Here is a 56514-nt window from a genome sequence, read left to right as displayed (position 1 = left end):
CCAATAATGGCGATGCAGCATCCCACGAATCTCGGCTTGACCGTGACCGTCAGGCTCTGGAGTCTGCGGACCACGGCGATAGGCCGTCTCTGCAGGGAAAGTTCGCTGCTAGTTGGGCGACTCGCTTCGAGGATCTGCTTGAGCAGAACCCAGACTCGGCTGCAGAACTCGCTTCTCTCGTTGCCGCCCTCCAAGAAGAGTTGGTGTCTGCGGGAGGAGTAACAAACCTCGGCGTAAGTCAAAAGATTGACAACGGAGGAGTGGCGATTTACTCGGGCCGCGATACGCGAATCAGCAGGTGAAATGAATTTAGAATCTCCCCGTAGCGATGCCACTGAGGCTTGGGATTTCTTGGAAACTCTTGGGCCGTCTATCAGTCAAGAGGTTTCTCCAGGCGGTGCGGCAATCGTCTCGGCGAGAGACACAGTAATTTCGATAGGCGCCCAGTTAAGAACCAAGCAGGTTAGTGACGAGGTTGTTAAAGAGGCGAGATCCAACTACTTCATACTCCCCTCAGAGTACGATGACCTTCTTGATGCGCTGTGGCGCCACGGCTTGCTGGTAATTGAGGCTCCTCCCGGTAAGGGCAAGCGCGCTCTTGGCGTGAGGATGCTAAGCGACTGCCAGGCGCGACTGAGTAGTCAGAGCAAACCTGCGCGTGGATTGCATTACATAAGGATGGGTTGGCAAGAATTAGATGCCTGGCAGATACCAAAGATGCCAGGTCGATGCTACCTGCTAGACCTGACCGGGAGTACCGACGAGAAGCCGACTCGTGAGTTCGGCCAGGAATTGGTCCGAGACTCTGACGAAGCTCGGTATGGTGGTGTCTACCTCGTTGTTCTGGCGACCCCCGATGTGTGGGACGCGTGCAAACCAGTAACGAGTAAGGTAACCCGCTCTTTCACACCCCCGGCGGCTCGCCGAGTACTGGAAAGCCACCTTCAGTGGAAATTCCAGCTATCCGGCTATGAAAGTTGGCTTGACGATAACGGGGTTCAGGACCTTGTCAATAGTCTGGAACACCTCGGTGAGGCTGCTGAACTAGCTGAGGAAATCGCCCGCAACTGGCAGAGAGACTTTGCCGAAGCGTTGAGTGACGTGCTCGACAAGTTCGGTAGCTGGACCAATCACCTTTCAAGCTGGTTCGAGGGCAAGAGTGTCTTCGATCGGGCGACAATGGTGTCCGCAGCAGTGCTGGATCCGGGGCTGCCGGCTGAAATTATGTCAGCACGGAAAGAGCTTTTGACAATCTTGGAGAGCCAAGATGCTGAGCTGTCTCCTTTGGCTGGCCCGGGCCGCACCGGATACCTGAAGCTCCTCGGAGCGGTGCAAGTTAAGAACAGGTTTTCGATCTCAGAAAGGCGCCCCGGGCTTGACGAGGCGGTGATCCGCTTCGTATGGAACGAATGGCCGCAGGCGCATCCTTACCTTGAAAAGTGGCTGGTTGGCTTGGCCGATGGCGCCTCACCTTCTCGTGTGGCGCGAATTGCCCATGTCACTGTCCAGGCTGCTTTGCAGGCAAATAGCACTGCGTTTATGAGCCTAGTGCACAGGATAGTTATAGATAACCCTGGTAGTAGACGCTTGGCGCTTGAGATTCTTGAACTCACGGTTTTGGATCCCGTGGTCGGTGCGAAGGTGCGCAGCCGGCTGCTCGCCTGGGTAGGTAGCAAGAACGAGGATCTTGCCGCACTTGCTGCTGAGGTGTGCGGTGGAAAGTTCGGGCGCGAACGGCCTAGTTTGGCCTTGCACCGGATCTTCCGGGCGCTCTCCCGTGATACTAGGGATAATGGAGTAGTTGCTGCCGAGAGCGCTCTCGTCCAACTAACGGGGGATGAGATATCAAGGGTAGCTGTGCGGGAGACTCTCCGGAGTTGGTTGTCGGAGCAGCCTGAAATTGGAGCTCCGGCGTTCCTCGCGCTTGCAACCCGCTCTACCGCTTCTGTTTCGTCTGGGCTTGGCCCGAACGCAACCGAGGACGACCTCTCCTTTTTTGCGCTGGGATGGGAAGTGGCAGCCCGTCTGCCTTCCACTAGATCGGAACTTGCAGTAGATGTCGGGCGATTCATCGACATTTGTGAGAAGGAAGAGGTTCGACCCGTAGATTTTGCCAGGGTTGTCGGTCCAGTGCTTGCTGACTCTTTAAATGAAACCTTGGCAGTGGCTGTTCTGCGGCAAGATAAAGGCCGACAACATGAAGGCGAATCACTCCGTGCTCATTTGTTGAAGGAGTTGATACGTGGTCAGCTGAGAAGTGCCAGACGAGGCTCTTTGAATGGTCAGAGCGGCGGATCGTGAGAATGTTTGCATCGCGGCGTGCAAGGCGTGTCCGCCCGAACTCCGACGGTGGCTCGAACTGGACAAGGGTGGCGCTGCGAGGATACCTCCCCAGCGTCGCGCCAGGTATCCAGTTCCGCTGCTCGTTATTCGCCTGGTGGCGTGCGCTGGAAGGCAGAGAGGTAGGAGCTTCTGCGTCTGACAAGGTGAGGGAAAATTTGTGGACCTCCGCTGCGGAGGTTTCAGCGAGCTGGCCTTTCGAATTCCGGATTCCTGCCCAAGCGGCCATGAATGCCCAACTCGGGGAACGTCGCTCACTTGATAGCGCCGGGGTTGAATGGATTGGCGGTGGAAGTCTAGCGGGCTCATTGCTGGCTCGCTTTCGGTCGGCTAGGGTGCAGCGCCTCCGGCGAGCGCAAGCAATCGATTCTCTAGCGATGCTGGATCGGGTCAGGCATGTCAAGAGTCTTGTGCGGGAACAGGGAGCGGGGGCGATTTGGTGGGCGAGCGCATATCCGGATAGACTTCACTATTTAAGTGATGGGTCCTTCACGAAGTTGCTTGAGTTGCAACCCAGAGATCGTGAACACGAATTGAGTGAAGCAAACGACGAAGCTGCAGCAATAGTCAGAGAGTTTCTGCAGCGCGTTGCGGATCCGCAGTCACGAGAGTTCATATCCGGCCCGCTCAAAATCGTCAATAATCTGTTGAAGGATGATCAAGGAGAAGGTGGGCGGCTCTCCTAGTGACCGCTTCCCGGTCTCGGGCATGACGACGGAAGTTGGGTGACAAGGCGGACGCCCGCTGAGCGGCCTTGATCGTCTCTCGGGCCCGAGTTGGCTCATTCGGTTAGTGCGTGACGCCGGGCCGGTTCAGGGCGTCGAGGATGGTTTGCTGGTTGGTGGGGATCGCCGGTGGCAGGGTGTGGCTGGTGCCGTTGATCGCGATGGTCGCGGACCGTAGTGGCCGTAGCTGACGGATGACGCTGCGGATGGACAGGCCGGTGCGGTTCTGGACCTCGCGGGAGACTGCGAGTGCGGCGAACACGATGGTCAGGTGTGCCTCGATGGCGTCGTGGGTGCGGTGGAACATGGGCCGGGCGGCCAGGTCGGTTTTGCTCATCCGGAACGACGCTTCGACCTGCCAGAGGTCGTGGTAGGAGCTGATGACTTCGCTGGCGGGCATCACGTTGCCCGCGATGTTGGTGACGTAGCCCTTCAGGCCGACCAGGCGGCGGGCGCGCTCCAGCGAAACCTGGTCGAGGGTGTGCGATCCGTTGCTGGTCTTGACGAACCGGGGAGTCCGGGTCGCCTTCTGTCCGTCGACGACGGCGCGGGCTCGTTCCTCCTGCGTGGCGAGGGTGCGCCGGTCGCGCACGGCCCGTTTGTGGGAGTAGGCCCAGACCGCCCGCCAGGAGCCGGGGTGGGTGTGCGGGTTCCAGAGCGGTTCGGCGCGTACGGCCTGATTGTTTTCGTTGTGCTGGCCGGTCTTGGGGGTGATGGTGTCGATGATTTGCCCGTCGGTGAACGCGTCACCGTGCCAGTGGAAGTGGCTGGCCAGATCGATCGGGGCCTTGGTCACCCGTGAGCCGACGATGAACCGCAGACCGGCCTCGTCGAGCTTGCGTAGGTTGCTCGCCGAGAGCATCCCGGCGTCGGCGACCACAACCATGTCGGCCACCCGGTGGCGGGCCTGGAACGCGGTGATGATCGGGATGATCGTGGTGGTCTCGGCCTGGTTGCCGGCGAAACAGCCGATCTCCATCGGGAACCCGCCGCGGTCGACCAGCAGCCCGACCACGATCTGCGGATCGACCCGCCGTTCCTTGGAGTAGCCGACCTTGCGCAGCTCGTCCTCCTTCTCCGCCTCGAAGTACAAGGTGGTGACGTCGTAGAGGCACAAGGTGATGTCCCCGCCGGCGACGAGGTGGGCGACACACGCCGCGGCGACCCGATCCCGGTAACCACCGTCCGGGCCGGCGCGGGTCAGGGTGCGTTTCATCGTCGCGTAGCTGGCGGGACGCCGCCCCAGGTCGGTCAGGACCCGACCCGCGTCGAGCAGCGAGGTGGGTTCCACCACTCGTGCGATCACCAGATCGGCGAACACCGCGTCGCCGAGCACGCCGAACCCCAGATCGGCGTAAACGCCGGCCAGGGCGTCGTAGAGCACCCTGGAATCCGTGGACGCCATTCGGCCCGCGCCGTCGCGAACCCCTACCCGCGGGCGCGGTTCGTCGAACAACCCGGGTGTCGCCTCGGCAGGCTTGGCCAGCGGCGTGACCCGCGGCGCAGCCTCCACAGCGAACAACACACCCTGAGCGGGATCGGCCAACAGCTCACGAGCCCGCTCGAGCAGCACCCCCAGCTCGACCTCGGTGTGCGCCGACCCGACGTGCGCCACGATCCGCTGACGACCCGCCACGTACTCGGCGATCTGCACCGCCGTAGCCCCCGAAGCCGTCCGCACCCGCCGCACGAACGCCATCCCACGACCCTACGAGGCATCCCTTAGTGCGTGAAAACAACCCCGACCGCGAACATCGCCGCAGGTCACAGCCTAGCCACCCTCAAGATCCGCGAAACCTGAGCCAACTCGGGTCGGGTAGTGCCGTGGCGGTACGAACAGGTTTCGGCAATCCGCGGTGGCCTCGCCCAGCGATACCGCCCGATGGTCGACCTGGGGGCCGGCTGCGGTCTGCGGCAGGGGGAGATCCTCGGCCTCGGGGTCGACGACATCGACTTTGACGGCGGGTGGGTGCACGTCTGCCGTCAGGTCAAGCTCGTCCGTTCCCGGCTCGTCTTCGGCCTGCCCAAGAATGACCGGGACCGCCGGATACCGCTGCCCGACTCTGTCGCCCAGGTGCTGAAGCAGCACGTCGGCGATTTCGCTCCGGTGTCGCTCACCCTGCCGTGGGAGGACCCGGCCACAGACGAGCGGGTCACAGTCCCACTGCTGTTCACCACCACCCGGCGCGGCGCGATCAACCGGCGCACCTTCGACAACAAGAGCTGGCGACCCGCTGTCGTGGCGGCCAGCATCACGCCGACCCGCTTCACCGGGATGCACGCGCTCCGCCACTTCTACGCCTCGTCGCTGCTCGACGCAGGGGAGAGCATCAAGGCGCTGGCGTCGTACCTCGGCCACGCCGACCCCGGCTTCACCCTCCGCGTCTACACGCACCTGATGCCCGCCAGTGAGGAACGCACCCGCAACGCGATTGATCTACTGTTTAGTAACGATCCGCAGGGTGACGGGTAGGGCGCCCACCTCCCATGTGCGGATTTCATGTGCACGCGACCATAGCTCATAATCTTTACGTGATTGCTCTGCGCTTGGCCCGCGCGTTAGCGATGGCCGTAGCGGGTGCGGCTGTAATGCTGGCCCAGCTCAACCTTCCTAGTGCGCGATTCTGGGAGCAGCAAGTCTTGCTCCAGTGGGCCAGTGTGGCCGCTTTGTCCATTATGGTTATTTATGACGCTGTTCGCTCCGTGGGCTTTGCGGTACAAGAATCGCGAATTAGGAATTACGATAATGACCTGCGGGCTTCTCTAAGTGGTGTTATATCCCGTCTTGTCAAGCTTACGGGTGTTTCTTGGGATGAGATAACGGTTCGCTACTACCGCCGTCGCGGCATCCTGTTCTGGAACCGGCTGGATCTCGTCATGGCGTTGGCGGCAGGGGCGAGGTTGTCTGATTCTCAGACCTCTGTGCGGCCTGGCGTTGGCATTGCAGGAACCGCATTATCGGAGGAGGTGATGCTTGCCGAGGAGTGGGGACAGTTCGTGCGTGATGCAACCGATCAGGGTCCAACTTTATGGGCGCAGCGTGAATCACGAGAACGGTATGGGCTGAGTTGGGGACAGTTGCGTCGCTCCGACCAGCCTGATGGCGTCGTGGCTAGTCCTACCTTTGCGCTCGACGGTAAACCTGATGGTTGCATCGTGGTAAGTGGATCACTAAAGCGAGTTGATCTGCTTGGTGATGAAGTTCGGCGTACACTTGATGATCTGGCTACGGTTCTGGATCGGCTTGGTCCGCCACCGAAGGGTTGGTGGGGTGCGCATGACCGCTAAGGATGGACCTGGGTTCCGCTCTCGCCCGGCGCGGGCAGGACAAGTTTCCGCTGAATTCGTCGAACTTTTAGGCAAGTATGGTGCTTCTCCCGGCCTGCTCCGCAGGCTGCGGGACCGTGTCGAGGCGGTGTTGCCTCGGCTGGAACGGAACCTCTCGCCGGGGGCGGACTCGGAGTTGCCGTCTCGGCAACATGATTCTTCGGTTTCGCCCTGGTTTGCTGTTGGTCCGCATCGCGCGATACTTGCGGGGTCATTCGCGAAGAGTGCACCCGTTCGTGCTATTGATCATGATGTTGAGTTTATTCTCGGGCGGGGAGCGGCTGGTTCTGGGAAGCCTATCGACTCGCGTTACATGGAAGATTGGGCTGACTTCGCCAAAGGGTTAAATGATGTAAGGGTTAGGCTTCGCAATCTAGGTGTCTCGCTGCGCGAATTGGAGCGATTTGACGATGATGTCGAGTTTGTGGCTAAGGCTGTCAAGGCTGTAGGGGGTCCGGCCGGATATTCTCGGGCCATGCCAGGGTCGGGATCTCAGCCTCAGAAAATTGCTTCCAATGCTTCGGATCTTATTCGGTGGTCTACTGAGCGCGACTTTTCGCGTCTGCCCGATCCCGCTAAAGGCGAGATGTGGCCTGGTTCGGGCAGTGTGGCTATTATGGAGCGAATTGTGGCCAACTTCTCGGAGACTCTAGGTCGTCAGCATCTGGGGACTCTGTCCGCTCTTCGCCTCCTTGCTCAGGCGCAGGGGGAAGCCGGAGACGTTAGTGGGGCCATTGAAGTGCTTAATCGTCTGGTAGCTGATCTATCTTCGACTCTTGGTCCTGATCATGCTGAGACTCGGCATGCACGTGAGAGTCTGGCTCGATGGGAGCAGGTAGAAGAGGCTGCTCAAGGTGCTTCGCAGGCGCCCTAGAAGCGCCCTGAGGGTCCTATTGATAGGTCTTTGTTGCAGGTCAGAGCGTTCTTAGCGCCAGAATCCGGCGTACAGGTCGACTCGTCCGTCGCACACCAGCTCGGAGCCGTGACTTTGGCCGTTGAACCAGCGCGTAGGAACGATCCGTCATGGCCATCACTACAACTCGTGCCATGCTCCTGCGCGACCAGGGACACACGTGCGGACGAACTCCTCAACAACCCGCCAGGCGTAATCCAAGTCGAAGATGAAGTCCGCAGCGAACTCGACCGGATCGTCCAGCACCAGGACTTCCACATCCGTGCTCGCAGGATGGTCGGCAGCAAGTAGGGACGTGGAATCCTCGTCCGTCATCAGCTGGACGACCGCCGCAGACTCCGTGAACCCGAGCGTGAGTACAGGGAATGCGGCATCGGTGCGCACTTCGAGGTAGCCGCGCCCCTGGGCACGCAGTTCATCGAACCGCTCGATGAGGCCAGCGATGTCCGACCGCTCCACCGGGGCGAACTTCCCTGACGTCGGAGACGTGGCACTCCACGAAATGTCCACCCGGCAACCTCCTTACGATCACGAGGCTACGGCTTCGAAGCGCCACCACGTCAGGCGCGCGACTTCGTAGGACTCGGCTGTGGCCATGCCACCCCTGCCTTGCGCACGAACAGTTCTCCGTGAGCTGCGGCATCGCCCTTGCTGTCGAGTTGGTAGGCGTCGAGCCATGTCCGGTCGTCGTAGGTGGGCAACTCCGTACGAACCTTGATGAGGCGAAAGAGGATCGGCCGTACGAACTGCGGGCTTGCCGCGCGGGTCAGATGCAACACGTCACCGGCCTTCACGCCGGCTCTCCCTGTCTCTCCAGAGGCGTAGGGCTTCGCCGGCTGCCGTCAGGCGTGGGCACCCGTCGTCAGAGCACTTCGAGCAGACCGAACGGTGATGAAAGTCGATCACGTAGCCAGCCATCAGGACGGGGAATGGGGGTTCTGGCTGCGGTTGGGGGTTCAGCATGGGTCACCCTGGTTGAGTCGCTTGATGGCCTTCCACTTACGCCAGGCAGCAGCGGCCTTGGTCATCGGCTGCTCCGGGACCGGGACGGTGGCCCGGCCGATCCACCTCTGCGGCTGTGCGGTGCTTGGACTGGACCGGCTCACCTGATATGTAGTCCACCGGCTGATCAGGGCGTTGGTACCACTTGAACCTAGTCATGCATCAAGAGTAAACGACTAGAGCCCGAGACTACTAGGCCTCTATCAACTTGACGGTTGCCTAGTCGGCGTGTGCCTAGCGTCAGTGCCATGGGCAAGAAGCTGCGGTTGGTGGGTTCGGGCGAGATCCGAACCATGCTCGGCGGCGTCTCCCGACAGCGCGTCTACCAGATCACCAATCGGCGCGACTTCCCTGAGCCTGTGGCCACGCTCCAGATGGGCAACGTCTGGCTTGCCGAGGACGTTGAGGCGTGGATCGCCACCCGGCGCGGGGACCTGGACTAGCTCGCAGTCGCCCGTCGCGGTGGCTCTCTCAGCCTCGCGATCCGACAGCACCGCTCATGGACTCGCCCTACTCGGCTCTACCAGGGAACTCGTTGACCACCTCGATCTGGCCGACGATGTGGTTGTTGAACTCGTCCAGTTCCTCGGCGGGTACCCACAGCTCAAGGATGGTGTCGCCGCCGACCTGGCGGACCGGGTAGCGGCTGAGGAAGTCCGTCTCGACCTGGAAGCGGGTCACGTACCCGGCGCCGGAGGCGGGCACGTTCCAGTCCCGGGCGATCTTGATCGCGTAGTCCTCGTTCAGTACGGGGTAGAAGATCGGCTGGTCGGGCAGGCGCGGGGGCCACCTCCGCCACCCGGAGGCGCGGACCAGCTCCAGTTCCCGGGGCCCGGTCGGGCGCCACAACACCGTCGTGCCCTTGCCGTCGCTCATGCTGACCCCGCTACCTCCGTGATGAGCCCGGACGGTATCGGGTCACCCGCGACGGACACCACCGCATTCAGCCCACGCAGAGCGGGCCGGTCACTGCGACGGGGTGGCCTCGTGTCCGGCCCGGCCGTGGGTACGGCGTCGTTGTTTCATCTCCGCCTCGTAGATGTGCCGCCGGCCGTCGGCCAGGGTGTCCCGGGCGTACCGTTCGATCTCCTGGAAGGTGGCGTAGTAGCCGTCGTCGAACTCTTCCACGATCTGGAAGGTCCAGCGGCCGGGTAGCACGTTGCGGCCGAGCAGTTCGTGTTCCACCCGGTCGGCTACGGCGTCGTGTCCGGCCTCGCGCAGCAGGGTCACCACCCGGTCCAGGGTGAGGTCCGCACCGCCGACCAACTGGTGCGCCGAGTACAGATGTCCGCGTACCCGGTGGATGGCTTCCAGGGCTTTGCTCAGTTCACCCAGCGCCTCGATCGTGGTGTCGTCGACACCGGCGGGGCGGGAGTGCTCCTCGTCCACCGATCTTTTGTCACCTGACATGGCCGCTCAGTACCCAGCCTCGGGCCCCCCACGCACCCCGGCAGACACCGAGCGCACCGCCGTCGCGCAGCCAGGACACCGGAAGAACCGGATGGCGTACGGGAGGGCGGTGCGCCCGGGGTCAGCGGGTCGGCACGGGGCTGATCTGGGCGAGCAGGGCGGTCAGGCGGTCCGCCACCGGCGGGGCGTGCAGGTGCAGCCGGGCCACATTGATCGCGTCGGTGCCGACCACGGAGAGCAGGGCCTGGCTGCCCACCGCGTACACCGAGAAGTAGCCGCCGTTGTTGCGGACGGTGGACTGGCGGAACTCGCCCTGGCCCAGACGGTGGCTGACCTGGCGGCCCAGGCCGAAGGTGGCCGCCGCCATCGCGGCCAGGTCGTCCGGGCTCAGCTCGGCCGGCAGGTCGTGGGCGATGCGCAGCCCGTCCACCCCGCCGAGGACACTGCCCTGCACCCCGGGGATCTGTAGGCGCAGCTCGGTCAGCTCGGTGCCGATCGCCGAGTACGGCAGTGACGGATTGCCGGCCAGCGAGGGTGGCAGCTTGGCGGGTGGCGGGCCGGACGGCTGGGCGGTGCGGCGGGGCAGGACCGTGTCGCTGTTGTTCACAGTTCCAGCTGCTCCTCGATGGTGCGCAGTTGGTGTCGGGCCAGAGCCAGGTTGGCTCGGCTCTTGCTGAGCATCAGGTACAGGAACAGGCCCTTGCCGGTGTGCCCGGTCAGCGGCCGGATGATGTGATACTGACCGCCGAGGGTGATGAGCATGTCCTCGATGTCGTCGTTGAGCTTGAGCATCTCGATGGTGCGCATCTTGGCGCGTACCACATCGGTGTTGCCGGCCGCCGCGACGGTCAGGTCGATCTCCGGGGTGCCGCCGGCCACGCCGAGGGTCATTCCGCTGGTGTAGTCGACGAGCGCGACGCCGATCGCGCCGTCGATGCCCATGGCGTCCTTGAGTGCGGTGTCGAGGGTGGCCACGCTTCCTCCAGGTCCGACTGACGCGGGTACCCACGCCAGCGCAAGGTCTTCCGACAGTGTCGATGCCGGCGAGAAAATCTCGCCCGAGGGTGGCATACCTTTCGTCACCTCTGCACCTCGACCAGCACTAATGGCCTGAGTGGGCGATTGCGGGTGGCCGCCGGGCCTAGCGAGATCGTCGCTGCGGCGGATGGCTGCCGACTCACCTCGCTGCTAACGCGCTGACCACGAGCGGGCGCTATGGAGCGCTCATGCTTCGCGGGCGAACTCCATGTCCATCCAGTCCACCCAGGTTGCGCCGTCGGGCGAGCGCTCCCACTTCGCGGCCATCGTCTTGCCGCCCGAGTCGATGGTTAGCGTCGCGCGCATCGTGTCCCCGGTGAACGTCCAGACACCGGCCTCGTCGACGCTTGCCCGCATCTCACCGTATCCGCCCTGGTCGTCGAACGCCCGCATCCGCAGCCGGCCGCCGTCGGTCGGGTCCGGGTCGCCGATCATCTCGATCACCTGCACTCGGTCCTCGCCCATCTGAACGTCGACGTAGTGCACCAGGAACCCGCCGCCCGGGAGCCACTCGTAGGCGTCGGTGCCGGCGATCTGCACGCCGTCCACCGTGCGGCCGCTGGATCGCCACCGTCCGACCAGGGGTTCCAGCCGTTCGATCACCGGAATCACACTCCCGTCTTCGCGTAAGCTCGTAGGCACAAGCTAACATCGAAAGGGGGTGTGGATGGACCAGGTGTTCGTTGCCGTGGCCGACCCCACCCGCCGTGGGATCCTTCTTCTCACCCGCGACCGCGAGGTCGCAGCCGGCGAGATCGCCGCGCAGTTCCCGGTGATCAGCCGGCCAGCCGTCTCGCAGCACCTGCGTGTCCTGGTCCACGCCGGCCTGCTCCACGTGCGACGCGACGGAAGCCGCCGCCTCTACCGGCTGCGGGCCGAAGGCTTCGCCGAGGCCGCTGGCTTCCTTGACGCCATGTGGGCGGCCCGGCTCGACCATCTCAAGCGAGAAGTGGAGCAGGAACACCAGGGATGATTGAGCACACCATCAAGATCGAAGCCCCGCCCGAGGTGGTCTGGCGCTTCTTCACCGATCCGGCGCGCATGGCCCGCTGGCTCGGTCCGGCCGATCTCGACCCGGTGCCGGGCGGCGAACTGATGTTCCAGCTCTCCGACGGTCCACGGCCCGTTGTACGCGGCCGCTTCATCGAGCTTCGGCTATACGAGAAGATCGTCTTTACATTTGGCTGGGATCCGACGCCCGGCGTGCCCGATCTGCCGTCCGGCTCCTCCCAGGTCGAGGTGACCCTGTCGGCGCAAGCCGGCGGCACCCTGCTGACCCTGCACCACACCAACGTGCCGCCCGATCTCGTCGTAAACACTCACACCGGCTGGGCCGGCTTCCTCGGTAATCTCGAAGCTGAAGCCGCGAACGCATAGCGGGCTGTCCATGAACGGTCACCGGGTCTCATCGGTCAGGCGGTTTTGATGCGAGGTCGGCCTCAGCGGTGTTGGCGTTCGCTGCGGACTCGGGCGCGTTCGCGGCGTTGAGCTGCCAGGACGTCGGGGTGACGGGCGTTGGCGTTGCGCCAGCTCAGGTATTTCTGCAGCTCACGGGCCAGCACGGTGTGGTTCGGGTGGTTCGAGCCGGCCATCGTAAAGGTGCGCAGTGGCCCGAACTGGGCCTCGATCGGGTTGGCCCACGACGCGCTGGTCGGGGTGAAACACAACTCGACCTTGTTCCGGGCCGCCCAGGCCCGGATGGTCGGGGTCTTGTTCGCCGACAGGTTGTCCAGGGTGACGTAGATCGGTGCACCGTCAGGCCGCCGCGCGCGGATCGACTTGAGCGCGGACAGAGTGTGATCGCCGCCCTTGCGGCGGCGCATGACACCCCACAGCTGGTCGTCGGCGAAGCTGTAGCAGCCGTGGAAGTAGCGGATCCCGTGCGTGCGCGCGTAGGTCGCGGGCAGCCGGTCGGGGTGCCCGGCCGGCGCCCATGAGGTGTCGTGGTACGGGCGGATCGACAGCGGCCCGAACTGGTCGAACGCGAAGCAGCGCTGCGAAAACCGGGTAGTCACCTCCTCGATGCGGTCCAGCTTGGCGTCGAAGTCCGGGTCGGTCGACTCCTTCCACGTCCTGGTGCGCTGCCAGCTGACCTCGTTGTCGCGCAGCATCTGCCGCAGCCGTTCCCGACCGACAACCACCCGCCGATCAGGGTTGGTAGCGAGGTAGTCGGCGAGTTTGCGCAGGCTCCAGCGGGTGAACGGGCGGCCGAGCTTGCTCGGCCGCGTGGTGGCCGTCGCGACGATGAACGCCTCATCGTCGTCATCGATCCGGCGGGGACGGCCTCCCGCCCACCGAGAGTCCAGCGCACGAAGACCCATCTCGTTGAACGCATGGATCACATCACGCACCGTGTCCTCGTGTGCCGCGACCAGCCGCGCGATCGCCGGCACCGGCGTGCCCGAGGCCGACGCCATGATGATCAACGCCCGGCGGACCGAACCGAGTCGTGCTTGCCCCGCCGTACCAGTTGCTGCAGCCTGCGGCCCTCGTCCTGCGTCAACCGCCGTGCCCGTACCGGCTCGGCCAACTCGCCCACCCCACTCCCGGCAGCCAACATCACCGCCGTCGAGGGTGAGCCCCTATCGCCTGGTCCGAGTGAACGCCGTCCGGCGTGTCACCAACCCGGTGAACGTTCATGGACAGCCCACTAGCTGCTCCACTCGTGAGCTGGTATGCCAGCCAGTGATGGTCTGCTATCGGACGCAGGCACGGTAACACGGGATCTTCGGCGCTGGACCCGACCCGACCGGGCACCGCATGTCGGGTCGGCGAGTCCGCCGCGACCATAGCGTGGGTCGCATCAAGGGAGGGAGACCTGGCGTGCTGGAGCGGCTCAACCAGGCTTTGGACCACCTAGAACAGCGGCTCGACCAGCCGGTCGAGATCGCCGATCTGGCGCGGATCGCAGTCACCTCGGAGTACCACTTCCGGCGGCTGTTCTCCGCACTGGCCGGCATTCCGCTGTCCGAGTACGTGCGCCGTCGACGGCTGACCATGGCGGCGGCGGAGGTGGTCGCGGGGGAGCGCACCCTGCTGGACATCGCGGTCCGCTGGGGGTACGGCTCGGCCGAGGCCTTCGCCCGTGCGTTCAAGGCCATGCACGGGACAGGCCCGGGCGAGGCCCGGCGTACGAAGTGCGCCCTGCACGCCCAGCCACGGGTCTCCTTCCGGCTCATCGTCGAAGGGAGCAGCAGTATGCGATACCGCATCGTGAGTAAGGACGCCTTCCAGTTGGCCGGCCGCAAGGCCCGGGTGCCGCTGGTGCACGAGGGCATGAACCCGGCGATCGTCGCCTTCATCAAGAGCATCGACCCGGCGACCCGGGAACGCATCGAGGCCCTGTCCGACCAGGAACCGGCGGGGATCGTCAACGTCAGCGACGGCCTGACCGGCAACCGGGCCGAGGGCACCGAACTGGATTACTGGTACGGGGTGGTCACCGGCGCCGAGGTGCCGGCCGATCTCGAGGTGTTGCCGGTGTCGGCGGGGGACTGGGCGGTGTTCGAGGTGTCCGGGCCGTTCCCCGCAGCGGTGCAGCACCTGTGGCGGGACGTCTTCACCCAGTGGTTCCCGTCCAACCCCTACCGTTCCCGCCCCGGGCCGGAGATCTCGCGTACCACGGTCTCCGCCGACGGCACCCAGGCCGAGGCGCAACTGTGGATCCCGGTGGAGCCGGTAGCCGCCTGAGCCCTCCTCCGGTCAGCCGGGCTCGCGCCACACGGTGCCCGGGGGCAGGAAGAAGGCCGGGGCCTGGGGGTCGAGGGCGTGCCGGATCACCAGGCGGGAATGCTCGTCCAACTCGGGTAGCTCCTCCGGCGGGAACCAACCCACGGCCAGCGACTCGTCGTCGTTCACCCGAGCCTGCCCGCCCACCGGCCGGCAGTGGAAACAGAGGTTGAGGCACTCGCACCGGTCCCCGTTCGGGTACCGGTGCGGGTGCGACACCGCGCTGCTGAGCCGCAGCGGCTCGACCCGCAGGCCGGCCTCCTCCCACACCTCACGCACCACCGCGGTGGCCGGCTGTTCGCCCGGCTCGACGAAACCGCTAGGCACCGCCCAGCGTCCGTCGTCGGCGCGTTGGCCCAGCAGCAGTTCACCGGCCTCGTTGCAGACCACCGCGCTGACGCTCGGCAGCCAGAGCAGGTCATGTCCGACGTGCTCACGCAGCCGCAGGATGTAATCCGGCACCCCCACCCCGGCGACCCTAGCCCCGGCCGCCGGCCCGCGCTCCCGGCCCGACCCGCGTCCCCCGCCCGGGCCCAGGAGAACCGGGCGGCGATTCTCCCGGTTCCGGCCCGCCACCATCACACCCGGATCTACTGTGGAAGTCTCCGAGGACTTGCGCTGTTCCGGTGGCGAGTGGCCGCTCGTCGGTGCACAGTGATTCCCATGAGCGACAGCGACCCCCGGCGCTACTACTGGTGCACCCGACACCACCGAGTCGAGACCGGAACCGAGGTCTGTGCGGCTAGGCACGTGCTCGGCCCGTACGCCTCCGCCGCCGACGCGGAGAACGCCCTCCAGAAGGTGCGGGAGCGTAACGAGGCGTGGGAGGCCGAGGACGCCCGCAGGGCCGAGGAGGAGGGCAAGGAGTACAGGGAGTAGACGACGCGGGGGTCTCCCGGGTCGAGAGCACCGCGTGCGCCGCCGGGGCGGTGACACGTCCCCGAGGAGGCAATCGAGATGGCCGAAGCACAACAGGCCACCCCACCGGCCGCGAAGCGTACGCCCGCGAGGAGAACCGCCGCGACGGAACGCACCGCCGGTGTGACCCGCACCCCGTCCAGTCGCCGGGCCACCGGCACCGCGCCGGCGGCGCGCAAGTCCACCGCACCCACCACGCGGACCGCTGCGACCAAGACCACCGCCACCAAGGCCCCCGCGAAGAAGACCACCGCGAAGGCGACCTCAACCCGACCCGCAGCAGCCGCCAAGAAGGCGCCATCCACCCGGCCTGCGACCGCCGCCAAGACGACCGCCGCCAAGAAGGCGCCCGCCAAGAAGGCGCCCGCCACGGCGACCGCTAAGAAGGCCCCGGCGAAGAAGGCGACCTCGACCAGGGCTCCGGCGAAGAAGACGACCACCGCGAAGAAGGCGACCTCGACCCGGCCCACGGCGGCCGCGAAGAAGACCACCACCGCCAAGAAGGCCCCCGCCCGTAAGGGCACGACGAAGGCGAAGTAGGCCGGGGCGTACTGCGGCGGGATCCTGCCGACTGAGGGGGCGTACCCCCGTCGGTCGGGGGAGGGCGTTTCCGACCCGGCGCTGTCAGGATGGGCCCATGGTCATCCGACGCGTCCTAGCACCGCGCATCGACTTCGGGGCCCTGCGCCGCGAGTTGGGGCTGCCCGACGACTACCCGCAGGCCGCGCTGCGGGAGGCCGAGGAGGCCGCCGCCGCGCCACCCCGGCCCGCGGTCGACCGCACGGACATCCCGCTGGTCACCCTGGACCCGCCCGGGTCGCGGGACCTGGACCAGGCGATGCACCTGAGCCGCCGCGCCGGTGGCGGCTTCCGGGTGCGGTACGCGATAGCCGACGTGGCCGCCCACGTACGCCCGGGTGGTGTCCTGGAGGAGGAGACCTGGCGGCGCGGGCAGACCGTCTACCTGCCGGACGGCAATGTGCCGTTGCACCCGCACAGCCTCGGTGAGGGCGCGGCCAGTCTGCTGCCGGAGGTGGACCGGGCGGCCGTGCTGTGGACCATCGACCTGGACCCCGAGGGGGCCACCACGTCGGTGCATCTGGAACGGGCGCTGGTCCGCAGCCGGGCCCAGTTGGACTACCCCGGGGTGCAGGCCGACGCCGAGGCGGGTCGGCTGCCGGAGCCGATCGCCCTGCTGCCCGAGATCGGGGCCCTGCTCACCGCCCGGGGACTGCGTCGCGGGGCGATCAACCTGCCGATCCCCGAGCAGGATGTGGAGGCCGACGGCGAGGGGTGGCGGCTGGTGCTGCGGGCCCCGGTGCCGATGGAGGAACACAACGCCCAGATCTCCCTGCTCACCGGGATGGCCGCCGCCGATCTGATGCTGGCCGGCAGGATCGGACTGCTGCGTACTATGCCGGCGCCGAAGCCGGAGGCGGTGCAGCGGTTGCGGGCCGCCGCCGCGCCGCTGGGGGTGCACTGGCCGGACGAGGTAGGCGTCGGTGAGCTGCTGCTGGGGTTGGATCCGGGGCAGCCCCGGGCCGCCGCCTTCGTCGACCAGGCGGCCGAGTTGATGCGGTCGGCCGCGTACACCGCCTTCGACGGCGAGGTGCCCGAGCAGCCGACCCACGGTGGGGTGGCGGCCGCGTACGCCCATGTCACGGCCCCGTTGCGTCGACTGGCCGACCGGTATGCCACGGAGGTCTGCCTGGCCCTGCACGAGGGTCGGACGGTGCCGGACTGGGCCCGGGAGGCGTTGCCCCGGTTGCCGGCGGCGATGGCGGCCACCGACCGGGTCGCCTCGGCGGCCAACCGGGGTGCGATCGATCTGGCCGAGGCGGTGCTGTTGCAGCACCGGGTGGGGGAGACCTTCGAGGCGGCCGTGCTGGACGTGACCGCCCCGGCGAACGGCCGGTCGAGTCGGCCGCCCGGCGGTACGGTCGCCCTGGACGATCCGCCGGTACGCGCCCGCTGCCTGGGTGAGCTGACCCTGGGCACCCGGATGCGGGTCCGGTTGGTGACCGCCGACCCGGCCACCCGGGCGGTCGCCTTCGAACTCGCCTGACCGCAACCGGCAGCGGGGATTGTCACAGGGGTAGTCGCCGTTGTCGGGTCGGCGTGGCTGGAAGGATGACGACCATGGCATACGATCCGAGCGACCTGCCCGACGTCTCCGGGCTCACGGTCGGCATCATCGGCGGCACCGGCGACCAGGGTCGGGGGTTGGCCTACCGGTTCGCCCGGGCCGGTCAGACCGTGTTGATCGGCTCCCGTTCCGCCTCCCGGGCCGCCCAGTCGGCCGAGGAGATCGCCGCCCTGCCCGGGGTCGCGGCCGGTGGCAGCGTCACCGGGGCGGACAACGACGAGGTGGCCCGGCGCAGCGATGTGGTGATCATCGCGGTGCCCTGGGAGGGGCACGCCGCTACCCTTACCGACCTGGCCGAGCCCCTGGCGGGCAAGATCGTGGTCGACTGTGTCAATCCCCTCGGCTTCGACAAGCAGGGTCCGTACCCCCTGCCGGTGGCCGAGGGCAGCGCGGTTCAGCAGGCCGCCGCCCTGCTGCCGGACTCCCGGGTCTGCGCGGCCTTCAACCACGTCAGTGCCCCGCTGCTGGCCGACCCGGAGATCGACCGGATCGAGCTGGACGTGCTGATCTGCACCGAGGAGCGGGAGCTGGTCGATGTCGTCGCCGCCCTGGCCGCCCGGATTCCCGGGATGCGGGGGGTGTACGCGGGACGGCTGCGCAACGCCCACCAGATCGAGGCGTTCACCGCCAACCTGATCGCGATCAACCGCCGGTACAAGACCCACGCCGGAGTGCGGGTCACCGATCTCTGACAACGGTGTGGCCCGGCCGTGGGGCCGGGCCACACCGTTGCGACGGTCAGAAGTTGATGTCGACGCCGGTTTCCTTGCAGACCGCGGTGAGGTTCGTGGCGGTCTTCTGGAAGGCGGCGGCGTCCCCGGCGGCGACCGGGTCGGAGGACTCGGCAGCCTCCTCCACCTGGGCCTGGAACTCCTTCACCGCGTTGGCCACCTTGCTGTCCGTGCTGGCGGCCTCGGCGGCCTTGCCGAGCGCCGCGGCCATGTCGGTGTAGGTCTCCGACAGCATCTCGGCGGTCGGCTCCTTACCGGCCTGGAGCGCGTCGAACAGTACTTCCTTCGACTCGTCTCCGGCCTTCTGCACGGCCTCACAGACCTTCTTGTCGTCCTCACCGGCGGCGGCCGGTGCGGAGGTCTGCGGGGTGGCGGAGGCGCTGGCGGGAGCCGAGGCGGAGGTCGCCGGGGCCTCGGTGTCCTCCCCGCCGCAGGCGGTGAGGGCGAAGACGGTGACTCCGGCCAGGGCTAGTGCAAAGAGTTGATCACGTTTCACGGCTGCGAAGCGTAGTGCGCCCTGTCCAGTCATTCCGCCCTCGGGCATCCCGGTACCGGATCCTGGGGTGTGAAGCATCGCCGCACCCCAGGATCCGGCGAGGGTCAGAAGGTGTGCTCGGCGGCCGGGAACTCGCCGCCGCGTACCTCCTCGGCGAAGCGGCGGGTGGCCGCCTCCAGGGTGCCGGCCAGGTCGGCGTAGCGCTTGACGAACCGGGGGGCCCGTCCGGTCCGCAGACCGGCCATGTCCTGCCAGACCAGCACCTGGGCATCCGTCTCCGGGCCGGCACCGATGCCCACCGTGGGGATGGTCAGCTCGGCGGTGATCCGCTTGGCGACCGTCCCGGGCACCATCTCCAGCACCACCGCGAAGGCCCCGGCCTCGGCGACCGCCCGCGCGTCGGCGATCACCTCCTCGGCGGCGTCACCCCGGCCCTGCACCCGGTAGCCGCCGAGGTTGTGCTCGCTCTGCGGGGTGAAGCCGATGTGCGCCATCACCGGGATGCCGGCGCCGACGATGGCGGCGATCTGGTCGGCACAGCGCCGACCACCCTCCAGCTTCACCGCGTGACAGCCGCCCTCCTTCATGAACCGTACGGCCGTACGCAGGGCCTGGGTCGGCCCCTCCTCGTACGAGCCGAACGGCAGGTCACCGACGACCAGGGTCTGCCGGGTGGCCCGGACCACCGCCCGGACCAGGGGCAGCAGATCCTCCGCGGTCACCGGCAGGGTGGTCTCGTAGCCGAACACGTTGTTCGCCGCCGAGTCGCCGACCAGCAGCACCGGAATGCCGGCCGCGTCGAAGATCGAGGCGGTGTACTGGTCGTACGAGGTGAGCATGGCCCACTTCTCGCCGCGCTCCTTGGCGGCGATCAGATCGCGGGTACGGACCCGGCGGGTGGCCGGGCCGCCGTAGAGGGCGGTCACCTCGGCCGGAGTGGACTCCACCATGACTGTCTCCTTTCCTCGAGGCCGCGTACGCGGTCCCCGGGCTCTGCCGCGATCGTCGCACCGGTGGGCCCGGTGGCGGCAGGTCGCAGTGGAGGATGTCACTCCGGCCGGGGCCGGTGGTGGGGTCAGCCGTCCTCCCGCCACCGGTTGGTGATCGGCAGCCGTCGGTCCCGGCCGAACGCCTTCATGGAGATCTTCGTGCCGGGGGCGGACTGGCGGCGCTTGTACTCGGCGGTATCCACCATCCGCAGCACCTTGTCCACGATCGCCGGGTCGTGGCCGGAGGCCACCAGGCCATCCCGGCCCAGGTCCCCGTCGACGTAGCCGATCAGGATCGGGTCCAGCACGTCGTAGTCGGGCAGGGTGTCGCTGTCCAACTGACCCGGGCTCAGCTCGGCGCTCGGCGGCTTGCCGATCGAGTTCTCCGGGATCGGCGGGGTGTGGCCCAGCCGGGTGGCCTCGGCGTTGCGCCACTTGGCCAGCCGCCACACCAGGGTCTTCCACACGTCCTTGATCGGGTTGAAGCCGCCGACCGAGTCGCCGTAGAGGGTGGAGTAGCCGACCGCCAGTTCGCTCTTGTTGCCGGTGGTGAGCACCAGCGGGCCCTCCTGGTTCGACAGGGCCATCAGGATCACCCCCCGCACCCGGGCCTGGAGGTTCTCCACGGCCACCCCGGACAGGGACAGGTTGGCCAGGAAGGCGTCCACCATCGGCTGGATGGGCTCGATCCGGTAGTCCAGCCCGGTGCGCTTGGCCAGGTCGGCCGCGTCCTCCCGGCTGTGCTCGGAGGAGTGCTGACTGGGCAGCGAGACCCCGACGACCCGGTCGGGGCCGAGGGCGTCCACCGCGATGGCCGCCACCACGGCCGAGTCGATGCCGCCGGAGAGGCCCAGCACCACCGAGGGGAAGCGGTTCTTGTTCACATAGTCGCGCAGCCCGAGCACCAGGGCCTGCCACACCTCGGCCTCGTCGGCGACCGGCTCGATGACCCCGCCGTGCGCCGCCGGGCCGTCCGGGGCGGGCGGAAGGCCCTCGACCGTACGCCGCACCAGCCGCAACCCGTCGCCCACCTGGCCGCCGTCGGCGATCCCGCCCGCCTCGGTGGTCGACGGCACGGACACGTCGTGGACGAGCAGGTGCTCGACGAACTGCGGGGCCCGGGCCAGCAGGGTCCCGTCCGGCCCGACGATCATCGAGTCGCCCTCGAAGACCAACTCGTCCTGGCCGCCGACCATGTTGACGTAGGCGATGGTGGCCTCGGCCTCGGCGGCCCGGCGGCGGACCACCGGCAGCCGCAGGTCGTCCTTGTTCAGCTCGTACGGCGAGCCGTTGATGCTGACGACCAGCCCGACCCCGGCCTGCCGGGCGGCGGCGAACGGCCCGCCGGCCTGCCACAGGTCCTCGCAGATGGTCAGCGCCACGTCCACCCCGCCGAGCCGGACCACCGTCAGGGTGTCTCCGGGCACGAAGTAGCGGTCCTCGTCGAAGACCCCGTAGTTGGGCAGGTGGTGCTTGAAGTAGGTGGCCTGCACCTGGCCCCGGTGCAGCAGGGCGGCGGCGTTGCGGGCCCCGCGACCCGGCTCGGCGTCGCCGCTGAACTGCGGCGGACCGTCGGCGTCCAGATAACCCACCACGATCGGCACCTCGCCCAGCCCGTCGGCGGCCAGGTCGGCGGCGAGCCGGTCCAGGGCGGCCTTGGAGGCGGCGACGAAGGACCGCCGGAAGACCAGATCCTCCACCGGGTAGCCGGTCAGCACCATCTCCGGGAAGAGCACCAACTGGGCGCCGGCCTCGGCGGCCCGGCGGGACCAGGCGCGGACTAGGTCGGCGTTGCCGGTGAGATCGCCGACGCTGGGGTTGACCTGGCACAGAGCGAGACGCAGGGTGGGCATGTCCTCATCTTGCCCCAGCCCGATGAGGTCGACACGTGGGCGTGGCTGCCGAACCCCCGCAGCGGGCCGGTGACCGCCGGTCGGGACTGCACGGGACGCGGTGACGGCTGTTCGCGTAACGTCTGCGTAATCGGGCCGGTGAAGACTGGTCGGACAGGTCGGGCAAAGCCCGGTCGAAGGCGGACATAGAGTCGCGGAAGGTTGAGGCAGTGGACCGACAGCAGGAGTTCGTTCTTCGTACGCTGGAAGAGCGGGACATCCGCTTCGTCCGGCTCTGGTTCACCGACGTGCTCGGCACCCTCAAGAGCGTCTCGGTCGCCCCGGCCGAGCTGGAGGCCGCCTTCGACGAGGGCATCGGGTTCGACGGCTCGGCGATCGAGGGCTTCGCCCGGGTCTTCGAGTCGGACATGGTGGCCATGCCGGACCCGACGACCTTCCAGGTGTTCCCCTTCGAGGGCGGGGTCAGCGGCGAGAGCGCCCGGATGTTCTGCGACATCCTGCTGCCCGACGGCAGCCCCTCCTGGGCCGACCCCCGGCATGTGCTGCGCCGGGCGCTGTCCCGGGCGGCCGAGAAGGGCTTCACCTTCTACACCCACCCCGAGATCGAGTTCTTCCTGCTGGAGAACGGCCCGGCGGACGGCTCGGTGCCGATCCCGGTGGACACCGGCGGCTACTTCGAGCACACCACCCACGCGGTGGCCCGGGACTTCCGCCGCCAGGCGGTGCTGGCCCTGGAGCGCATCGGCATCTCGGTGGAGTACAGCCACCACGAGGTCGCCCCCGGCCAGCAGGAGATCGACCTGCGCTACGCCGACGCCCTGACCACGGCCGACAACATCATGACCTTCCGGCACGTGGTGAAGGAGGTGGCCCTCTCCACCGGGGTGCAGGCCACCTTCATGCCCAAGCCCTTCACCGACCAGCCGGGCAGCGGCATGCACACCCACCTGTCGCTGTTCGAGGGGGAGCGCAACGCCTTCCACGACGCCAGCGACCCGATGAAGCTGTCCAAGGTGGCCCGGGCCTTCATCGCCGGGCTGCTGGTGCACGCCCGGGAGTACACCGCGGTCACCAACCAGTGGGTGAACTCCTACAAGCGGCTGTTCCCGCAGGCCCTGCCGGACCGGGTCACCGAGAGCCCGGCGTACGTCTGCTGGGGGCACCTGAACCGGTCCGCCCTGGTCCGGGTCCCGGCGTACGGCAAGCCCAACTCGGCCCGGGTGGAGATCCGCTCGCCCGACTCGGCCGCCAACCCGTACCTGGCCTTCGCGGTGCTGCTCGGTGCCGGGATGAAGGGCATCGAGCAGGGGTACGAGCTGCCGCCGGGTGCGGAGGACGACGTCTGGGCCCTGACCAGTGGCGAACGGCGGGCGATGGGCTACGAGCCGTTGCCGGAGAACCTGGCCGAGGCGATCGACGTGATGGCCGGCTCGGAACTGGTCGCCGAGGTGCTCGGCGAACACGTCTTCGACTTCTTCCTGCGCAACAAGCGCTCGGAGTGGGAGCAGTACCGCCGCGAGGTCACCCCGTACGAGCGCCAGCACTACCTGTCGCTGTAACCCGGCCGCCGGGCTGTCGGCCGTTGCGGGCTGCCGCTATCGTCTCGATCACCGTGCCGGCGCCCTGCCGGTCGGAGATGACAGTCGGGGAGGCAGTCGGTGTTGGAGGATCTGCTCAGCGGAGCCTGGCAGAGCGTGGTGTTCGGGATCGTCGGCGTCGGTCTGATGGCCGCCGGCTTCGGGCTGGTCGACCTGCTCACCCCCGGCAAGCTGCGGGACCTGATCTGGGTACGCCGTAACGCCAACGCCGGGTTGCTGCTCGCCGCCAACCAGCTCGGTGTCGCCGGGATCGTGTTCACCGCGATCCTGACCAGCTACCACGACTTCGCCAAGGGGCTGGCGTCGACTGTGCTGTTCGGACTGATCGGCCTCGGCATCATGGCGCTGGCCTTCGTCGTGCTGGACCTGCTCACCCCGGGCAAGCTCGGCGAGGTGGTCTGCTCCGACGAGCCCCACCCGGTCGCAAAGGTCAGCGCCGCCAGCCACTTCGGCGCCGCCCTGATCGTCTGCGCCTGCATCGCCTAACTCCCACCCCACCCCACCCCACCCCGCCCCAGCGGGGTTGATCATGAGGTTGGCGGCACTCTGTAGATCGACGAGTGCCGCCAACCTCATGATCGACGGGGTGGGGCGTCGGGGTTACTTGGTGGTGGGCTGAGGGGCGGGGCCGAAGACGCCGGCTTCGGCGGCTGCGGTGATCGCGTCGGCCTGCTCCTGGGTGAGCTTGCCCTCCTCGACCGCCTCGGCGAGGCGCTCGGCCATGGCCTCCTGGCGGTCCTCCGGGGAACCCTTCGGCCCACGGTCGCCGCCACCCTTGTGGTCGCCACCGCGCTTGTGGTCGCCGCCGCGACCCTCGGGGCGCTCACCATCCGGCTTGTGCTGCTCGCGGAGCTTCTCCAGGGCCTCGGTCACCTTGTCGGCGGGCACACCCAGCTCCTCGGCCAACGCCTCGGCGAACGCCTGCTGGCGCTCCCCACGCTCCGGCCGCTGGCCGTCCTTGTGGTCCTCCGCACTTGCGCTGGCGCTGGGGCTCGGGGTGGCCGTGTCGTCGGCGAGCGCCACGGTGGGAGCGGCGATCCCCACGGCGAGCACACCCGCAGCGGCCAGCCCGCCCAGCAGGTGCTTCTTCGAGATCGTGCGGGACATCGGTCCTCCAACTCGTAGGTGATGCGATGACGTCACCGACAGTGACCGGCCAGTCTGGGCGCGGCCCGTGGCGAACCTGTCAGCGAGCTGGCAAGTCGGCGCAGATGATCGGACATGCCGCACCTGAGGTGACGGTAGGGGGCAGATCTCAGCGGACGGCCGGGGCCACGGTCAGTAGGCCGGCGTCGGCGTCGAGGGTGGCCAGGGTGCCCACCGGGACGGAGAGCTGACCGGGGCCGTGGCCGATCGGCAGCCCACCCAGCACCGGCACCCCCAGGTCACCCAGGCGCTCGGTGAGCACCTCGGCCACGCTCACCTCCCAGCCGTCCGCGCAGTCGGTGAACTGGCCCACCGCCACCCCGGCCAGCCGGTCCAGGGCACCCGCCCGGCGCAACTGGGTCAGCATCCGGTCGACCTTGTACGGCGGCTCCTGCACGTCCTCCAGCAACAGCACCGCCCCGGTCAAGTCCGGCATGTCCGGGGTGCCCAGGGAGGCCACGATCAGGCACAGGTTGCCGCCCAGCAGCCGACCCACCGTCCGTCCCGGCACCCGTACGCCGAAGGTCTCCTCGCCCTCGACGGCGGGCACGGTGACCGGCTCGGTGGTGGTCAGCGCGGCGTGCAGGGACTCCGCGGAGGCCAGGGGGGTGCGCTCGTCGCGCCAGGCCGCCCCCGGCCCGTGCACCCCGGCCAGCCGGGCCCCCCGCCACAGGGCCAGTTGCAGGGCGGTGATGTCGGAGAAACCGGCCACCACCTTCGGGTCCCGGCGTACCGCCGCCATGTCGATCGCATCCACCACCCGCTGGGCCCCGTACCCGCCCCGGGTGCAGATGATCCCGCGCACCTGGGGGTCGGCGAAGGCGGTGTTCAGGTCGGCGGCCCGCAGCGCGTCCGCCCCGGCCAGATAGCCCTGCCGGGCGTACACGTTCGGGGCCAGGACCGGCCGCAGACCCCACCCGGTCAGCAGCTCGACCCCCCGGGCCACCCGCTCCGCCCGGGTCGGCCCGGAGGGCGACACCAGCATCACGGTGTCCCCCTCACGCAGGGCCGGCGGGCGTACGACGTGGTCAGCGGCGGTGTGGTCGGACACAGCCGGAGAGCCTAGTCCCGCGCGCGGCCCGGATCGGTCCGACCGGATAGCCTCGACGACGTGGGAACTGCGTTGGTGATCGAGAACGACCCGACCGACGATGCGAGACGGTTGGGGGAATGGCTGACGGAGGCGGGTCTGGACCTGTCCGTGGTCCGCCCGCACGCAGGCGACGAACTCCCGGCCGATCTGGCGGGACACGCCGCGCTGGTGGTGCTCGGTGGTGACCAGCAGGTCTACCCCGGCCCGGACGGGGCCCCCGGGGCCCCCTGGTTTCCGCAGGTCGAGGCGCTGCTGCGCAAGGCGGTCCGGCACCGGGTGCCGACCCTGGGCATCTGCCTGGGCGCGCAACTGCTCGCCACCGCCCATGCCGGCACGGTCGAGCGCAGCCCGGCCGGGCCGGAGGTCGGCCCCGCCGTGGTCGGGCGACGCGACGCCGCCGAGACGGACCCCCTGTTCCGGTACGTGCCGCTGATACCGGACGTGTTGCAGTGGCACGCCGACGAGATCACCGAACTGCCGGTCGGTGCCACCCTGCTGGCCGCCTCCACCCGCTACCCGCATCAGGCCTTCCGGCTGGGCGACCGGGCCTGGGGGCTGCAATTCCACATCGAGTGCGACACCGCGATGATCGCCGACTGGGCCACCGACTCGGCCCTGCTGGCCGAGCTGGGCTACGACCCGGAGCTGGTGGTCGCCGCCTGTGACGCGGTGATGGTCGATGTGGAGGAGGTCTGGCAGCCCTTCGCCGCCCGGTTCGCCGCCCTGGCCCTCGGGGAACTGGACGACGACGGGCCGCGCCGCACCCTGCCGCTGCTCGGGCACTGATGGGCAGGCCCACCAGCGCCACCGGCCGGCTGGCCCGGTACGGCTTCGACGTCGCCGACTCCGACGGCGGTGCCCGCGCCGCCGACCTGCTGGGCCCCACCGGACTGGACCTGTGGCGACCGCAGACCCAGGAACCCACCGATGAGGCGGCCCAGGAACTGCTCACCGCGCTGTCCCGGGCCGCCGACCCGGATCTGGCGCTGCGCCAACTGCATCGCCTGGTCGAGTCGGAACGCCGGACCCGGACCGGCCCCAACGGCACGGCCGCCGGCACGCCGGGCGGCATCGGTGCGGGGTCGACGGTGCTGGCGGCCCTGCACGACGACCCGGGACTGCGCCGCCGGGTGATCGCCGTACTGGGGGCCTCCTCGGCGCTGGGCGACCATCTGGTCGCCAACCCCGACCAGTGGACCGTGCTGCGTACCGAGCCGGACGGGCTGGCCCCGAGCGCCGACGGGCGGCTGGACGTTACCGGGGACGGTAACCCGGTGGCCGTGCTGCGGCGGGCGTACCGGCTGGCCCTGTTGCGGATCGCGGCGGCCGACCTGACCGGCGGGCGGGCCCTGGAGCAGACCATGGCCGCCCTCTCCGGGTTGGCCGACGCCACCCTGTCGGCGGCCTACCGGATCGCCGTGGACGAGCTGCCGGAGGGCGCCGCCCTGCCCCGGCTGGCCGTGGTGGCGATGGGTAAGTGCGGCGGTGGCGAACTCAACTACGTCTCCGACGTGGACGTGATCTTCGTGGCGGCCGAGGACGAGGACCTGGCCGCGGCCACCACGGTGGCCACCCGGCTGATCCACATCTGTGGGCTGGTGGCCTGGCCGGTAGACGCCGCCCTGCGTCCCGAGGGCAACCGGGGCCCGCTGGTCCGCACCCTGGCCAGCCACCTGGCGTACTACCGCCGCTGGGCCCGCACCTGGGAGTTCCAGGCCCTGCTCAAGGCCCGCCCGGCCGCCGGTGACCTGGCCCTGGGCCAGGAGTGGATCGACGCGCTGGCCCCCCTGGTGTGGCAGGCGGCCGAGCGCCCGGAGGCGGTCGAGGACGTCCGGGCCATGCGTCGCAAGATCATCGACCACATTCCGCCGAAGGAGCAGGAACGCGAGATCAAACGCGGTCCCGGTGGACTGCGGGACATCGAGTTCGCGGTGCAACTGCTCCAACTGGTGCACGGGCGCGGCGACGAGTCACTGCGTACCCCCGGCACCATTCCCGCCCTGCGGGCCCTGGTCACCGGCGGCTACGTCGGCCGGGCCGACGGGGAGGCGCTGCTGCGCGGGTACCGCTTCCTGCGCGGGGTGGAGCACCGCCTGCAACTTCAGGGCCTGCGGCGAACCCACACCGTGCCCACCGATCCGGGCGCCCTGCGCTGGCTGGCCGCCGCCCTCGGCTACACCGCCAGCCCGGGACGCAGCGCCGTCGAGGCCTTCCGCGCCGAGTGGGTCACCCACGCCACCGAGGTACGCCGGCTGCACGCCAAACTGCTCTACCGCCCCCTGCTGGAGTCGGTGGCCCGGGTACCGGCCGACGGTCTGCGGCTGACCCCCCAGGCGGCCCGCAACCGGCTGGAGATCCTCGGCTTCGCCGACCCGGCCGGAGCCCTGCGTCACCTCCAGGCCCTCACCGGCGGGGTCAGCCGCACGGCCGCGATCCAGCGCACCCTGCTGCCGGTGCTGCTCAGCGAATTCGCCGACGCCCCGGAACCGGACCGGGGCCTGCTCAACTACCGCCAGGTCTCCGACTCCCTGGGCAGCACCCCCTGGTACCTGCGGCTGCTGCGCGACTCCGGGCCGGTGGCCCGCCGACTGGCCCGGGTGCTCTCCTCCTCCCGGTACGCGGCGGACCTGCTGGCCCGCGAACCGGAGGCGCTGCGCCTGCTGGCCGAGGAGACCGAACTGCGCCCCCGCCCCCGTGCGGTGCTGTTCGACGGATTCGCCGCCGCGGCGGACCGGCACACCGACCCGGTGGAGGCCATCCGGGCGGTCCGGGCCCTGCGTCGGCGGGAACTGCTCCGCCTGGCCTGCGCCGACGTGCTCAGCCGGGCCGGTTCACTGGCCCCCTCCCGGGGGGACGGTGAGCGGGCCACCCCCGGACTGGCCGACATCACCGCGGTCGGCACCGCCCTCTCCGATGTCACCGACGCCACCCTCGCCGCCGCCCTGCGAACCGCCCGAGCCACCCAGCCGTCGATGCCGGACCTGAAGTTCGCGGTGATCGGGATGGGTCGGCTCGGAGGGTACGAGTCCAACTACCTCTCCGACGCCGACGTGCTGTTCGTCTACGAGCCACCCGAGGGTGTCAGCGAGAGCGCCGCCAGCGCCGCCGCCCAGGCCATCGCCGAGGAGTTGCGGCGGTTGCTCGGTATGCCCGCCCCCGACCCGCCGCTGGGGGTCGACGCCGACCTGCGCCCGGAGGGCCGGCAGGGGCCGCTGGTCCGCAGCCTCGCCGCCTACCAGCAGTACTACGCCCGCTGGTCGAGGGTGTGGGAGGCCCAGGCCCTGCTGCGGGCCCGCTGTGTCTGCGGCGACGCCGACCTGGGCACCCGGTTCGAGCAGATGGTCGACCCGGTGCGCTACCCCGCCGACGGGCTGACCCGGGAACAGATCATCGAGATCCGCCGGATCAAGGCGCGGGTGGAGACCGAACGGCTGCCCCGGGGCGCCGACCCGGCCACCCACACCAAACTGGGCCGGGGCGGGCTGGCCGACGTCGAGTGGGCGGTGCAACTGCTCCAACTGCGCCACGCCGGGGCGTACCCGGCGCTGCGCGGCACCCGTACCCTCGACGCCCTCACGGCCGCCCGTGACCTGGGCCTGATCGACCCGGCGGACGCCGAGGCGATGGCGGCCGGGTGGACCCTGGCGGCCCAGGTCCGCAACGCCCTGATGCTGGTCCGGGGTCGGGCCGGGGACCAACTGCCCCGGCACGGAGTGGAACTGGCCGGGGTGGTCCGCCTGCTCGGCGCCGACGACCCCGGTGAGTTCCTCGACGAGTACCTGCGCACCGGCCGCCGCTCCCGCACCGCCACCCAACGCGTCCTGGACAGCTGACGTCGGCCCGGCCGGACGGGCCCGTATCCGGCGTGGTACGACTGCTCGGTGCCGACGACCAGCCGTGAACCAGCCGTGCGTCCCGTCCTTGCGGCGTTAGTGGTGTCGGTGCTCCTCGCCGCCGCATTCATGCTCGCCCCGCCCATGGGTACCGACCTGTCGGCGCAGGTCGCCCGCGCCGCCTTCGCCGACCGCTTCGGCCTGGCCCCGGTCGACCTCTCCTGGTACGGCGGGATCAACCAGTTCGGGTACAGCCTGTTCACTCAATTACTCGGTGCACTGATCGGCGTGCGCTTACTGGGCGCTGTGGCGGCGGTCGTGTCGGCGGCGGCGCTGGCGTGGCTGTTCGTGCGGTCCGGCGCCCGGCGGCCGCTGCTCGCCAGCATCCTGGGCGCCGTGGTGCTGGTCGGCAACCTGGCCAGCGGCCGGATCACCTTCGCCGTAGGGCTCGCGTTCGGGTTGCTCGCACTCTGCGCGATCACCGCGCAGCGGCTGGCCCGACCGCTGCGGCTCGCCATGGGCGCCTTGCTCGCTGTGGTCGCTACCTGGGCCAGCCCGGTCGCCGGGCTTTTCGTCGGGTTGGCCGGCGCCGCACTGCTGCTGGCCGCTCTGCGCCGCGATGACGGTGCCGGACGGCCGCTGCCCGGGGGTTGGCGGGTCGACCGGTCGCCGATCGAGGGCCTCGTCCTCTGCCTCGCCCCGGCGCTCGCGATCACGCCGATGACGGTGCTGTTCGGCAACGGCGGCATCCAGCCGTACTCAGCTGAGTCGATGCGCACCAACGTGGCGCTGGTCGTGTTGGTGTACGCCCTCGTCGGGCCTCGGCGACGGGTGTTGCGGATCGGCGCGCTGCTCACTGTGGTGTTGCTGGTGACTGCCTACTACCTGCCCAGTCCGATCGGTTCCAACAGCTTGCGGCTGCCGATGCTTCTCGGTCTGCCGCTGCTGGCCGGGTACGCCGCGGTGCCCGGGCCATGGCTGGCCGGTCTGCTCGCCGCCACCGTCTGGTGGCAGAACCCGGTGATGGTCGGCGATGTGCTGCGCGCCGGCTCGGCGGAAAGTTCCGTGGCGTTCTACCGGCCGCTCACCGATGAGTTGGCCCGCCGGCAACCGGTGGGCCGGGTCGAGGTGGTGCCGCTTAGGGACCATTGGGAGTCGGCGTACGTCCCGCCGACGGTGCCGGTGGCCCGGGGTTGGGAACGGCAGGTCGATGCCGACCGCAACGCTCTCTACTATGCAGATCGGCTGACCGCCGACGCGTACGCGCGTTGGTTGCGCGACAACGCGGTCGAGTACGTCGCTGTCGCGCCCGAGGCTGTACCCGACCGGTGGGCGCGGGACGAGGCCGAACTCGTCCTCGCTGGCGCGCCTTACCTGCGCGAGGTGTGGCGCAGCCCGGACTGGCGACTCTATGCCGTCGTCGATCACGCGCCGTTGGTCGGCTTGCCGGGCCGGTTGGTCGCCGCCGATCAGGCCCGGGTGCGGTTCACCAGCGATCGGGCTGGGGAGGCGCTGGTCCGGGTCCGGTGGTCACGCTGGCTTTCCCTGACCGGTGGAGACGGTTGCCTGCGGCCGGGGCGTGACGGATGGACCGAGGTCAGCGTCGGTACCCCGGGTGATTTCTCGATATCAAGCGACCTGATACCGAGGAATCACTGTTGACCCGCCCGGTCTGCTGAAGGGAGGAGTTTCGCGCCGGACGGTGCGCGAGGGCAACCTCCGCCCGTCGACGAACGGTTTCGATCGTCGACGGGCGGGTGCTCGCCGGCAGGTCGCCAGCCGGACAGCTACCTATGCGGTGTACCACGGCGTGCACTCGCGGTTGGCGCCGTCTGGGCCAGCGCAGACCCGGTACGAGGTGATGGTTCCGCCGCCGAGTGGGCTCTCGGAGCCGCATCCGGCAGTGGCGCCATTCGCGTCACCGACATGGTCCGTGATTCCGTTGCTCGTCGTGTACCACGTCCGCACGCCCCAGCCGTCCGCTGCACTGTCACAGACGGAGACGCTGGTGTGGCTGGCAGCGACACAACCCGCGCCCCGGCCGGGGACTTCCGCGCACGTGCCGTGTGCCTGCGCCGTCCCTGGTATCGCTAGTGCGAATGGAACTGCAAACACCGCGGCGGCCAAGACGGTCCGATAGTTTCTCAGCATTTCTTTTCCCATTTCTTCCGGGGGCTGCCTTTTGGGTCTGTCAGCGGGAAACTATTGACGCCCTTCGTGTGTAAATCCAGGGGATGGTCTCGATGGGTGCGCTGACTGGTCAAGTCTGGCGTGGCAACGTCCGTTCCGCTAGACTCTCGAAACGTTCAGAGACATTGAGGGACGCCGTTCTGTCGCAGGCTCCTGCGTGTATTATGAAGACGGGGGTAAATTGTGTGGAGCAGCTTGCCTGAAGATCTTTCGGAGGCGGCGGGGTATCTGGTGGTAGAGCTGCGTATCCTCAAGGACAAATCGGCATTGAGCCTGACCCGGCTAGGTCAACGGACTAGTTACAGCAGGTCATCTTGGCAGCGCTGGCTCAACGGTAAGCAGTTCCCGCCACGGCAGGCGGTTGAACGCATGAGTGTCGTCTGCGGTGGGGACGGTGTCCGGCTGGTCGCGCTGTGGAACGAGGCGGCCAAGGCTCAGGCGGCCCGATCCGGAACAGGCACTCGGAGCGCTGCTCTCCCCTTAGACGGCGGGACCCGCCAGCTGTCCGGAGTTTCCTTCAGAAAGACCTGCCGGCTGACGGCCCGCGTCCGTTATCTGGTCGACCGATCGGGACTCGACGTGGTGCGGCTGGAAGAGATCACCGACCTCAGTCGGCACAAGTGGCGGCGATGGTTGGACGGGAAGGAGCCCCTTCCCAAGCATGCCGTTCTCTACCTGGTTGCCGCCTGTGCTGAGGAGACTCAGGACCTGATGACGCTGTGGGAGGAGAGCGTCAGGAGTTCGTAGTCCCGGGCACAACCGAGACCGATAGGCGCAGAGCCCACCTCCGTACCGCGCTCACGGTACTGGCAGCATGGCGGGCGTGTCCCATCACCTCGTGCGCTGGACTGGACTGGCCGGATCGATCATGTTGGCGGTGGCTGCCTTCCTCGGCGGCGCCCTGCCCGACGGGGACCTACGACCCGACCCGGTGAAGATCTGGCTGGGCCCGAACGGGCCGTGGATCATCGGTTTGTGGTTGTTCGGCACCATCGCCATGTCGGTGGCCTGGTGGGTGTTGCGCGACCGGGTGCCCTCGGCCCGCTGGGCGTTGACCACCGCCGCGCTGTGGATCCTGCCCTTCCTGGTCACCCCGCCGCTGGGCAGCCGCGACGCGTACGCCTACGCCTGCCAGGGGGCCAGCTACGCCAACGGCATCAGCCCGTACGAGTACGGTGTCTCCACCCTGCCCTGCCCCTGGCTGGACACCATGTCGTACATCTGGCGGGACACCCCGGCGCCGTACGGTCCGCTGTTCGTGGTGATCTCCGGCGCGGTGGTCGCCGCTACCGGTTCGCTGCTCGGCAGCATCGCCCTGTTCCGGGTGCTCGCGGTGGCCGGGGTGGTGCTGACGGCGGCCTGCCTGCCGGTGCTGGCCCGCCGCTGCGGCGTACCGGTCGGCCGGGCGCTCTGGTTGGCCCTGGCCAGCCCGCTGGTGGGGGTGCACCTGATCTCCGGGGTGCACAACGACGCGATGATGGTCGGGCTGATGGTGGCCGGACTGGCCATCGTGGTCACCTGGCCGGGCCGTACCTGGCCGCTGCTGGCCGGGGGGGTGGTGCTCGGCCTGGCCGCCGGGGTCAAGGTCACCGCACTGGTGGTGGTGCCGTTCGCGGCGCTGGCCGCGATCCCCAACGGTTTCTCCCTGCGCGGGCTGCTGCGCGACGGTACGCCGGTGGTAGGTGGCGCGGTGGGCACCCTGTTCGGGGTGACCCTGGCCGCCGGACTGGACCTGGGCTGGATCACCGGGCTCTCGCACGGCAACGAGGTGATCGCCTGGACCTCGCCGCCGACCGCGGTCGGGCAGACCCTCGGCTACCTGGCGTTGCCGTTCGGCCTGCACATCGACGCCCTGCCGGTGACCCGGGGCATCGCCATGGTGGTGCTGGCGGCGCTGCTGGTGTGGCTGTGGTTCCGGGCCCGGTACCGGGAACCCCTGTGGCACGCCGCCCTGGCCCTGACCGCGGCGGTGGCGCTGGCCCCGCTGTTCCACCCCTGGTACTGGTTCTGGCCGCTGGTCCTGCTGGCCGCCACCGCCCACCGGACCTGGTGGTTCAGCGCGGTGGCGGTGTACTCCGCCTTCCACGTGCTGGCCGACGGCACCGGGCTGCCCCGGCACACCAAGACCATCGGTGCGCCCCTGATGACCCTGTTCGTGATCGTGGTGGCGGTCCGCTTGATACGGTCGGCGAGGACGGCCCGCCGTCCCGTTCCCGCCGACTGAGGAGAGGTACGCCGGTGACCGACCCCGGCGCTCCCCGACCTGTCTCCCCGCGCGACCGGGGGGCCCGTCACCTGGGGCTGGTCGGGGCCCTGCTGCTGGTGGTCGCCGGATATCTCGGTGGTGCCCTGCCGGGGGCCACCACTGTCCGGGTCTGGGACTCCGACACCGGCCCGCTGACGGTGGCCCTGTGGCTGGCCGGTACCGCCGCCATGGTCGGGGCCTGGTGGGTGTTGCGTGCGGGCGCACCCTCGGCTCGGTGGGCCTACCGCACCGCCGGGTTGTGGGCCCTGCCGCTGCTGTTCAGCGCCCCCCTGGGCAGCCGGGACGTGTACTCGTACGCCTGCCAGGGTTGGGTGTACGCCGACGGCGGTGACCCGTACGCCATCGGGGTGGCGGCGGCCGGCTGCCCCTGGCTGGAGGCGGTCGCCCCGGTCTGGCGGGACACCCCTGCCCCGTACGGTCCGGTCTTCGTGCTGCTCGCGGCCCTGGCGGTGATGCTCGGCGGTGGCCTGGTCGGCACGGTGGTGGCGTTGCGGGTGCTGGCGGTGGCGGGCCTGCTGGTGGCCGCCTTCTGCCTGCCCGCCCTGGCGCGGGCGGCCGGGGTACCGGCCCGACGGGCGACCTGGCTGGTGCTGGCCTGCCCACTTGTCGGCGTACACCTGGTGGCCGGCGCGCACAACGACGCGGTGATGCTCGGCCTGCTCCTGCCCGGCCTGCTGCTGCTGGCCCGCCGTCCGGCTCCCTCGGCGGCGTCGAGACGGCCTACGGCGGCGTGGCAACAGTGGCCGGCTGCGGGATGGTTGCTGGTCGCCGGGGTGCTGCTCGGGCTGGCGGTGTCGGTGAAGGCCACCGCCGTGGTGGTGTTGCCCTTCGCGGCGCTGGCTGCGGTACGCGGCCGGTACATCCTGCCGGTGCTGCTGCGTGACGGCGGTCTGCTGGCCCTCGGGGTGCTCGGGGCCGTGGCGGTGACCTCCCTGCTGCCCGGTCTGGGGCTGGGCTGGATCGGCGGGTTGAGCAGCAGTGGCGACACCGTGCAGTGGACCTCGCCCCCGACCGCGGTCGGCATGGTCGTCGACTACGCCGGTGAGCTGGCCGGCCGGGACCTGGGCGCGGTGTCGGTGGCCCGGGTGGTCGGGCTGGTCCTGCTGGCCGGGTTCCTGGGCTTCCTGTGGTGGCGGACCTGGTCCGCGCTTCGTGGGTCCACTCGGGCCGTGATCCCCACTGGTGCTTCGGCAACCGACCCCCGGGTGGCCCGGTGGCGGCTGGCGCTCAGTGGTGCCGGGGTGGCGCTGGTCGCCACGGTGGTCCTGGCACCGGTGTTCCACCCCTGGTACGCCACCTGGCCCCTGGCGGTGCTGGCGGTGACCGCCGGCCGGACCACCTGGTTCCTGCTGCCCTGCGCGGCGGCGTCCTTCCTGGCCCTGCCGGACGGCACCAATGTGGCCCGACTGGTCAAGGCACCCGGCGCGGTGGCGATGACCCTCCTGGTACTGGCAATCCTGCTCTGGGCCCCGTCCCGGCGCAGGAGACGGGCGCCGGGTCGATGACTCACCGGAGGGCGCCAGCGCGGCCCGGGCTGCGACTGACACCCTCCGGTATCCGGTCAGCGGTGGTTACCGCAGGTGGGGCAGGAGGTGGCCGGTCGCAGGCCCACCCGGCGACGCAGCGCCACGGCTGCCGGTAGCAGGGCCGGGCCGATCAGGGCGACCGCGATCGCGGTGGCGACCATGGTCGGGTAGGTGGGACGTGGGGCGCCGCTGGCCAGGCCGTCGACCGCCCCGGCCAGCAGGTGCGCGTTGAGCAGGCCGACCGGGGTCAGCAGGGCCACCGTGGCCCAACCGCCGCGCTCGTCGCGCCGTATCCCCAGCCCGATCGCCAGCAGCACGGCGATCACCAGCAGGACCGTGCCGGTGATCGGCAGCAGTTGCTCGGCCGTCCAGGCGTACCAACCCCAGTAACCCTGCCCGACCAGGGCCAGCCCGGTACCGACCCCGGCGAGCGCCGCCATGCTCGGCAGGGCCCGCACCGGTCGCGGCAGCCGGTCGCCCACAGCCAGGGCCAGCACTCCGAGGGCCACCTGTGGGGCCAGGACGGACAGCGGCGGGCGGGGTGCCCCGAACAGCCCACCCAGCACCGGAGCGACAGTGGTGGCCAGGATCGCCACGGCTAGGGCGACCCGGGTGATCCTGCCCGGCGCCACGAACAGCAGCGGCGCGCAGAGCAGCCAGGCGCACCAGACGATCACCCCGACCGAGACGAAGGGGCCGAAACCCGGCATGCCCCACTCGGGCCTGGGGGCGTTCGGCTCGACCGTGGCCCAGAAGCCGGCCAGGAAGACGGCGGTGGCCAGGGCCAGCAGCCCGGCCAGGCGTACCCCGGGAAGCAGATCGGTCGCGCCGGCAGCCCGCAACCGCTGCCGCAGACCCCCGCGCAGCAGGTCGGCGGCCTCCGCCGGGGAGGGCCAACGCCGTTCAGGACCCGCCAGGTCCAGGTAGGTCCCGACGATCTCGTCGCCGCGCTCGCGTCGGTAGTCCGCCGGGTACGCCCGCAGCAGGCGCCGGTAGTGTCGCGCCAACTCGCTCATGCCAACCCCCCGGCCGTACGCGGAGTCAGCGCCTGGACCCGGCGGGTGCGCAGCCGGGCGGTGGCCGCCTCGACGTTGCGCCGCAGCCGCTCGGTCTCGGCGGCCAGGGTGGCGTCCCCGCTGGGGGAGAGGCGGTAGTAGCGGCGCAGCCGACCGTCCACTGTCTCCTCCCGGTCGACCTCTACCAGCCCGGCGTCGGTGAGCCGGTCCAGCGCACCGTAGAGGGTGCCGGGGCGCAGTGAGAGCCGTCCCTCGGAGAGGGCGGCGACCTCGCCGATGATCGCGTAGCCGTGCATCGGTTCGCGCGCCAGGGCGGTGAGGATGAGGAAGGTGGGTTCGCGTAGCGGCGTATCCATGCCCGCAATATATCGGACGCGAAGGTATCCGGGGGTCCCTGACACGCGCGGGCCGACCTGAGTCAGTGCCCAGTCTGGTGAGGGGTCACCGGAGGCCGGCATCCCGCAACTGTCGGGTGGCGGCCCGGTCGATGCTGGTCCGCGAACCGGCCATCCCCAACCCGGTGGCCGCACTCAGCACCACGATGGCCAGCAGAATCGGCAGGAACACCGTCCGGACCACCATGGCCCAGCAGCCGGTCAGGCCCAGTCGACCGCCGTCGGCGACCCGTACCAGCCGGGTGCCGGTGAGGACCCCGCCGAGGGCTCGCCCGTTGCGGTAGCACAGCCCGTACAGCATCGGCACCACGAAGCACGCGGCGAGCGCCAGCACGGCGACGGCATCGATGGACAGGCCCTGCCCGCCGTCGTGCAGCAGGGCCAGGGCTACGACACAGACCCCGACACCGAACAGGCACACCACCGCGTCGATCAGCCAGGCCAGGACCTGGCCCACCAGACCCGCCCGCAGGTACGGGGTGCCGTCGGTGAAGGTGGCCACCCGTCTGGAGGTCCCCGGTCCCCAGGCGTGCTCCGCGTACGCCTTGGCGGCCTCCAGCCGGGTCGACGGCCGTTCCATCCCGCGGAGGGTCATGGTGTGTTCTCCTGTCCGATCTTGTGGCACCTGTCGGCACAGTGTGCGGCAGCTTCGACAGGCGGACCGGAGGGGGTGGATTGTTCGAGGCAGGGGGCCCAGACGCGGCCGGGCCGGCCCCGCGAACGCGGAGCCGGCCCGACCGGAGCTGATCTGCCTCAGCAGTCGAAGTACATCGCGAACTCGTGCGGGGTCGGGCGCAGACGCACCGGGTCGACCTCGTTGGCCCGCTTCCAGTCGACCCAGGTGGAGATCAGGTCCGGGGTGAAGACCCCACCGTCGAGCAGGTAGTCGTGGTCGGCCTCCAGGGAGTCCAGCACGGCCGGCAGGGAGCCCGGCACCTGCTTGACGTCGCCCCACTCCTCCGGCGGGAGGTCGTAGAGGTCCTTGTCGATCGGCGCCGGCGGCTCCATCTTGTTCTTGATGCCGTCCAGGCCGGCCATCAGCATCGCCGAGAAGGCGAGGTAGACGTTGGCCGACGGGTCCGGCACCCGGAACTCGACGCGCTTGGCCTTCGGGTTGCTGCCGGTGACCGGGATGCGGGTGCAGGCGGAGCGGTTGCGCTGCGAGTAGACCAGGTTGACCGGCGCCTCGAAGCCCGGCACCAGACGACGGTACGAGTTGACCGTCGGGTTGGTGAAGGCCAGCAGCGACGGGGCGTGGTGCAGCAGACCGCCGATGTACCAGCGGGCGGTCTCGGACAGGCCGGCGTAGCCGGTCTCGTCGTAGAACAGCGGCTCACCGTTGAGCCAGAGGCTCTGGTGGGTGTGCATGCCGGAGCCGTTGTCGCCGAAGAGCGGCTTCGGCATGAAGGTCGCGGTCTTGCCGGCGGCCCAGGCCTGGTTCTTGACGATGTACTTGAACAGCTGCATCTGGTCGCCGGCGTGCAGCAGGGTGGAGAACTTGTAGTTGATCTCCGCCTGGCCGGCGGTGCCGACCTCGTGGTGCGAGCGCTCCACGGTGAAGCCGGTGTCGATCAGCCGGCGGACGATCGAGTCGCGCAGGTCGGCGTAGTGGTCCACCGGCGGCACCGGGAAGTAGCCACCCTTGTACGCGGTCTTGTAGCCCCGGTTGCCGCCCGCCTCCTCGCGGCCGGTGTTCCAGGCGCCCTCGATCGAGTCGATGTAGTAGAACGACTGGTGCGCCGAGGTCTCGTGGCGGATCGAGTCGAAGATGTAGAACTCGGCCTCGGCGCCGAAGTACGCGGTGTCCGCGATGCCGCTGGCGGCGAGGTACGCCTCGGCCTTCTTCGCCACGTTCCGGGGGTCCCGGGAGTACGCCTCGCGGGTGAACGGGTCGTGGATGAAGAAGTTCAGCGCGAGGGTCTTCTGCGTGCGGAAGGGGTCGATGAAGGCGGTCGCGACGTCCGGGAGCAGGAGCATGTCCGACTCGTGGATCGCCTGGAAACCACGGATCGACGATCCGTCGAAGGCGAGACCGTCGTTGAAGAAGGAGTCGTCGACAGACTCCACCGGCAGGTTGAAGTGCTGCATGACGCCGGGTAGGTCACAGAAACGAACGTCGACGAACTTTACGTCCTCGTTCTTGAGGTAACGCAGGAGTTCCTCGGGATTGGCGAACACTCGTCCTCCTGGCACGTCCACGGGTAGCTAGGCTCCTGGCGACGCTATGGCTGTGGGGTTGCCCAGCCATGTCTCCAGTGTTTCTGCCGTGTTACGTCCCTCGCGGTGTGTCACCTCTAACAGTTGGGGCCGCTGGGACCGGAGGGACGGGTCCGACAGGGCCAGTCTAGTGAAGCTTCAGGTAGGTCGTCCGATTTCGCGACCTCGTGCCGGACCTGCGCCCGGTTGTCACCACAGCGCTGAGTAACCTTGGCCGCTGTGACAACCCCGCCGCACCCTCCGACACCGCCCGCAGTCGACCCGGACTTCGTACCGGCCGATCTGGGGCGACGATTCGGAGCGCTGATCATCGACTGGGTGCTCTGCCTGCTCGCGGCCGGCCTGTTCGCCAGCCCGACGCGCGACGGCTGGGCGCCGGTCCTCGTGCTGATCGTGGAGTACGCCGTCTTCCTCGGCCTGTTCGCCCAGACCCCCGGCATGTACGTGACCCGGATCCGCTGCGTGGACTGGACCGACGGTGGCCGGATCGGCCTGCTGCGCGCCCTGCTGCGCGGCGTACTCCTGGCCCTGGTGGTGCCCGCCCTCCTCATGGACCAGCACCGCCGCGGCCTACACGACCGCCTGACCCGCTCAGTAACCATCCCCGCCCCCCGCTGACCCCCCTCGCCCTCGCCTCTCGCCGCCCACCCGCGCCCCCTCTTGCCCCGCGATCATGCACTTTTGGTCTCGGCAAACCGCTCATACCTGGCATAACGGCGACCGAAAGTGCATGATCGCCGCTGCGGGGTGCTGCGGGGTGCTGCGGAGTGGCCTCGGCGCGGAGGGGGTGACCGGCGCACGCGGGTAGCCGCACAGGGGTCACCCGCCGACGTGACGCGGGGCGCGGGCGGGGTTGTGCACGCGCGGGCCGGCGGACGCGGCGGGTGGTGGTGCGGTGGGGCGATGCGGAGCCGGGGCGGTCAGCGGCCGCGCATCTGGCGGGCGCCGCGTGGCGGGCGGAGGTTCTTGGGGATGGCGCCCTTGGGCATCTGCGGGCGGGCGGTGAGGGCCTTGAGCCGCTTGTCCAGGGAGTTGACGTCCTTGCCGCTGAGGTTGCGGGGCAGCCGCATCAGCGTCATCCGCAGCTTGCGGATGGGCAGTTCGCCCTCCTCCTGACCGATCACGTAGTCGTAGAGCGGGGCGTTGCCGATCACCTTGGCTAGCCGACGCTTCTCCTGGCCGAGCAGGCTGCGGACCCGCTGCGGGTTTCCTTCGGCCAGCAGGATCACGCCCGGTCGGCCGATGACCAGGTGGACCATGTCCATCTGGGTGGTCGAGCTGACCGCGGGGGAGACCCGCCAGTCACCGCGCATGCTCTCCATGATCTGCGCGGCGGCGCCCGGCTGCCCCTCGGCGGCGTTCATCATCGCCCGGTTGGACCGCAGGTTGAGCACGATCAGCAGGAAGAGCAGGGCGAACAGGATGCCCAGCGGCAGCCACAGCCAGCCCCAGCGCACGATCGCGACGACGGTCAGCGCGAGTGGGATCAGCACCGCACCGGCGGCCAGCGGCGCGAACCACTTGTCCTGCTTGGCGGTGAAGCGGAACACCAACCCGATCTGCTTCAGCCGCTGACCGAACGAGACCTTCTCCTGGGGCTTTGCCATGGCCCCAAGTCTAGTGGTCGGCCACCCAGGGCCGATCCGCGCCCGGGTGCTGTGCCCGGGCGGCCGGATCGGCCTGGACCTCAGGCAGTCTGGGCGGCACCTTCGCGGGCGGAGAGGGCCTGCTGGTAGAGCCTTCCAGCTCGGTACGACGAGCGCACCAGCGGCCCGCTCATCACCCCGGCGAAGCCGATCTCCTCGGCCTCGGTGCTCAGCTCGACGAACTCCTCCGGCTTGACCCAGCGCTCCACCGGGTGGTGCCGGGGGGAGGGGCGCAGGTACTGGGTGATGGTGATCAGCTCGCAGCCGGCCTCGTGCAGGTCGCGCAGCGCCTGGGAGATCTCGGCGCGCTCCTCGCCCATGCCCAGGATCAGGTTGCTCTTCGTCACCAGACCGGCGGCGCGGGCCTGCCGGATGACGTCCAGGGACCGCTCGTAGCGGAACGCCGGCCGGATCCGCTTGAAGATCCGCGGCACCGTCTCGACGTTGTGCGCGAGCACTTCCGGTCGCGCCCCGAAGACCTCGGCGAGCTGCTCCGGTACGGCGTTGAAGTCGGGAATCAGCAGCTCCACGCCGCAGCCGGGCTGCAGGGCGTGGATCTGCCGGACGGTCTCGGCGTACAGCCAGGCACCGCCGTCGGGCAGGTCGTCACGGGCGACGCCGGTGATGGTGGCGTACCGCAGGCCCATCGAGACCACGGACTCGGCCACCCGGCGCGGCTCGTCGGCGTCGAACTCGGCCGGCTTGCCGGTGTCGATCTGGCAGAAGTCGCAGCGGCGGGTGCACTGGTCACCACCGATGAGGAAGGTGGCCTCCCGGTCCTCCCAACATTCGTAGATGTTGGGGCAGCCGGCCTCCTGGCACACCGTGTGCAGCCCTTCGCGCGAGACCAGCCCGCGCAGTTGGGTGTACTCCGGGCCCATCTTGGCCTTGACCTTGATCCACGGGGGTTTGCGTTCGATCGGCGTCTCGGCGTTGCGAGCCTCGATGCGCAGCAGCCGTCGCCCTTCTGGGGCGGGGGTCGCGCTGCGCGTGGCCTGGCCGGTCGTCGGTGCGGTGTGCTCGATCGTCACGAAAACGAGCCTACGTCGGACGGCGGCCGTCGATGAACAGCGGGCGACCCCCGTCACCCCCCAACCCCTGTGAATCCCCCCACCCATTCAAAGTTGATCAAGAGCGTCGGTGACGGCGCCGATCCTGACGCAAACCTCTTGATCAACGCGGCAGAACGGGTCAGGCGGTGAGGGTGGGGAGGTGGGTTTCGACGACGGGGAGGACCTCGGTGATGGTGATGGGGCGGTTCAGTTCGGCGGAGAGGGAGGTGACTCCGGCGTCGCGGATGCCGCAGGGCACGATCTTGTCGAAGTGGGTCAGGTCGCAGTCGCAGTTGATCGAGAAGCCGTGCAGGGTGGCCCCCTGGGCTACCCGGATGCCGATGGCGGCCACCTTGCGGGCCGGGCCTCGGTCGTCCTCCGGCACCCAGACGCCGCTGCGCCCCTCGACCCGGCCGGCGGTCAGGCCGAACTCGGCGCACACGTCGATCAGCATCTGCTCGACCCGCCGTACGTACGCGACCACGTCGATCGGGTCGGGCAGGCGCAGGATCGGGTAGCCGACCAACTGCCCCGGACCGTGCCAGGTGATCTTGCCGCCCCGGTCCACATCGACCACGGGGGTGCCGTCCATCGGGCGGTCCCACGGCTCGGTGCGCTTGCCGGCGGTGTAGACGCTCGGGTGCTCCAGCAGCAGCACGGTGTCGCCGGACTCGCCGGAGACCACCGCCTCGTGCAGGCGGCGCTGTTCGTCCCAGGCTGCGGTGTAGTCGAGGACACCGGCGCGCACGGCCGTCAGGCCGGAGGTCGTCGTGGTCACGTGATCCAGCCTAGACCCGTACTCGCTGGTCACCTGGGGTGAGCCAGCTCACCCGCGGTCAGTTCTCGCGGACCCGCCAGAGCCAGACGTCCTCGACCCGCTCCGGTTCGCCGAGCAGCATGGTCAGGGTCCGGCGCAGCGCCTCCTCGTCGACCGGCCACTTGGCCCCGTGCACCTCGTCGGGGAGCACCACGGTCTCGATGCGCCAGTGCTCCAGGTCGGCCCGGACATCCTCGCGGGTGCCTGCGGTGACGATCGGGGGCAGGCCGGTGCGGGCGGCCTGGTCGAGCAGGGCGCTGAAGGGCCGGGGCACCGGCCCGATCCGGCCCCGGCCGTCCGGACCGCCGGGCCCGAGGAAGAACCCGGACGGGATCGCGAACTCACCCTGCCGGTTGGCCAGGGCGTACGCCTGCCAGCGCTGCCCGTCGGGGTAGACGTCCAGGGCCAGCGGCACCGGGGTCAACACCCCGCCGGGGGAGACGTACTCCCGCCAGGCGCCGGAGGTGATGAAGCGGGGGATCGGCTCCCGTTCGCTGGTCAGCAGGGGGGTAGGGAACAGCGGCAGCAACGCGGCCACGAAACCCAGGATCCAGGCCACCGCCGCCGGCCGGCGCGGTGGTCGCTGCCGCAACTGGTCGATGGCGTACGCCAGCAGCAGGCCGATCACCGGGGTCACCACCAGGGCCAGCCGGGCGGGCAGCGCGGCGTTCACCACCGGCAGGTGCCCTAGCAGGTCGAAGGGCATCGGCAGGTCGGTACGCCGACCGTCGACCTTCGCCACCGGCCCGAAGGAGAGCACGCTGAAGACCACCGCCAGGGCGCCCAGGGCCCACAGGGTGGCCCGGCGACGCGGATCCGCCCGACGCCACAGCAGCACGAAGCAGCAGAGGGTGAGCACCAGCAGCGGCCACCCGAAGAAGGAGTTCTCCTCGGTGGGGTTCGGTGCCAGCGAGGTACGCAGGCCGGCCTCTCCGGCCAGGGAGCGGCGCGGGAAGGCCGCGTAGGCGGCGATGTCCTCGGAGTGGATCACCGGGTCGAAGCCGGTGCCGTGGAAGCGCTGCGGCCCGGCGAAGTGCAACCACAGGGGGTACGCCAGCAGCACCCCCGCGACCACCGCGGTCACCGCGAGGCCCCGCAGGAAGGACGGCAGCACCGCCCGGGCCTCGGCCCGGTTGGCCGGGTGCAGCGCCCAGACGGCCACGAACAGGCCCAGGGCCAGGGCGGTGAAGAACAGCCCCTCGGCGGCGATCGAGAAGGCGATCGCGACGAGCAGTCCCAGGATCACCCCGTCGCGCAGCCAGTGCCCGGGTCGGCGCAGCGCGAAGACCCGCCACACCAGCAGCGGCACCAGCCAACCGGCGGTCCAGTTCAGGTGGGCGTTGGCGTGCGAGATCATGCCGGGGGAGAAGCCGATGAACAGCCCGCCGACGGCGGCGGCCAGTGGGCTGCGCACCAGGTGCCGGGAGAGCAGCCAGTACCAGGCGATCGCGGTGGCGGCCAGGTTCAGGGTGAGGATCACCAGGAAGGTGGCCGGCGGCCCGATCAGGTACGTCAGGGGGGCGAAGACCACCGCGTACACCGTGATCGAGGTGTTGACCGCCAGGTTCACCCCGTCCGGCACGTTGATCAGGTACGTGTAGAGGGGGTTGTCCCCGTGGCTGACCGCGTGCCCGCCGAAGGCCAGCAGCCATTCGAACAGCGCCTGGTCGCTGGAGTTGACCGTGATCGCGCGACCGTTCGGATCCCGCCACAGCCCACTTGTCACCCAGACGGCGAGCGCCAGCGCGACGAGTGTCACGATCAGGTCGGCGCGACGATCACGGGTGACGGGTACCGGTGAGGTGGGCGCGGACGCCACGGACGGCGAGGTGGGCACCTAGCGGACGTTACCAACCGCGTCCGGACACGCCGGCACCTTCCGGGTGCAAGCCGGGGTCCCACACCCGGACATCGACGAATGTGTGCATCCTCGCCATGTCATCGCCCGGATCCATCTGCGTAACCTCGCGGTAATCATCGGTGATCCAGATCACATTCCTCGGGAGGTCCCGTGCGCCGCATCCGTACCCCCTTCGGCCGGCTGGCCGGCGTACTGGCCGCTCTGGTCCTGGCCGCCACCGCCCCGGTGGCGGCCGCCGTACCCGCCCAGGCGGCCTCCCTGGCCCAGGTCACCGGCTTCGGCACCAACCCCGGCAACCTGGCCATGTACGCCTACCGGCCGGACAACCTGCCCGCCGGGGCCCCGGCCGTCGTGCTGCTGCACGGCTGCGCCCAGGACGCCGCCGGCTACTTCGCCAACTCCGGCTGGCGCAGGTACGCCGACCAGTGGAAGTTCACCGTCATCGTGCCCGAGCAGCGGTCGGCCAACAACTCCAGTGCCTGCTTCAACTGGTTCGAGATCGGCGACACCAGCCGGGGGCAGGGTGAGGTGCTGTCCATCAAACAGATGGTCGACCACGCCCGCTCCCGCTACGGCACGGCCGCCGACCGGGTGTACGTCAGCGGCCTGTCCGGCGGCGGGGCGATGAGCGCGGCCCTGCTGGCCACCTACCCGGAGGTCTTCGCCGCCGGCTCGGTCATCGCCGGCCTGCCGTACCGCTGCGCCACCGGCATGGTCAACGCCTTCTCCTGCATGAACCCCGGGGTGGACAAGACCCCGGCGCAGTGGGGTGACCTGGTGCGCGCCGCCCACCCCGGTCACTCCGGCCCGCGCCCCCGGGTGGCGATCTGGCACGGCACCGCCGACTACACCGTGGCGACGGCCAACGCCGTGGAGTCCCGTGACCAGTGGACCAACGTGCTCGGGGTGACGCAGACCCCGACCAGCACCGCCCAACTGCCCGGCGGCACCAGCCTGGAGGTGTACGGCAGGGACGCGGTACGGCTGTACCGGATCTCCGGCATGGGCCACGGCACCCCGGTCGACCCGGGTACGGCCATGGACCAGTGCGGCACCGCTGCGGCGTACTTCCTGGACACCATCTGCTCGACGTACCGGGACGCGCTCTTCTTCGGCCTGGACGGCGGTGGCACGCCCCCGCCCACCCCCAGCCCGACGGTGTCGCCGAGCCCGACGGTCTCCCCGAGCCCTACCGGTGTCCCGACCTGTGTCACCGCCAGCAACTACGCCCATGTGGTCGCCGGCCGGGCCTACCACTCCGGTGGGTACGCCTACGCCAACGGCTCCAACCAGCGGATGGGGCTCTACAACACCTTCTACACCACCGCCCTGCGGCAGATCGCCCCCAACCACTGGACCATCGGCTGCTGAGCGGAGCCGGGGTCAGTCCTGGAGCCCGGCCCGCAGGGCGCTGGGCAGGTCGGGGTGGCGGAAGCGGAAATCGGCCCGGGTCAGTACGCCGGGCAGGACCCGGGTGCTGGTCAGGGCCTCCTGGGCGAAGCCACCCAGGGCCACCTTCAGGGCCAGGGCCGGGATCGGGATGACGGCGGGACGGTGCACCTGCCGGGCCAGCTCCCGGGTGAACTCGGCGTTGGTGACCGGGGCCGGGCCGACCACGTTCACCGGCCCGGCCAGGTCGGCGCGGGCGAGCAGATAGGTGGTGGCGTTCAGCCAGTCGACCATCGAGATCCACGGAATCCACTGCCGTCCGCTGCCCAGCCGCCCGGCGATGCCCAGCTTGAACGGCAGCAGCATCGGCTTGAGCAGCCCACCCTCGCGGTGCAGCGGCAACCCGGTGCGCAGCCGCACCACCCGTACCCCGGCGTCCTCGGCCGGCCGGGTAGCGGCCTCCCACACCCGGGCCACATCGGCCAGGAAGCCCTCCCCGGCCGGGGCGTCCTCCTCGACCACCCGGTCGCCGGTGTTGCCGTACCAGCCGATCGCGGAGGCGTTCAGCAGCACCTCCGGTCGGTCCGCGGCCGGCAACCCGGCGATGGTGATGGCCAGGGTGCTCGTGGTGTCCACCCGGCTGGTCCGGATCAACTGCTTGTACCGGTCGTTCCAGCGCCGGTCACCCACCCCGGCACCGGCCAGGTTGACCACCGCGTCGGCCTCGGCCACCAGGGCCGGGTCCAGCTGGCCCGCCGAGGGTGACCACTGCCGCTCGTCCGGGGTACGCGGTGGCCGCCGGACCAGCCGGGTCACCTGGTGCCCGTCGGCGACGAGCAGGTCGACCAGCCGGGTGCCGAGGAAGCCGGACGCGCCGGCCATGAGGATCCGCATCCTCATATCTTCCGGTACGCGCAGCAGCCCGACCCTGTCTGGTCGGTCACGCGGCGAAATAGCTTGCGCCCCGGAGGCAGACGCTCCCGGCACCGGGTGCCGAGTCGGGTCGTCCACCGCTCGTCGGATCAGCGCCCAGCCGAGGAAGCGGTCGAAGAGCTGCGCCGGCGCCGAACCGCCGTGCGGGTTGAGCGTGTGCAGTTGGTCGGCCGCGTCGTGCAGCAGCCCGCCCAGGTAGACCAGCAGCGCCACGGGTTCGGTCACCGGTTGCATGTCGTACCTCCAGACAGAAAGTGGCGCCGAGGCGGGCGGGGGCGGCCGGTGCGCAGCCGACCGGAGCCCGGCACCCACCCCGGGCCTGCTGGTGAAGCCCGTCTGTCGGGTGACGGGCATGGGCGGTCACCCGGCCGACCCTCGGGGGAAGCGGTCGGCCGGGCGGTCCTGCAGGACGACCAGCTCCGGTTTGCAGACCTGGGAACCAGTCATTGGGAGCTTTACACGACTTGTTGTGTAAGGCCGGACTACTCCTTGCTTGTCCTACAAAGTTGTTCGTGGTCGAATGGCGGTGCAGACCTGGGAGTGTGTGTATGCCCGCCAAAGCGAAGTGGGCGCAGTTGGCCGATGGGATTCGGGCGCAGATCGAATCCGGCGAGCTCGCGCCGGGAGCGAAGCTGCCGTCGACCGCGCAGCTCAAACAGGAGCACAATGTCTCCGCGACCGTCGTGCGCCAGGCGATTCTCGTGCTGCAGATGCAAGGCTTGGTGGAAGGTGTGCACGGCGTCGGCGTCTTCGTGACCGAGCGTCCCCCGGCGGACTGACAGGATCGAGCTTCGCCTGGCGGACTGACGGGATCGAAGAGTCGAGGGCGAAGCTCCACGGCGCCACCAAGCTGCCTGCACCTTGAACAGTGCTGGCGGCCAGATCTGCCTTCAGCTTTCTCCCGTGTCCGGGACATGTTCCGGTCGGCGCAGCCATGATCGCGCTCGATCTGGGATCGAGTGGCCACGCAGCGACGCCGACGCCACTCGATCCAGGATCGAGCGCGATCACGCGCGTGCGATAGGTCCAGACTGGCCGTATCGCGGGGCCCTCAGCCGGTGCGAAGTGACGACGAGTTCGCCTCGGACTACCGCAAGGGCCTGCGCCACGGCTCCCGTGGATGGTGCTCTCCGCGGGCGCTGCTCGGCCGGCGGCCGTGGGTGTGGTCAGGGGCGGCGTACCGGCTGGACGCGGACCAGGTCCTCCAGTCCGGCGAAGTCGTTCGGATTGGTCGTGTAGAGCGGTAGACCGTTGGCTTGGGCCACTGAGGCGATCATCAGGTCGGCGAGCCGGCGGCGAGTGGTGCGGCCGGTGGCCAGGACCGCGCTGGTGAGCATGCCGAAGGCTCGCGCTGCCTCGGCGTCGAACGGTAGTGGATCAAAGGTGGCCTCGACGTGTTGCAGCACGCTGGTTCGCCGGGCCCGTTCGGCCTGGTCGTCGGCGTGGTGTGGGCCGGCGGACAGCTCCGCGAGCGTCACGGCGCTGATCACCATCTCTTCGGGCAGTTCGTCGGGGTCGAGGGCAGCGAGATGGATGACGATGTTGGTGTCGATCAGGCCCCGGACGGGAGAGTCACCACTCACGACTGAACGGATCCTGGTCAGCCGTCGCGTCGATGTCCCGACGGAACTTCTCGACGTCGAGCACAGGAGCGGTGGCGAAGGCGGCCATCACCTCGGCGCGCGGTACGAAAGTGCGCCGCCGGAGCGGGATCAGCTTCCCGATCGGGGTGCCGTTACGCGTGATGATGAAGGATTCACCCCGTTCCACGCCGCGCATGATCGTGCCCGAGTCGTTGCGCAGCTCTCGCTGTGTGATCTCCCGATGAGCGTGCTCAGCCACGGACAGATTCTAACCCGACGTGCTACAAGGTGCTACAGATTGGTCGCGGGTCGAGATGACGGCGCTCAAGCCACGAGACCACCGCCTCCGTTACCCGACCAGCCAGCCGTCCGCTGACCCGTGGTTGACCCACCGAAAGCCGCCCGGTCCCTGGTGACCTCCTGCGGCATGAGGCACTATGGCCTTCATATCTGTGCAGCTCAACCTGAGATTGGGTACGTGAGTCATGGCGCTGTCTCGTCGCATGATCATTTCGGCCGTGGCCCTCACGGCCGTGGTCGGTTCGGGGGTGGCGTACGCCGCCTGGCCGGACAGCGAACCACCGCCGTACCAGCCGCCGAGCTCTCATGTGGTCCAGCCGGGTGCCCCGGGCCAGGTGGGTAAGACCCTCTCCGAGGAAGAGGTGGCGAAGATTTCGCCACCCAAGTTCACCGCCGCGGACACGATGTTCATCCAGGGCATGATCCCGCACCACCAGCAGGCCCTGACGATGACGGCCCTGGTGAACGACCGTACGAAGAACCCGGACATCAGGCTGCTGGCCAAGCGGATCGACGTCTCCCAGCGGGACGAGATCGCGCTGATGAACCAGTGGCTGGAGGAGCGCAACGTGCCGACCAGCGGGCCGAACGCCGGTCACTCCGGGCACGAGCTGATGCCGGGCATGCTCACCCCCGAGCAGTTCGACGAGCTCAAGCAGGCTCGGGACGCGGAGTTCGACAAGCTGTTCCTCACCCTGATGATCCGTCACCACGAGGGGGCGGTGTCGATGGTGGAGGAGCTGTACGCCTCCGGCGGCGGGCTGGAACCGGCCGCCGACCAGTTCGCCCGGGAGTTCGAGGCCGACCAGAGCATCGAGATCACCCGGATGCAGAAGATGCTGGCCGCGATGCGCTGACATCCTCGCCGTGGTCCTGCTGTCCGAGCAGGACCACGGCGTACCCGTCAGGTCGTTTCCGGCCAGGACCACGGCGTACCGTCGGCTCGGTTTCGGCCGGGGCCACGGCGAGGTGACGCAAAGGCGAGGGGCACCTCGGCTCGAATGGTTTCGAGCCGAGGTGCCCCTCTACTTCAGGAACAGATCAGAGCGAGTTACGGAGGTCCTGGAGGGACTTCTTCAGCTCCTTGTTCTCCGGCCCCCAGACGGCGGCGGAGGCCGCGAGGAGCTGGATCTTCGCCACGAGGCGCAGGTCCTTGGAAGCGGACTTCTCAGCCTGCTGCATGAGCTGGTCCACCACGTGGGCCTGCGTGCGGCTCAGGCTCTTGGCCCGGACCGCCTGGTCGAAGTACGCCCGGGAGACCGCGAAGCTCGGCTTCCACTTGATCTTCGGCTGGTGCTGGGCGTTGAACTCGGGCAGCTTGACCTGCGTAGCCGCCTTGATCTCGGCCGCAGACAGGTGCTCGCTGGGCTTCAGCGCGAACGTGTCAAGGCCGCGAGCCATCTCGTTGCCGAACAGGTTGCCGTTGTACCAGTACACCGACCAGTAGCCGCCGCTGACGATCCGGTCCGGGTTGATCGGGCCGCGGTCGAAGAAGGCGATCTCCTGCGGGTTGGCGGAGTCGGTGAAGTCGAACACCGAGAGACCGCCCTGGTACCAGGCCTGGACCATGATGTCACGGCCGGGGACCGGGATCAGCGAACCGTTGTGCGCGACGCAGTTCTCGGCCAGGGTCTGCGGAACCGGCAGCTTGTAGTAGCTGCGGAACTCCATCTTGCGCTTGACGATGTCGAAGATGGCGTTGGCGCCCCACTCCGGCTGGTCGGTGTCGCGGCAGCGAGCACCGCTACCGCCGCCCCACTCGTCGGTGAAGATGACCTTGGTGCCGTCGTTGTTGAACGTCGCCGAGTGCCAGTACGCGAAGTTCGGGTCGGAGACCTCGTCGATCCGGACCGGGTTCGCCGGGTCCGAGATGTCCACCAGGATGCCGTTGCCCTGGCACGCACCAGCGGCCAGCCCGATCGCCGGGTAGGCGGTGATGTCGTGGCAGGTGTTGGTGTTCGGCGACGGCGACCAGTTGCCACCGGACGGGTGACGCGGCGTGGTCGGGCCGTTCTGCAGGCCGTCGATCCGGCCGGTCGCCGGGTCGGTGAACAGGCGAGCCTCGTTCACCACGGCGGCCTGCTGGGGAGCGGCCAGCGGAACCTTGATGACCTCGATGCGCCAGCGCGACGGGTTGTCACCGTCGGCCGGGTTGTTGTTGCAGCCCTCCATGGTGGTGGCCGGCCGCACCCCGGCGGTACCGGAGTTGTAGATGTAGACGTGCTTCTTGTCCTTCGGGTCCGTCACCACCGTGTGGGTGTGCGAGCCGCGGCAGAGCTGCACCGCGGCGACCTGCACCGGGTTGCGCACGTCGCTGATGTCGAAGATGCGGACGCCCTGGAACCGGGTGCCGACGCTGCTGTTGGTGCCACAGTCGACGCGCCCGCGGGTCTCCTCGACCGACATGAAGACCAGGTTGCCGAAGACCGAGGGGTCACCCTGGCCACCCGGGCAGACCACGCTGGTGACCAGCGTCGGGTCGGCCGGCTTCGAGACATCCATGATGTTGAAGCCGTTGTAGTTGCCCAGGACGGCGTACTTGCCGCCGAAACCGAGGTCCGAGGCGATGAAGGAGCCGGCGCCCGGGTTGTTGGGGTCGACGAAGCCCGCCGGCTTGGGACGGTTGGCCAGGTGCTCCAGGTTGCTGATCGCCGTTTCGGCGTCGAGCCAGCCGGCCCCGAGCCCGACTCGCGGATCGGGCTCCGCAGCCGACGCGGTGCCCGGCAGGGCACCGGCCAGGAGCAGCCCGGCGGCGATCACGCCGAGGACTTGCCGACCCCGGCGGGGCCGAGAGGGGGATCGAAGTGTCATTGCCTGCCTTTCGGTGGAACGACCGACGCGGGGGGTTCCATAAGGAAGGACGCGTCGTGTGCGTAGGACCGTACCGATCACGGGTCCCGCGCCGTCTCCGCCGAACGGGTGAAGAAAACGCCAGGTGGGAGCGCAAGCAGGTGGTTTCCGTCAGGTACCGGAAACAGCCCGGGGAATCCTCGTGGATCATCCGCCATTCGTCGAATGCTCACCGGGGCGCAAGTCGGTGTCTTCCGGACGGCTACCGGGTCGCGGCTCGATGTCTCTCCGGCGGCATTCTGATGTCTTTCGGACAGTCGGGTGTGGAGGGCGGCAGGGTTCAGAGTGTCGTGTCGGGCGGGTTCTCGTGCCAGCGGGCCCGGTAGGCGGCCTCATGGGCCTCGTGCGCGGTCCGCTCCTCGTAGACCACCGCGCGAAGCGCCTGCCGGCCCTCCGTCATCAGCACCACCTCGGCGATGACCAGGCCGAGGCAGATCGCGGTGAGCAGACCCATGGTGACCAGCCCGGGCAGCCTCATGGCCAGCGGAATGCTGGCCGCCAACACCGCCAAGGTGCCGAGCCGCAGCCAGGACAGCGTGCGCAGGGTACGCAGCTGGAACAGCATGTTGCCGGCCAGATAGCAGATCACCCCGCCGTACAGCAGGGGCACGTCCGGGCCGTGCGCCGGCTCGCTGAAGGGCACCCCCGGCTCGGCGATGTCGTGCACGATGCCCTCGGCGCCGAGGGCGAACAGGATGATCCCGGCGATCATCGGCAGGTACAGATACGCGTACGCGTCGCGGGCCATCAGCACCCGGGGCCGGCCCCGGGTGGCGTGCAGGGCGATCCGGGCGGCCGGGCCGATCACGTCGTAGTGCAGCCACCACAGGGCGGCGGTGAAGACGATCCCCAGGATGGCCGCCGTGATCCCCGGCCAGGTGGGCGGCTGGCCGATCAGGTTGCTGCCCAGGCCGATGGAGATCACCGACTCGCCCAGGGCGATGATCAGGATCAGGTCGTACCGTTCGGTCCAGTGCTCCGCGGAGGTGACCTCCCAGCCCCAACTGCTGGCTAGCAGGCCGGTGCCGTACTGGAGCAGGATGACGGTGACCCACAGCCCGTCCCGGATCACCTCGGCCAGGCCCGAGTCGGCGAGCTGGCCGGGCAGCAGCGCCGCCACGAGCAGCAGAACGGTGCTCAGGCCCAGTTCCGGGGCGTACCGGATCAGCTGCCGACGTTCCGCCGGGTTGTCCCGGAGGATGTGCACGAACAGGGCCAGGTGCACGGCGCGGATGACCACGTAACTGACCGCCACGACGACCGGCCCGGCCTGGGTGCCGTGCGAGTTCTGGAAGGCCTGCGGCAGGGCCAGGGCGAACGAGAACAGCGCGGCCATGCCGGCCACCATCAGCACCGGCACGAAGCCTTCGCCGATCCGTACCCGGGTGGCCACCACGGTGTGTACCACCCAGCACCACCAGAGCACCGCCAGCACGAGCAGGGCGTGGAACAGGCTGCGCCCGGTGAGCTCGGTAGCCGTGGTCCGGGCGATGTTGAAGAACGAGAAGACGAACACCAGATCGAAGAAGATCTCGAACTTGTCGACCCGGGCCCCCGGCGCAATCCCGACGGCCGGCCCCAGCCGACCCCGCCGCCCCCTGTCGCTCACCGCCCGAGTTTCCCAAGCTCACCCCACCACCCGCGCCAAAATCCACCCCCACCCCTGCCCCGCACACCCCCGTCCCCGAGCCCGTCGCCGATCTTCTCGTCGATCTTGCACTTTTGGTCGCCGCATAAGGGGTGCATGCCGACAATTCGGCGACCGAAACTGCAAGATCGACGGGGCGGGCTGGTCCGGGCTGGTCCGGGCGAGGCGGGAGGGGGAGGGTGGGGGAGGGAGGGGGACGGACGTGGAAGGGCGCCCCCGGTGAACCGGGGGCGCCCTTCGTGGTGGGTCAGAGGCCCAGTTCGGCCTCGAAGTTGCCGGCCTCGAGCCGCTCCTTGACCGCGGTCAGGAAGCGGGCCGCGTCGGCGCCGTCGATGATGCGGTGGTCGTACGACATGGCCAGGTAGACCATCGAGCGGACCGCGATGACCTCGCCCAGTTCGGGGTCGTTGACCACGACCGGGCGCTTGACCACGGCACCCGTGCCGAGCATCGCCGACTGCGGCGACGGCACGATCGGGGTGTCGAACAGCGCGCCCCGGCTGCCGGTGTTGGTCAGCGTGAAGGTCGCACCGGCGATCTCGTCCGGGCTGATCTTGTTGGTCCGGGTGCGCTCGGCCAGGTCGGCGACGCGCTTGGCGATGCCGCCCAGGTTCAGGTCACCGGCGTTGTGGATGACCGGCACCAGCAGGCCCCGCTCGGTGTCCACCGCGATGCCGAGGTTCTCGGCGTCCGGGTAGGTGATCGTGCCCGCGTCGAGGTCCATCTGGGCCTGCACGATCGGGTACGTCTGGAGGGCCTCGATGGCCGCCAGGGCGAAGAACGGCAGGAAGGACAGCTTGACCCCGTGCCGCTGGAGGAAGGAGTCCTTGGCCCGGGCCCGCAGCTTGGCGACCTTGGTGACGTCCACCTCGACGACCGTGGTCAGCTGCGCGGTCTCCTGAAGCGACTGGTGCATCCGCTTGGCGATGGCGGCCCGGATCCGGGGCAGCTTCTCGGTGGTGCCCCGCTTGGCGCTCGGCTGCGGCTTGGCGGCCGGCTTGGCCTGAGCGGCCGGGGCCGGGGCCGGCTGGGCTGCGGCCGGAGCAGGTGCGGCCTTGGCGGCACGGGCCTTCTCCGCCGCGTCCAGCACGTCCTGCTTGCGGATCCGGCCACCGACACCGGTGCCGTTGACCGTGGCCAGGTCGACCCCGTGCTCACTGGCCAGCTTGCGCACCAGCGGAGTCACATAGCCGGCCGCCTCGCCGTTGGCGCTGGGCGCCGGGGTGGGCTGGGCGGTCGGGGCCGGGGGAGTGGCGGCCTGCTCGGCCTTGGCCGGCTCCGCCGAGGTCTCGGCCTCCGCGGCCGGCTCGTTGTAGGAGACACCGGGCGTCGGCTCGGAGACCCGGGACTCCGGCTCGGCCTTCGGCTCCGGCTTGGCTTCCGCCTGCGGCTTCGGCTCGGGCTTGGCCTCGGCGGGGGCGGCACCGGCAGTGCCGACCACGGCCAGGGTGGCGCCGACCTCGGCGGTCTCGTCCTCGGCGACCTTGATCTCCAGGACGGTGCCGGCCACCGGCGAGGGGATCTCGGTGTCGACCTTGTCGGTGGAGACCTCCAGCAGCGGCTCGTCCACCTCGACGGTCTCGCCGACCTGCTTGAGCCAGCGGGTGACCGTACCCTCGGTGACGCTCTCGCCCAGCGCGGGCATCTGCACCGGGGTGCCCTCGCCCGATCCGGCGGCGGCCGGGGCCGGCTGCTCGGCCGGCTCCTCGACGGCCGACTGCTCCGCCTCGGCCTGCGGCTGCGCGGCAGCCTCGGCGGCCTGCTCGGCGGGGGGTGACTCCTGGTGCTCGGCGGGGGCCTGCCGCTCGGAGGGGCCACCGGCCGACTCGCCCTCGCCGGAGATCACCGCGAGTTCGCTGCCGACCTCCGCCGTCTCGTCCTCGCCCACCACGATGCGGGTCAGCACGCCGGCGGCCGGGGACGGGATCTCGGTGTCGACCTTGTCCGTGGACACCTCGAGCAGCGGCTCGTCGACCTCGACGGTGTCACCCTCCTGCTTGAGCCAGCGCGTGACGGTGCCCTCGGTGACGCTCTCGCCGAGCCGGGGCATGGTGACCGATACCGGCATGTTCTCCAGACTCCTTCATTTCCCTGGTGGGGGGATCATCGCCCGTCGCCGGACGCCGCGGATTACCTCGTGGTCAGGCGTGTGCGTGCAGCGGCTTGCCGGCGAGGGCCAGGTGCGCCTCGCCCAGAGCCTCATTCTGCGTCGGGTGGGCGTGCACCAGCTGCGCGACCTCACCCGGGTACGCCTCCCAGTTGTAGATCAGCTGCGCCTCGCCGACCAGCTCGCCGACCCGGGCGCCGACCATGTGCACGCCGACCACGGGACCGTCGGCGACCCGGACCAGCTTGACGAAGCCGGTCGTCTTGAGGATCTGGCTCTTGCCGTTGCCGCCGAGGTTGTAGTTGTAGGTCTTGATGTTGTCGGCGCCGTACTGCTCCTTGGCCTTCGCCTCGGTCAGGCCGACCGAGGCCAGCTCCGGGTCGCAGTAGGTGACGCGCGGGATGCCCGCCTCGTCGATCACCGCCGGGTTCTGCCCGGCGATCTGCTCGGCGACGAAGATGCCCTGCTGGAAGCCCCGGTGAGCGAGCTGGAGGCCGGGCACGATGTCGCCGACGGCGTAGACGTTCGGCACGCTGGTGCGCAGCCGCTCGTCGGTCAGCACGTAGCCGCGGTCCATCTTGACGCCCTGCTCCTCGTACCCGAGGTTGGCGGTGTTCGGGCCCCGGCCGACGGCGACCAGCAGCAGCTCGGCCTCGACGGTGTCGCCGCCGGCGATGGTCACCTTGACGCCGTTGTCGGTCTTCTCGACCTTCTCGAACGGCTTGCCGACCTTGAAGTTGATCTTCCGCTTGCGGAAGGCCCGCTCCAGGGCCTTCGAGGACTCCTCGTCCTCGGCGGCGACCAGGCGGGGCAGCGCCTCGATGATGGTGACGTCCACCCCGAAGGACTTCCACACGCTGGCGAACTCCACGCCGATCACGCCGCCGCCCAGCACGATCGCGGAGCTGGGTACCCGGTCCAGGACCAGGGCGTGGTCACTGGTGATCACGCGCTCGCCGTCGACCTCCAGGCCCGGCAGGCTCTTGGCGTACGACCCGGAGGCCAGCACGATGTTGCGGCCGGTGTACCGCTTGCCGTCGACCTCGACCGCGTTCGGCGCGACCAGCTTGCCGGCGCCCGCGATGAAGGTGATGGCCTTGTTGCCGGTGACCAGACCCTGCAGGCCCTTGTAGAGCCGGGAGATCACCCCGTCCTTGTACGAGTTGACCGCCGCCATGTCGATGCCCACCAGCTCGGCCTTCACACCGAACTGCTCGGACTCGCGGGTCTGGTCGGCGATCTCGGCGGCGTGCAGCAGCGCCTTGGTGGGGATGCAGCCGTTGTGCAGGCAGGTGCCGCCGAGCTTGCCCTTCTCCACCAGGGCCACCGACAGGCCCAGTTGGGCGGCGCGCAGCGCGGTCGCGTAGCCGCCGCTACCACCTCCGAGGATGACGATGTCGAAGGTTGCGTCGTTCGGCTCGCTCACGTTCA

Annotated in this window: 53 protein-coding genes and 1 pseudogene; 24 read left to right on the top strand and 30 right to left on the bottom strand. The window is 69.3% G+C overall.

Features of this window, described 5'->3' with window-relative positions; translation table 11 throughout:
* Positions 1-678 precede the first annotated feature (678 nt).
* Both ACGFIK_RS08825 and ACGFIK_RS08820 read left to right on the top strand, forming a co-directional pair.
* Positions 679-2301, top strand: a complete 1623-nt coding sequence (locus ACGFIK_RS08825) for a hypothetical protein (protein ID WP_393338488.1) — start codon at positions 679-681, stop codon at positions 2299-2301.
* Between the two features lie 416 nt (positions 2302-2717).
* A complete protein-coding gene (locus ACGFIK_RS08820) occupies positions 2718-3026 on the top strand; it encodes a hypothetical protein (RefSeq protein ID WP_327024689.1) in 309 nt (102 codons plus the stop codon).
* A 103-nt stretch (positions 3027-3129) separates the two neighbouring features.
* Here ACGFIK_RS08820 and ACGFIK_RS08815 read toward each other — a convergent pair whose 3' ends face one another.
* Positions 3130-4764, bottom strand: a complete 1635-nt coding sequence (locus tag ACGFIK_RS08815; RefSeq protein WP_327024690.1) for an IS1634 family transposase — start codon at positions 4762-4764, stop codon at positions 3130-3132.
* A gap of 120 nt (positions 4765-4884) precedes the next feature.
* Here ACGFIK_RS08815 and ACGFIK_RS08810 point away from each other — a divergent pair, with 120 nt between their 5' ends.
* Both ACGFIK_RS08810 and ACGFIK_RS08805 read left to right on the top strand, forming a co-directional pair.
* Positions 4885-5538: a site-specific integrase gene (locus ACGFIK_RS08810; protein ID WP_327024691.1), complete on the top strand. Its 654-nt coding sequence runs from the start codon at positions 4885-4887 to the stop codon at positions 5536-5538.
* Between the two features lie 59 nt (positions 5539-5597).
* Complete coding sequence (locus ACGFIK_RS08805) at positions 5598-6353, top strand: hypothetical protein (RefSeq protein ID WP_327024692.1); 756 nt, start codon at positions 5598-5600, stop codon at positions 6351-6353.
* 1072 nt (positions 6354-7425) lie between these two features.
* Here ACGFIK_RS08805 and ACGFIK_RS08800 read toward each other — a convergent pair.
* Together ACGFIK_RS08800 and ACGFIK_RS08795 are read right to left on the bottom strand one after the other, a co-directional pair.
* Positions 7426-7815 (bottom strand): hypothetical protein, encoded by a 390-nt coding sequence (locus ACGFIK_RS08800; protein ID WP_327024693.1) that lies wholly within the window; start codon positions 7813-7815, stop codon positions 7426-7428.
* Between the two features lie 50 nt (positions 7816-7865).
* Positions 7866-8099 (bottom strand): hypothetical protein, encoded by a 234-nt coding sequence (locus ACGFIK_RS08795; RefSeq protein ID WP_327024694.1) that lies wholly within the window; start codon positions 8097-8099, stop codon positions 7866-7868.
* Between the two features lie 456 nt (positions 8100-8555).
* Here ACGFIK_RS08795 and ACGFIK_RS08790 point away from each other — a divergent pair, with 456 nt between their 5' ends.
* Positions 8556-8750: an AlpA family phage regulatory protein gene (locus ACGFIK_RS08790; RefSeq protein ID WP_327024695.1), complete on the top strand. Its 195-nt coding sequence runs from the start codon at positions 8556-8558 to the stop codon at positions 8748-8750.
* A gap of 67 nt (positions 8751-8817) precedes the next feature.
* Here the strand turns inward: ACGFIK_RS08790 and ACGFIK_RS08785 are convergent, their stop codons facing one another.
* From ACGFIK_RS08785 to ACGFIK_RS08765, 5 genes are all read right to left on the bottom strand, one after another.
* Positions 8818-9183, bottom strand: a complete 366-nt coding sequence (locus ACGFIK_RS08785; protein WP_327024696.1) for a hypothetical protein — start codon at positions 9181-9183, stop codon at positions 8818-8820.
* Positions 9184-9273: 90 nt separating this feature from the next.
* Positions 9274-9717 (bottom strand): hypothetical protein, encoded by a 444-nt coding sequence (locus ACGFIK_RS08780; RefSeq protein ID WP_327024697.1) that lies wholly within the window; start codon positions 9715-9717, stop codon positions 9274-9276.
* Positions 9718-9838: 121 nt separating this feature from the next.
* Positions 9839-10324 (bottom strand): roadblock/LC7 domain-containing protein, encoded by a 486-nt coding sequence (locus ACGFIK_RS08775; RefSeq protein ID WP_327024698.1) that lies wholly within the window; start codon positions 10322-10324, stop codon positions 9839-9841.
* Positions 10321-10692, bottom strand: coding sequence for a hypothetical protein (locus ACGFIK_RS08770; RefSeq protein WP_327024700.1), 372 nt, complete (start codon positions 10690-10692; stop codon positions 10321-10323). Before ACGFIK_RS08770 ends, ACGFIK_RS08775 begins: the two co-directional genes overlap by 4 nt.
* 249 nt (positions 10693-10941) lie before the next feature.
* On the bottom strand, positions 10942-11358 hold the full coding sequence (locus tag ACGFIK_RS08765; RefSeq protein ID WP_327024701.1) for a hypothetical protein: 417 nt from the start codon (positions 11356-11358) through the stop codon (positions 10942-10944).
* A gap of 64 nt (positions 11359-11422) precedes the next feature.
* Here ACGFIK_RS08765 and ACGFIK_RS08760 point away from each other — a divergent pair, with 64 nt between their 5' ends.
* Both ACGFIK_RS08760 and ACGFIK_RS08755 read left to right on the top strand, forming a co-directional pair.
* Positions 11423-11728: a metalloregulator ArsR/SmtB family transcription factor gene (locus ACGFIK_RS08760; protein WP_327024702.1), complete on the top strand. Its 306-nt coding sequence runs from the start codon at positions 11423-11425 to the stop codon at positions 11726-11728.
* Entirely contained in the window at positions 11725-12132 is a 408-nt protein-coding gene (locus ACGFIK_RS08755; RefSeq protein WP_327024703.1) for an SRPBCC domain-containing protein, read from the top strand. Before ACGFIK_RS08760 ends, ACGFIK_RS08755 begins: the two co-directional genes overlap by 4 nt.
* Before the next feature lie 62 nt (positions 12133-12194).
* On the opposite strand, the pseudogene ACGFIK_RS08750 reads toward ACGFIK_RS08755, so the two are convergent.
* Positions 12195-13285, bottom strand: a pseudogene (locus tag ACGFIK_RS08750) (IS630 family transposase).
* Between the two features lie 293 nt (positions 13286-13578).
* Here ACGFIK_RS08750 and ACGFIK_RS08745 point away from each other — a divergent pair.
* Entirely contained in the window at positions 13579-14445 is an 867-nt protein-coding gene (locus tag ACGFIK_RS08745; RefSeq protein ID WP_327024704.1) for an AraC family transcriptional regulator, read from the top strand.
* A gap of 12 nt (positions 14446-14457) precedes the next feature.
* Here ACGFIK_RS08745 and ACGFIK_RS08740 read toward each other — a convergent pair whose 3' ends face one another.
* Positions 14458-14952 carry an NUDIX domain-containing protein gene (locus ACGFIK_RS08740; protein ID WP_327024705.1) on the bottom strand — a complete coding sequence of 165 codons (495 nt, stop codon included), beginning with the start codon at positions 14950-14952 and terminating at the stop codon, positions 14458-14460.
* Between the two features lie 195 nt (positions 14953-15147).
* Here ACGFIK_RS08740 and ACGFIK_RS08735 point away from each other — a divergent pair, with 195 nt between their 5' ends.
* The 4 genes from ACGFIK_RS08735 to npdG all read left to right on the top strand — a co-directional run bounded on the left by ACGFIK_RS08735 (position 15148) and on the right by npdG (position 18240).
* A complete protein-coding gene (locus ACGFIK_RS08735; protein WP_327024706.1) occupies positions 15148-15363 on the top strand; it encodes a hypothetical protein in 216 nt (71 codons plus the stop codon).
* Positions 15364-15441: 78 nt separating this feature from the next.
* Positions 15442-15942, top strand: a complete 501-nt coding sequence (locus tag ACGFIK_RS08730) for a hypothetical protein (protein WP_327024707.1) — start codon at positions 15442-15444, stop codon at positions 15940-15942.
* 97 nt (positions 15943-16039) lie between these two features.
* Positions 16040-17467, top strand: coding sequence for an RNB domain-containing ribonuclease (locus ACGFIK_RS08725; RefSeq protein ID WP_393338479.1), 1428 nt, complete (start codon positions 16040-16042; stop codon positions 17465-17467).
* Positions 17468-17541: 74 nt separating this feature from the next.
* The gene (gene npdG / locus ACGFIK_RS08720) at positions 17542-18240 is read left to right on the top strand and encodes an NADPH-dependent F420 reductase (RefSeq protein ID WP_393338476.1); all 699 of its coding nucleotides are present in this window, start codon (positions 17542-17544) and stop codon (positions 18238-18240) included.
* 46 nt (positions 18241-18286) lie between these two features.
* Here the strand turns inward: npdG and ACGFIK_RS08715 are convergent, their stop codons facing one another.
* The 3 genes from ACGFIK_RS08715 to ACGFIK_RS08705 form a co-directional block, all read right to left on the bottom strand.
* Positions 18287-18775 (bottom strand): hypothetical protein, encoded by a 489-nt coding sequence (locus tag ACGFIK_RS08715; RefSeq protein ID WP_393338474.1) that lies wholly within the window; start codon positions 18773-18775, stop codon positions 18287-18289.
* 104 nt (positions 18776-18879) lie between these two features.
* A complete protein-coding gene (gene panB, locus ACGFIK_RS08710; RefSeq protein WP_327024711.1) occupies positions 18880-19725 on the bottom strand; it encodes a 3-methyl-2-oxobutanoate hydroxymethyltransferase in 846 nt (281 codons plus the stop codon).
* Between the two features lie 125 nt (positions 19726-19850).
* Positions 19851-21617, bottom strand: coding sequence for an NAD+ synthase (locus tag ACGFIK_RS08705; protein WP_393338470.1), 1767 nt, complete (start codon positions 21615-21617; stop codon positions 19851-19853).
* A 209-nt stretch (positions 21618-21826) separates the two neighbouring features.
* On the opposite strand from ACGFIK_RS08705, the gene glnA (ACGFIK_RS08700) reads away from it, so the two are divergent.
* On the top strand, positions 21827-23176 hold the full coding sequence (gene glnA, locus ACGFIK_RS08700) for a type I glutamate--ammonia ligase (RefSeq protein WP_327024714.1): 1350 nt from the start codon (positions 21827-21829) through the stop codon (positions 23174-23176).
* 99 nt (positions 23177-23275) lie between these two features.
* Positions 23276-23701 carry a DUF350 domain-containing protein gene (locus tag ACGFIK_RS08695; RefSeq protein WP_393338467.1) on the top strand — a complete coding sequence of 142 codons (426 nt, stop codon included), beginning with the start codon at positions 23276-23278 and terminating at the stop codon, positions 23699-23701.
* A 114-nt stretch (positions 23702-23815) separates the two neighbouring features.
* Here ACGFIK_RS08695 and ACGFIK_RS08690 read toward each other — a convergent pair whose 3' ends face one another.
* Positions 23816-24322 carry a hypothetical protein gene (locus tag ACGFIK_RS08690; protein ID WP_393338464.1) on the bottom strand — a complete coding sequence of 169 codons (507 nt, stop codon included), beginning with the start codon at positions 24320-24322 and terminating at the stop codon, positions 23816-23818.
* A gap of 148 nt (positions 24323-24470) precedes the next feature.
* Positions 24471-25346, bottom strand: coding sequence for an LD-carboxypeptidase (locus tag ACGFIK_RS08685; RefSeq protein WP_393338566.1), 876 nt, complete (start codon positions 25344-25346; stop codon positions 24471-24473).
* A gap of 126 nt (positions 25347-25472) precedes the next feature.
* Here ACGFIK_RS08685 and ACGFIK_RS08680 point away from each other — a divergent pair, with 126 nt between their 5' ends.
* From ACGFIK_RS08680 to mptB (ACGFIK_RS08655), 6 genes are all read left to right on the top strand, one after another.
* Complete coding sequence (locus ACGFIK_RS08680; protein WP_327024717.1) at positions 25473-26240, top strand: type 1 glutamine amidotransferase; 768 nt, start codon at positions 25473-25475, stop codon at positions 26238-26240.
* The gene (locus ACGFIK_RS08675; RefSeq protein ID WP_327024718.1) at positions 26240-29287 is read left to right on the top strand and encodes a bifunctional [glutamine synthetase] adenylyltransferase/[glutamine synthetase]-adenylyl-L-tyrosine phosphorylase; all 3048 of its coding nucleotides are present in this window, start codon (positions 26240-26242) and stop codon (positions 29285-29287) included. The genes ACGFIK_RS08680 and ACGFIK_RS08675 overlap by 1 nt, the downstream gene beginning before the upstream one ends.
* A gap of 75 nt (positions 29288-29362) precedes the next feature.
* Positions 29363-30949, top strand: a complete 1587-nt coding sequence (locus ACGFIK_RS08670) for a hypothetical protein (protein WP_393338461.1) — start codon at positions 29363-29365, stop codon at positions 30947-30949.
* A 723-nt stretch (positions 30950-31672) separates the two neighbouring features.
* Positions 31673-32224, top strand: a complete 552-nt coding sequence (locus ACGFIK_RS08665) for a helix-turn-helix transcriptional regulator (RefSeq protein WP_327024720.1) — start codon at positions 31673-31675, stop codon at positions 32222-32224.
* A gap of 76 nt (positions 32225-32300) precedes the next feature.
* Positions 32301-33701 (top strand): polyprenol phosphomannose-dependent alpha 1,6 mannosyltransferase MptB, encoded by a 1401-nt coding sequence (gene mptB / locus ACGFIK_RS08660; RefSeq protein ID WP_393338458.1) that lies wholly within the window; start codon positions 32301-32303, stop codon positions 33699-33701.
* Positions 33702-33715: 14 nt separating this feature from the next.
* The gene (mptB, locus tag ACGFIK_RS08655; RefSeq protein ID WP_393338455.1) at positions 33716-35248 is read left to right on the top strand and encodes a polyprenol phosphomannose-dependent alpha 1,6 mannosyltransferase MptB; all 1533 of its coding nucleotides are present in this window, start codon (positions 33716-33718) and stop codon (positions 35246-35248) included.
* A 56-nt stretch (positions 35249-35304) separates the two neighbouring features.
* On the opposite strand, the gene ACGFIK_RS08650 is transcribed toward mptB (ACGFIK_RS08655), so the two are convergent.
* The 4 genes from ACGFIK_RS08650 to glnA (ACGFIK_RS08635) form a co-directional block, all read right to left on the bottom strand.
* Entirely contained in the window at positions 35305-36285 is a 981-nt protein-coding gene (locus tag ACGFIK_RS08650; protein WP_393338453.1) for a hypothetical protein, read from the bottom strand.
* Entirely contained in the window at positions 36282-36641 is a 360-nt protein-coding gene (locus tag ACGFIK_RS08645; RefSeq protein ID WP_327024724.1) for a PadR family transcriptional regulator, read from the bottom strand. Before ACGFIK_RS08645 ends, ACGFIK_RS08650 begins: the two co-directional genes overlap by 4 nt.
* Before the next feature lie 85 nt (positions 36642-36726).
* Positions 36727-37275 carry an RDD family protein gene (locus tag ACGFIK_RS08640; RefSeq protein WP_393338450.1) on the bottom strand — a complete coding sequence of 183 codons (549 nt, stop codon included), beginning with the start codon at positions 37273-37275 and terminating at the stop codon, positions 36727-36729.
* 158 nt (positions 37276-37433) lie between these two features.
* Positions 37434-38858, bottom strand: a complete 1425-nt coding sequence (glnA, locus tag ACGFIK_RS08635; RefSeq protein WP_327024726.1) for a type I glutamate--ammonia ligase — start codon at positions 38856-38858, stop codon at positions 37434-37436.
* A gap of 321 nt (positions 38859-39179) precedes the next feature.
* Here glnA (ACGFIK_RS08635) and ACGFIK_RS08630 point away from each other — a divergent pair, with 321 nt between their 5' ends.
* On the top strand, positions 39180-39515 hold the full coding sequence (locus ACGFIK_RS08630) for an RDD family protein (protein WP_327027023.1): 336 nt from the start codon (positions 39180-39182) through the stop codon (positions 39513-39515).
* A 302-nt stretch (positions 39516-39817) separates the two neighbouring features.
* Here the strand turns inward: ACGFIK_RS08630 and ACGFIK_RS08625 are convergent, their stop codons facing one another.
* The 4 genes from ACGFIK_RS08625 to ACGFIK_RS08610 all read right to left on the bottom strand — a co-directional run bounded on the left by ACGFIK_RS08625 (position 39818) and on the right by ACGFIK_RS08610 (position 44249).
* Positions 39818-40504 (bottom strand): DUF4191 domain-containing protein, encoded by a 687-nt coding sequence (locus ACGFIK_RS08625; protein ID WP_327024727.1) that lies wholly within the window; start codon positions 40502-40504, stop codon positions 39818-39820.
* Positions 40505-40584: 80 nt separating this feature from the next.
* The gene (gene lipA / locus ACGFIK_RS08620) at positions 40585-41631 is read right to left on the bottom strand and encodes a lipoyl synthase (protein ID WP_327024728.1); all 1047 of its coding nucleotides are present in this window, start codon (positions 41629-41631) and stop codon (positions 40585-40587) included.
* Between the two features lie 103 nt (positions 41632-41734).
* Positions 41735-42373: a lipoyl(octanoyl) transferase LipB gene (gene lipB, locus ACGFIK_RS08615; protein ID WP_327024729.1), complete on the bottom strand. Its 639-nt coding sequence runs from the start codon at positions 42371-42373 to the stop codon at positions 41735-41737.
* Positions 42374-42431: 58 nt separating this feature from the next.
* Entirely contained in the window at positions 42432-44249 is a 1818-nt protein-coding gene (locus ACGFIK_RS08610; RefSeq protein WP_393338445.1) for a DUF2079 domain-containing protein, read from the bottom strand.
* A gap of 174 nt (positions 44250-44423) precedes the next feature.
* On the opposite strand from ACGFIK_RS08610, the gene ACGFIK_RS08605 reads away from it, so the two are divergent.
* Positions 44424-45644, top strand: coding sequence for a PHB depolymerase family esterase (locus ACGFIK_RS08605; protein ID WP_327024731.1), 1221 nt, complete (start codon positions 44424-44426; stop codon positions 45642-45644).
* A gap of 12 nt (positions 45645-45656) precedes the next feature.
* On the opposite strand, the gene ACGFIK_RS08600 is transcribed toward ACGFIK_RS08605, so the two are convergent.
* Positions 45657-46556, bottom strand: coding sequence for a TIGR01777 family oxidoreductase (locus ACGFIK_RS08600; protein WP_327027024.1), 900 nt, complete (start codon positions 46554-46556; stop codon positions 45657-45659).
* A 587-nt stretch (positions 46557-47143) separates the two neighbouring features.
* Here ACGFIK_RS08600 and ACGFIK_RS08595 point away from each other — a divergent pair.
* On the top strand, positions 47144-47374 hold the full coding sequence (locus ACGFIK_RS08595) for a winged helix-turn-helix domain-containing protein (protein ID WP_327024732.1): 231 nt from the start codon (positions 47144-47146) through the stop codon (positions 47372-47374).
* Positions 47375-47761: 387 nt separating this feature from the next.
* On the opposite strand, the gene ACGFIK_RS08590 is transcribed toward ACGFIK_RS08595, so the two are convergent.
* Complete coding sequence (locus ACGFIK_RS08590) at positions 47762-48178, bottom strand: type II toxin-antitoxin system VapC family toxin (protein ID WP_327024733.1); 417 nt, start codon at positions 48176-48178, stop codon at positions 47762-47764.
* Positions 48168-48437, bottom strand: a complete 270-nt coding sequence (locus ACGFIK_RS08585) for a type II toxin-antitoxin system prevent-host-death family antitoxin (RefSeq protein ID WP_327024734.1) — start codon at positions 48435-48437, stop codon at positions 48168-48170. Before ACGFIK_RS08585 ends, ACGFIK_RS08590 begins: the two co-directional genes overlap by 11 nt.
* Positions 48438-48696: 259 nt before the next feature.
* Here ACGFIK_RS08585 and ACGFIK_RS08580 point away from each other — a divergent pair, with 259 nt between their 5' ends.
* Positions 48697-49335: a DUF305 domain-containing protein gene (locus tag ACGFIK_RS08580; protein ID WP_327024735.1), complete on the top strand. Its 639-nt coding sequence runs from the start codon at positions 48697-48699 to the stop codon at positions 49333-49335.
* 184 nt (positions 49336-49519) lie between these two features.
* On the opposite strand, the gene ACGFIK_RS08575 is transcribed toward ACGFIK_RS08580, so the two are convergent.
* From ACGFIK_RS08575 to lpdA, 4 genes are all read right to left on the bottom strand, one after another.
* Complete coding sequence (locus ACGFIK_RS08575; RefSeq protein WP_327024736.1) at positions 49520-51289, bottom strand: hypothetical protein; 1770 nt, start codon at positions 51287-51289, stop codon at positions 49520-49522.
* A 319-nt stretch (positions 51290-51608) separates the two neighbouring features.
* Entirely contained in the window at positions 51609-52937 is a 1329-nt protein-coding gene (locus ACGFIK_RS08570; RefSeq protein WP_327024737.1) for a low temperature requirement protein A, read from the bottom strand.
* A 286-nt stretch (positions 52938-53223) separates the two neighbouring features.
* Positions 53224-55044: a 2-oxoglutarate dehydrogenase, E2 component, dihydrolipoamide succinyltransferase gene (sucB, locus tag ACGFIK_RS08565; protein ID WP_393338441.1), complete on the bottom strand. Its 1821-nt coding sequence runs from the start codon at positions 55042-55044 to the stop codon at positions 53224-53226.
* Between the two features lie 73 nt (positions 55045-55117).
* Positions 55118-56509 carry a dihydrolipoyl dehydrogenase gene (lpdA, locus tag ACGFIK_RS08560; protein ID WP_327024739.1) on the bottom strand — a complete coding sequence of 464 codons (1392 nt, stop codon included), beginning with the start codon at positions 56507-56509 and terminating at the stop codon, positions 55118-55120.
* Between the last annotated feature and the right edge of the window lie 5 nt (positions 56510-56514).

Source organism: Micromonospora sp. NPDC048871, assembly GCF_043198155.1.
Lineage (GTDB): Bacteria > Actinomycetota > Actinomycetes > Mycobacteriales > Micromonosporaceae > Micromonospora.
This window is presented reverse-complemented; position numbering and strand designations above follow the sequence as displayed.

What these genes read in the sequence shown, in the direction of transcription:
- ACGFIK_RS08640 (WP_393338450.1), bottom strand. Translation starts at nt 37,275, where the DNA reads ATGACCCTCCGCGGGATGGAACGGCCGTCGACCCGGCTGGAGGCCGCC.
- ACGFIK_RS08790 (WP_327024695.1), top strand. Translation starts at nt 8,556, where the DNA reads ATGGGCAAGAAGCTGCGGTTGGTGGGTTCGGGCGAGATCCGAACCATG.
- ACGFIK_RS08785 (WP_327024696.1), bottom strand. Translation starts at nt 9,183, where the DNA reads ATGAGCGACGGCAAGGGCACGACGGTGTTGTGGCGCCCGACCGGGCCC.
- ACGFIK_RS08730 (WP_327024707.1), top strand. Translation starts at nt 15,442, where the DNA reads ATGGCCGAAGCACAACAGGCCACCCCACCGGCCGCGAAGCGTACGCCC.
- sucB (WP_393338441.1), bottom strand. Translation starts at nt 55,044, where the DNA reads ATGCCGGTATCGGTCACCATGCCCCGGCTCGGCGAGAGCGTCACCGAG.
- panB (WP_327024711.1), bottom strand. Translation starts at nt 19,725, where the DNA reads ATGGTGGAGTCCACTCCGGCCGAGGTGACCGCCCTCTACGGCGGCCCG.
- ACGFIK_RS08815 (WP_327024690.1), bottom strand. Translation starts at nt 4,764, where the DNA reads ATGGCGTTCGTGCGGCGGGTGCGGACGGCTTCGGGGGCTACGGCGGTG.
- ACGFIK_RS08825 (WP_393338488.1), top strand. Translation starts at nt 679, where the DNA reads ATGGGTTGGCAAGAATTAGATGCCTGGCAGATACCAAAGATGCCAGGT.
- ACGFIK_RS08595 (WP_327024732.1), top strand. Translation starts at nt 47,144, where the DNA reads ATGCCCGCCAAAGCGAAGTGGGCGCAGTTGGCCGATGGGATTCGGGCG.
- ACGFIK_RS08780 (WP_327024697.1), bottom strand. Translation starts at nt 9,717, where the DNA reads ATGTCAGGTGACAAAAGATCGGTGGACGAGGAGCACTCCCGCCCCGCC.
- ACGFIK_RS08725 (WP_393338479.1), top strand. Translation starts at nt 16,040, where the DNA reads ATGGTCATCCGACGCGTCCTAGCACCGCGCATCGACTTCGGGGCCCTG.
- ACGFIK_RS08650 (WP_393338453.1), bottom strand. Translation starts at nt 36,285, where the DNA reads ATGAGCGAGTTGGCGCGACACTACCGGCGCCTGCTGCGGGCGTACCCG.
- ACGFIK_RS08820 (WP_327024689.1), top strand. Translation starts at nt 2,718, where the DNA reads ATGCTGGATCGGGTCAGGCATGTCAAGAGTCTTGTGCGGGAACAGGGA.
- ACGFIK_RS08625 (WP_327024727.1), bottom strand. Translation starts at nt 40,504, where the DNA reads ATGGCAAAGCCCCAGGAGAAGGTCTCGTTCGGTCAGCGGCTGAAGCAG.
- ACGFIK_RS08690 (WP_393338464.1), bottom strand. Translation starts at nt 24,322, where the DNA reads ATGTCCCGCACGATCTCGAAGAAGCACCTGCTGGGCGGGCTGGCCGCT.
- ACGFIK_RS08675 (WP_327024718.1), top strand. Translation starts at nt 26,240, where the DNA reads ATGGGCAGGCCCACCAGCGCCACCGGCCGGCTGGCCCGGTACGGCTTC.
- ACGFIK_RS08755 (WP_327024703.1), top strand. Translation starts at nt 11,725, where the DNA reads ATGATTGAGCACACCATCAAGATCGAAGCCCCGCCCGAGGTGGTCTGG.
- ACGFIK_RS08685 (WP_393338566.1), bottom strand. Translation starts at nt 25,346, where the DNA reads ATGCTGGTGTCGCCCTCCGGGCCGACCCGGGCGGAGCGGGTGGCCCGG.
- ACGFIK_RS08760 (WP_327024702.1), top strand. Translation starts at nt 11,423, where the DNA reads ATGGACCAGGTGTTCGTTGCCGTGGCCGACCCCACCCGCCGTGGGATC.
- ACGFIK_RS08645 (WP_327024724.1), bottom strand. Translation starts at nt 36,641, where the DNA reads ATGGATACGCCGCTACGCGAACCCACCTTCCTCATCCTCACCGCCCTG.
- ACGFIK_RS08600 (WP_327027024.1), bottom strand. Translation starts at nt 46,556, where the DNA reads ATGCGGATCCTCATGGCCGGCGCGTCCGGCTTCCTCGGCACCCGGCTG.
- ACGFIK_RS08705 (WP_393338470.1), bottom strand. Translation starts at nt 21,617, where the DNA reads ATGCCCACCCTGCGTCTCGCTCTGTGCCAGGTCAACCCCAGCGTCGGC.
- ACGFIK_RS08575 (WP_327024736.1), bottom strand. Translation starts at nt 51,289, where the DNA reads ATGACACTTCGATCCCCCTCTCGGCCCCGCCGGGGTCGGCAAGTCCTC.
- npdG (WP_393338476.1), top strand. Translation starts at nt 17,542, where the DNA reads ATGGCATACGATCCGAGCGACCTGCCCGACGTCTCCGGGCTCACGGTC.
- ACGFIK_RS08735 (WP_327024706.1), top strand. Translation starts at nt 15,148, where the DNA reads ATGAGCGACAGCGACCCCCGGCGCTACTACTGGTGCACCCGACACCAC.